Source organism: Kitasatospora sp. NPDC030952 (assembly GCF_055571335.1).
On record NZ_JBVIFM010000020.1, the window covers coordinates 1 to 57,671 of the forward strand.

At 73.6% G+C, this 57,671-nt stretch carries 43 protein-coding genes, 1 pseudogene and 2 riboswitches (1 of these 46 running past the window's edge); of the genes and pseudogenes, 28 read left to right on the top strand and 16 right to left on the bottom strand.

Annotated elements, in window-relative coordinates; genetic code table 11:
- Positions 1 to 176: 176 nt before the first annotated feature.
- Positions 177 to 1,643: a glycine hydroxymethyltransferase gene (locus ACZ47G_RS29005; protein ID WP_465747611.1), complete on the bottom strand. Its 1,467-nt coding sequence runs from the start codon at positions 1,641 to 1,643 to the stop codon at positions 177 to 179.
- A gap of 22 nt (positions 1,644 to 1,665) precedes the next feature.
- Positions 1,666 to 1,760, bottom strand: a riboswitch (ZMP/ZTP riboswitch).
- Positions 1,761 to 2,063: 303 nt separating this feature from the next.
- Here ACZ47G_RS29005 and ACZ47G_RS29010 point away from each other — a divergent pair.
- The 6 genes and pseudogenes from ACZ47G_RS29010 to ACZ47G_RS29035 all read left to right on the top strand — a co-directional run bounded on the left by ACZ47G_RS29010 (position 2,064) and on the right by ACZ47G_RS29035 (position 9,091).
- Complete coding sequence (locus ACZ47G_RS29010; RefSeq protein ID WP_465747613.1) at positions 2,064 to 3,035, top strand: ABC transporter permease; 972 nt, start codon at positions 2,064 to 2,066, stop codon at positions 3,033 to 3,035.
- A gap of 113 nt (positions 3,036 to 3,148) precedes the next feature.
- Positions 3,149 to 4,903 carry an ABC transporter substrate-binding protein gene (locus tag ACZ47G_RS29015; RefSeq protein ID WP_465747615.1) on the top strand — a complete coding sequence of 585 codons (1,755 nt, stop codon included), beginning with the start codon at positions 3,149 to 3,151 and terminating at the stop codon, positions 4,901 to 4,903.
- 109 nt (positions 4,904 to 5,012) lie between these two features.
- Complete coding sequence (locus ACZ47G_RS29020) at positions 5,013 to 6,005, top strand: ABC transporter permease (RefSeq protein WP_465747617.1); 993 nt, start codon at positions 5,013 to 5,015, stop codon at positions 6,003 to 6,005.
- A 47-nt stretch (positions 6,006 to 6,052) separates the two neighbouring features.
- Complete coding sequence (locus ACZ47G_RS29025) at positions 6,053 to 7,744, top strand: dipeptide ABC transporter ATP-binding protein (protein WP_465747619.1); 1,692 nt, start codon at positions 6,053 to 6,055, stop codon at positions 7,742 to 7,744.
- A 272-nt stretch (positions 7,745 to 8,016) separates the two neighbouring features.
- A pseudogene (locus ACZ47G_RS29030) lies at positions 8,017 to 8,403 on the top strand (cytidine deaminase family protein); the annotation flags it as partial.
- A 124-nt stretch (positions 8,404 to 8,527) separates the two neighbouring features.
- Positions 8,528 to 9,091 carry an EF-hand domain-containing protein gene (locus ACZ47G_RS29035; RefSeq protein ID WP_465747621.1) on the top strand — a complete coding sequence of 188 codons (564 nt, stop codon included), beginning with the start codon at positions 8,528 to 8,530 and terminating at the stop codon, positions 9,089 to 9,091.
- A gap of 163 nt (positions 9,092 to 9,254) precedes the next feature.
- Here the strand turns inward: ACZ47G_RS29035 and ACZ47G_RS29040 are convergent, their stop codons facing one another.
- Complete coding sequence (locus ACZ47G_RS29040) at positions 9,255 to 10,343, bottom strand: EamA family transporter (RefSeq protein ID WP_465747623.1); 1,089 nt, start codon at positions 10,341 to 10,343, stop codon at positions 9,255 to 9,257.
- Positions 10,344 to 10,476: 133 nt separating this feature from the next.
- Between ACZ47G_RS29040 and ACZ47G_RS29045 the strand changes: the two genes are divergently transcribed.
- The 6 genes from ACZ47G_RS29045 to ACZ47G_RS29070 all read left to right on the top strand — a co-directional run bounded on the left by ACZ47G_RS29045 (position 10,477) and on the right by ACZ47G_RS29070 (position 14,680).
- Complete coding sequence (locus ACZ47G_RS29045; protein ID WP_465747625.1) at positions 10,477 to 10,920, top strand: gamma-glutamylcyclotransferase family protein; 444 nt, start codon at positions 10,477 to 10,479, stop codon at positions 10,918 to 10,920.
- A gap of 227 nt (positions 10,921 to 11,147) precedes the next feature.
- Positions 11,148 to 12,386 carry a precorrin-6y C5,15-methyltransferase (decarboxylating) subunit CbiE gene (gene cbiE / locus ACZ47G_RS29050; RefSeq protein ID WP_465747627.1) on the top strand — a complete coding sequence of 413 codons (1,239 nt, stop codon included), beginning with the start codon at positions 11,148 to 11,150 and terminating at the stop codon, positions 12,384 to 12,386.
- Positions 12,383 to 13,144: a precorrin-4 C(11)-methyltransferase gene (gene cobM / locus ACZ47G_RS29055; protein WP_465747629.1), complete on the top strand. Its 762-nt coding sequence runs from the start codon at positions 12,383 to 12,385 to the stop codon at positions 13,142 to 13,144. Before cbiE ends, cobM begins: the two co-directional genes overlap by 4 nt.
- Positions 13,141 to 13,917 (top strand): cobalt-precorrin-6A reductase, encoded by a 777-nt coding sequence (locus ACZ47G_RS29060; protein ID WP_465747631.1) that lies wholly within the window; start codon positions 13,141 to 13,143, stop codon positions 13,915 to 13,917. The genes cobM and ACZ47G_RS29060 overlap by 4 nt, the downstream gene beginning before the upstream one ends.
- Before the next feature lie 99 nt (positions 13,918 to 14,016).
- On the top strand, positions 14,017 to 14,520 hold the full coding sequence (locus tag ACZ47G_RS29065; protein ID WP_465747633.1) for a DinB family protein: 504 nt from the start codon (positions 14,017 to 14,019) through the stop codon (positions 14,518 to 14,520).
- 28 nt (positions 14,521 to 14,548) lie between these two features.
- Complete coding sequence (locus ACZ47G_RS29070) at positions 14,549 to 14,680, top strand: hypothetical protein (protein ID WP_465747635.1); 132 nt, start codon at positions 14,549 to 14,551, stop codon at positions 14,678 to 14,680.
- Between the two features lie 25 nt (positions 14,681 to 14,705).
- On the opposite strand, the gene ACZ47G_RS29075 is transcribed toward ACZ47G_RS29070, so the two are convergent.
- Positions 14,706 to 16,235, bottom strand: coding sequence for a UDP-N-acetylglucosamine 1-carboxyvinyltransferase (locus ACZ47G_RS29075; RefSeq protein WP_465747637.1), 1,530 nt, complete (start codon positions 16,233 to 16,235; stop codon positions 14,706 to 14,708).
- 196 nt (positions 16,236 to 16,431) lie between these two features.
- A complete protein-coding gene (locus ACZ47G_RS29080) occupies positions 16,432 to 17,682 on the bottom strand; it encodes a cobalt-precorrin-5B (C(1))-methyltransferase (RefSeq protein ID WP_465747639.1) in 1,251 nt (416 codons plus the stop codon).
- Positions 17,683 to 18,031: 349 nt separating this feature from the next.
- On the opposite strand from ACZ47G_RS29080, the gene ACZ47G_RS29085 reads away from it, so the two are divergent.
- Entirely contained in the window at positions 18,032 to 19,771 is a 1,740-nt protein-coding gene (locus tag ACZ47G_RS29085; protein ID WP_465747641.1) for a TIGR03767 family metallophosphoesterase, read from the top strand.
- Between the two features lie 172 nt (positions 19,772 to 19,943).
- On the opposite strand, the gene ACZ47G_RS29090 is transcribed toward ACZ47G_RS29085, so the two are convergent.
- From ACZ47G_RS29090 to ACZ47G_RS29100, 3 genes are read right to left on the bottom strand one after another with little or no spacing between them, the layout of a single operon-like run.
- Complete coding sequence (locus ACZ47G_RS29090) at positions 19,944 to 21,470, bottom strand: precorrin-2 C(20)-methyltransferase (RefSeq protein ID WP_465747643.1); 1,527 nt, start codon at positions 21,468 to 21,470, stop codon at positions 19,944 to 19,946.
- The gene (locus tag ACZ47G_RS29095) at positions 21,467 to 22,093 is read right to left on the bottom strand and encodes a precorrin-8X methylmutase (RefSeq protein WP_030281194.1); all 627 of its coding nucleotides are present in this window, start codon (positions 22,091 to 22,093) and stop codon (positions 21,467 to 21,469) included. Before ACZ47G_RS29095 ends, ACZ47G_RS29090 begins: the two co-directional genes overlap by 4 nt.
- A complete protein-coding gene (locus ACZ47G_RS29100) occupies positions 22,090 to 23,376 on the bottom strand; it encodes a hypothetical protein (RefSeq protein ID WP_465747645.1) in 1,287 nt (428 codons plus the stop codon). The genes ACZ47G_RS29095 and ACZ47G_RS29100 overlap by 4 nt, the downstream gene beginning before the upstream one ends.
- Positions 23,377 to 23,669: 293 nt before the next feature.
- Positions 23,670 to 23,755: riboswitch (cobalamin riboswitch) on the top strand.
- A 157-nt stretch (positions 23,756 to 23,912) separates the two neighbouring features.
- Between ACZ47G_RS29100 and cobN the strand changes: the two genes are divergently transcribed.
- A complete protein-coding gene (gene cobN, locus ACZ47G_RS29105) occupies positions 23,913 to 27,623 on the top strand; it encodes a cobaltochelatase subunit CobN (protein ID WP_465747647.1) in 3,711 nt (1,236 codons plus the stop codon).
- Between the two features lie 264 nt (positions 27,624 to 27,887).
- A complete protein-coding gene (gene lnt, locus ACZ47G_RS29110) occupies positions 27,888 to 29,510 on the top strand; it encodes an apolipoprotein N-acyltransferase (protein WP_465747649.1) in 1,623 nt (540 codons plus the stop codon).
- On the opposite strand, the gene ACZ47G_RS29115 is transcribed toward lnt, so the two are convergent.
- From ACZ47G_RS29115 to gdhA, 4 genes are all read right to left on the bottom strand, one after another.
- Positions 29,486 to 30,247, bottom strand: a complete 762-nt coding sequence (locus ACZ47G_RS29115) for a VOC family protein (RefSeq protein WP_465747651.1) — start codon at positions 30,245 to 30,247, stop codon at positions 29,486 to 29,488. The two genes, lnt and ACZ47G_RS29115, sit on opposite strands and share 25 nt — an antisense overlap.
- 149 nt (positions 30,248 to 30,396) lie before the next feature.
- Positions 30,397 to 31,305, bottom strand: coding sequence for an NADP-dependent oxidoreductase (locus ACZ47G_RS29120; RefSeq protein WP_465747653.1), 909 nt, complete (start codon positions 31,303 to 31,305; stop codon positions 30,397 to 30,399).
- A 245-nt stretch (positions 31,306 to 31,550) separates the two neighbouring features.
- Complete coding sequence (locus ACZ47G_RS29125) at positions 31,551 to 32,426, bottom strand: AraC family transcriptional regulator (protein ID WP_465747656.1); 876 nt, start codon at positions 32,424 to 32,426, stop codon at positions 31,551 to 31,553.
- A 173-nt stretch (positions 32,427 to 32,599) separates the two neighbouring features.
- On the bottom strand, positions 32,600 to 34,006 hold the full coding sequence (gene gdhA / locus ACZ47G_RS29130; protein ID WP_465747658.1) for an NADP-specific glutamate dehydrogenase: 1,407 nt from the start codon (positions 34,004 to 34,006) through the stop codon (positions 32,600 to 32,602).
- Between the two features lie 329 nt (positions 34,007 to 34,335).
- On the opposite strand from gdhA, the gene ACZ47G_RS29135 reads away from it, so the two are divergent.
- Positions 34,336 to 34,965 carry a GTP cyclohydrolase II gene (locus ACZ47G_RS29135; protein ID WP_465747660.1) on the top strand — a complete coding sequence of 210 codons (630 nt, stop codon included), beginning with the start codon at positions 34,336 to 34,338 and terminating at the stop codon, positions 34,963 to 34,965.
- Between the two features lie 166 nt (positions 34,966 to 35,131).
- Here the strand turns inward: ACZ47G_RS29135 and ACZ47G_RS29140 are convergent, their stop codons facing one another.
- The 4 genes from ACZ47G_RS29140 to ACZ47G_RS29155 all read right to left on the bottom strand — a co-directional run bounded on the left by ACZ47G_RS29140 (position 35,132) and on the right by ACZ47G_RS29155 (position 42,098).
- Entirely contained in the window at positions 35,132 to 38,368 is a 3,237-nt protein-coding gene (locus ACZ47G_RS29140) for a protein kinase domain-containing protein (protein WP_465747662.1), read from the bottom strand.
- Positions 38,369 to 38,950: 582 nt separating this feature from the next.
- Complete coding sequence (locus ACZ47G_RS29145; RefSeq protein WP_465747664.1) at positions 38,951 to 41,071, bottom strand: putative bifunctional diguanylate cyclase/phosphodiesterase; 2,121 nt, start codon at positions 41,069 to 41,071, stop codon at positions 38,951 to 38,953.
- Positions 41,068 to 41,295, bottom strand: a complete 228-nt coding sequence (locus ACZ47G_RS29150; RefSeq protein WP_465747666.1) for a hypothetical protein — start codon at positions 41,293 to 41,295, stop codon at positions 41,068 to 41,070. The genes ACZ47G_RS29145 and ACZ47G_RS29150 overlap by 4 nt, the downstream gene beginning before the upstream one ends.
- Entirely contained in the window at positions 41,292 to 42,098 is an 807-nt protein-coding gene (locus tag ACZ47G_RS29155; protein ID WP_465747668.1) for an SAM-dependent methyltransferase, read from the bottom strand. Before ACZ47G_RS29155 ends, ACZ47G_RS29150 begins: the two co-directional genes overlap by 4 nt.
- 268 nt (positions 42,099 to 42,366) lie before the next feature.
- Here ACZ47G_RS29155 and ACZ47G_RS29160 point away from each other — a divergent pair, with 268 nt between their 5' ends.
- The 8 genes from ACZ47G_RS29160 (at position 42,367) to ACZ47G_RS29195 (ending at position 52,017) form a co-directional block, all read left to right on the top strand.
- Positions 42,367 to 42,849, top strand: coding sequence for an SRPBCC family protein (locus tag ACZ47G_RS29160; protein WP_465747670.1), 483 nt, complete (start codon positions 42,367 to 42,369; stop codon positions 42,847 to 42,849).
- The gene (locus tag ACZ47G_RS29165) at positions 42,846 to 44,180 is read left to right on the top strand and encodes an aminotransferase class I/II-fold pyridoxal phosphate-dependent enzyme (protein ID WP_465747672.1); all 1,335 of its coding nucleotides are present in this window, start codon (positions 42,846 to 42,848) and stop codon (positions 44,178 to 44,180) included. Before ACZ47G_RS29160 ends, ACZ47G_RS29165 begins: the two co-directional genes overlap by 4 nt.
- A gap of 265 nt (positions 44,181 to 44,445) precedes the next feature.
- Positions 44,446 to 45,732, top strand: a complete 1,287-nt coding sequence (gene egtA / locus ACZ47G_RS29170) for an ergothioneine biosynthesis glutamate--cysteine ligase EgtA (RefSeq protein ID WP_465747862.1) — start codon at positions 44,446 to 44,448, stop codon at positions 45,730 to 45,732.
- Positions 45,729 to 47,105 (top strand): ergothioneine biosynthesis protein EgtB, encoded by a 1,377-nt coding sequence (gene egtB, locus ACZ47G_RS29175; RefSeq protein ID WP_465747674.1) that lies wholly within the window; start codon positions 45,729 to 45,731, stop codon positions 47,103 to 47,105. Before egtA ends, egtB begins: the two co-directional genes overlap by 4 nt.
- Positions 47,105 to 47,854: an ergothioneine biosynthesis protein EgtC gene (egtC, locus tag ACZ47G_RS29180; protein WP_465747676.1), complete on the top strand. Its 750-nt coding sequence runs from the start codon at positions 47,105 to 47,107 to the stop codon at positions 47,852 to 47,854. Before egtB ends, egtC begins: the two co-directional genes overlap by 1 nt.
- Positions 47,855 to 47,899: 45 nt before the next feature.
- Positions 47,900 to 48,871, top strand: a complete 972-nt coding sequence (gene egtD, locus ACZ47G_RS29185; protein WP_465747678.1) for an L-histidine N(alpha)-methyltransferase — start codon at positions 47,900 to 47,902, stop codon at positions 48,869 to 48,871.
- 241 nt (positions 48,872 to 49,112) lie between these two features.
- Positions 49,113 to 50,537 carry a sugar porter family MFS transporter gene (locus tag ACZ47G_RS29190; RefSeq protein ID WP_465747680.1) on the top strand — a complete coding sequence of 475 codons (1,425 nt, stop codon included), beginning with the start codon at positions 49,113 to 49,115 and terminating at the stop codon, positions 50,535 to 50,537.
- A gap of 364 nt (positions 50,538 to 50,901) precedes the next feature.
- Positions 50,902 to 52,017, top strand: a complete 1,116-nt coding sequence (locus ACZ47G_RS29195) for a nitric oxide synthase oxygenase (RefSeq protein WP_465747864.1) — start codon at positions 50,902 to 50,904, stop codon at positions 52,015 to 52,017.
- Between the two features lie 98 nt (positions 52,018 to 52,115).
- Here the strand turns inward: ACZ47G_RS29195 and ACZ47G_RS29200 are convergent, their stop codons facing one another.
- On the bottom strand, positions 52,116 to 52,760 hold the full coding sequence (locus ACZ47G_RS29200; protein WP_465747682.1) for a TetR/AcrR family transcriptional regulator: 645 nt from the start codon (positions 52,758 to 52,760) through the stop codon (positions 52,116 to 52,118).
- Positions 52,761 to 52,886: 126 nt separating this feature from the next.
- Between ACZ47G_RS29200 and ACZ47G_RS29205 the strand changes: the two genes are divergently transcribed.
- The 4 genes from ACZ47G_RS29205 to ACZ47G_RS29220 all read left to right on the top strand — a co-directional run.
- Positions 52,887 to 54,050, top strand: a complete 1,164-nt coding sequence (locus tag ACZ47G_RS29205) for an acyl-CoA dehydrogenase family protein (protein WP_465747866.1) — start codon at positions 52,887 to 52,889, stop codon at positions 54,048 to 54,050.
- A gap of 28 nt (positions 54,051 to 54,078) precedes the next feature.
- Positions 54,079 to 55,278: a thiolase family protein gene (locus tag ACZ47G_RS29210; RefSeq protein WP_465747684.1), complete on the top strand. Its 1,200-nt coding sequence runs from the start codon at positions 54,079 to 54,081 to the stop codon at positions 55,276 to 55,278.
- A 142-nt stretch (positions 55,279 to 55,420) separates the two neighbouring features.
- Positions 55,421 to 56,179 carry a 3-oxoacyl-ACP reductase FabG gene (gene fabG, locus ACZ47G_RS29215; protein WP_465747686.1) on the top strand — a complete coding sequence of 253 codons (759 nt, stop codon included), beginning with the start codon at positions 55,421 to 55,423 and terminating at the stop codon, positions 56,177 to 56,179.
- A gap of 278 nt (positions 56,180 to 56,457) precedes the next feature.
- Positions 56,458 to 57,671, top strand: the 5' portion of a protein-coding gene (locus tag ACZ47G_RS29220) for a S53 family peptidase (protein WP_380456455.1). The gene runs 193 nt beyond the window's last position; 1,214 of the gene's 1,407 nt are visible here — the first part of the coding sequence; the start codon lies at positions 56,458 to 56,460; the stop codon falls past the right edge of the window.

The window sequence follows — 57,671 nt, forward strand, 5'->3', positions numbered from 1 at the left end:
GAGAGCTACCTCGCCGGCCTCCACCTTCGTGGCGCGATGATCTGGATCAAGGACCTCACCAGAGCCGCTTGATCACGACCAAATACGCACCCTAGCCGGGTTGGCCCGGGGCCGCCGAACCGCTGGTCGGTGGCCCCGGGTCGGGGCGTTTCCGCGCCGAGCCCGCTGGGTCCTGGTCAGACCAGGTCGACGCCCGGGTAGAGCGGGAAGGGCGCCAGGAGGTCGGCGGCGCGCTTGGCGACGCCGTCCCGGAGGGACTCGTCGAGGGCGTAGTTCGCCTTGGACGGGGCGCCGTTGGCGGTGCTGGTGGGGGTGGTGCCGCGCAGGACGGTGTCGATCAGGGCGGCGATCTCGTCCATCTCAGCGGTGCCCAGGCCGCGGGTGGTGAGCGCCGGGGTGCCCAGCCGCACGCCCGAGGTGTACCAGGCGCCGTTCGGGTCCTGCGGGACGGAGTTGCGGTTGGTGACGATGCCCGAGTCCAGCAGCGCCGCCTCGGCCTGACGACCCGTCAGGCCGTAGCCGGAGACGTCGGCGAGCACCAGGTGGTTGTCGGTGCCGCCGGTGACCAGCTTGCCACCGCGGCGCAGCAGGCCCTCGGCCAGCGCCTGGGCGTTGTCCACCACCGCGCGGGCGTAGGCCCGGAACTCGGGGCGGCGGGCCTCGGCGAGGGCGACGGCCTTGGCCGCCATGACGTGCGAGAGGGGGCCGCCGAGCACCAACGGGCAGCCGCGGTCGACGTGTTCGGCCAGCTCGGCGGTGCTGAGCACCATGCCGCCGCGCGGGCCTCGCAGCGACTTGTGAGTGGTGGTGGTCACGATGTGGGCGTGCGGCACCGGGTCGTGGTCACCGGTCAGCACCTTGCCCGCGACCAGGCCGGCGAAGTGCGCCATGTCGACCATGAGGGTCGCGCCGACCTCGTCCGCGATCTCCCGCATCTTGCGGAAGTTCACCAGCCGCGGGTAGGCGGAGTAGCCGGCCACCAGGATCAGCGGGCGGAACTCACGGGCGGTCTCGCGCAGCGCGTCGTAGTCGATCAGGCCGGTGACCGGGTCGGTGCCGTAGCTGCGCTGCTCGAACATCTTGCCCGAGATGTTGGGGCGGAAGCCGTGGGTGAGGTGGCCGCCGGTGTCCAGGGACATGCCGAGCATGCGCTGGTTGCCGAGCTCCCGGCGCAGCTCGGCCCAGTCCTGCTCGGTGAGGTCGTTGACGTTGCGCACCGCGGCGCGCTCCAGGGCCGGGCTCTCGACCCGCTGGGAGAGGACGGCCCAGAAGGCGGTGAGGTTGGCGTCGATGCCCGAGTGCGGCTGGACGTAGGCGTGTTCGGCGCCGAACAGTTCGCGGGCGTGCTCGGCGGCGATCGCCTCGACGGTGTCGACGTTGCGGCAGCCGGCGTAGAAACGGCGGCCGACGGTGCCCTCGGCGTACTTGTCGCTGAGCCAGTTGCCCATGGTGAGCAGGACGGCCGGGGAGGCGTAGTTCTCGCTGGCGATCAGCTTGAGCGAGGCGCGCTGGTCCGCCAGCTCCTGGCCGATGGCGGCGGCGATCCGCGGCTCGACGCCGGCCACGACGTCCAGGGCGCTGCGGAAGGCGGTGTCGGCCGCGGGGACGGCGGCGGTGTGGGGCGTCTGCTCGGGCTGGGCCATGGCGGTCTCCTGGTGGGGATGCTGGGGCGGCCCAGGCGCTCGGCAACGACGTGAGGATTCACGGGACCGCTTCCCGATGGTCGATTCCATCCCTACGCGCCAGTCGCGGTCCACCGGGATCGTACCAACACCGCGGGGACTGTGGCGGAGGTCTCAGAATGCGGAACCGGCCGCCCGGTTCGGCGGGGTATGTCCGTTCTCCTGCGACGGCCGTGTTACCGGGAAATGAAGCCGCCACAATTCCCGAAACAATGCCGCAGGAATTCCGCCGGAGCGCCTTCCGGGGATTTGCGGAACATCGGACGCATCCGATCTGATGTCGCTCGACCCGCCGCCGGGAAACCCCTGGCGGCGGGTCGGAAATGCCCACCAGCGCACCCTCACCCACGGGCGGCGGAGAATTCGGGGAGTACGGCTCTCATGGCAGCGGTCGACACAGTCGCAGTTACCGGCACGGCCTCCGGGCCCGCCGCACCGAGCCTGCCGCGCCGGGTGCTGCGCGACCGGGTCGGCGCCGCCGCGAGCGCCGTCGTCCTGCTGTTCCTGCTGCTCGCACTGGCCGCGCCGCTGATCGCCGCCCTGTACGGGAAGAACCCGGTCGAACACTACGGCCAGAACACTCCGGGCCTGCTCAGCGACGGCGGACTGCCGATGCTGCCGAACGGCGGGATCTCCGGGGAGTTCTGGTTCGGCCTGGAGCCCGGCCTCGGCCGGGACGTCCTGACCCAACTGCTGTACGGCATCCGCACCTCGCTGCTGATCGCATCGGCCTCGGCCGCCGTGACCACCGTGCTCGGTGTGCTGGCCGGGGTCGCGGTCGGCTATCTCGGCGGGATCGCGGACCGGCTGTTCGGCTTTCTGGCCAATGTGCTGCTGGCCTTTCCGACCCTGCTCCTGCTGCTCGCGCTCAGCCCGGTGATCCAGTCCCGGCTGGTCGATCCGGGCAGCGCGGAACCGGAGTGGATGCAGTTCCTGGTGCTGATCCTGGTTTTCTCCGCATTCGGCTGGATTCCGCTCGCGCTTTCCCTGCGGGCCACCGTCCGCTCGCTCCGGGAAAGGGATTTCGTACAGTCCGCCCGGGCGCAGGGGGCGAGCCGGTTCCACATCGTCGTCCACGAACTCCTGCCGAACGTCCGCTCCCAGCTGCTGGTGCACGCCACCATGGCGGTGCCGACCTTCGTCGCCTCCGAGGCCGCGCTGTCCTTCCTCGGCGTCGGCATCACCGAGCCCGTTCCCGACTGGGGGCGGATGATCTCGCGCGGCTCGGAGGTCTTCCAGTCCGACCCGACCTACCTGGTCTTCCCCGGGGTCGCGCTGCTGGTGTTCGTACTCGCCTTCAACCTGCTCGGCGACGCCGTCCGGGACGCACTGGACCCGCGCCGGGCCCGCTGACCCCCTCCCGTTCCAACCATCCCGTTCCCACCGATCAATCGATCAATCGATCAGCCGATCAACCATTCGAGCCCTCCCCGATCCGAACGTGTCGGGGCAAGGAGAGATTCGCCATGCGCTGGACCAAACCCCCGCTCGCCGTCATCGCCACCGCCCTGCTGGCGACCTCCTGCTCGGCCGGCGCGGGCAGCACCGGCTCCGCCGCGGGCGGGGCCCCGGCCACGGAGACCTCCCCGCTGACCGCCGCGCTCGGCACCGAGCGGGAGAGCGCCGGCCCCGCCCCGGCCGTCCCCGGCGCCCGCCCGGGCGGCACGGTGAACGTGTACAACAGCGTCGAGTTCCGCCACCTGGACCCGCAGAAGGTCTACGCGGGAGCCACCTACAACGCCTCGCTGCTCTGGGGACGCCAATTGACGCAGTATCAGATCGTTGACGGCAAGGCCAAGTTGGTCGGAGACCTGGCCACTGACACCGGCACCCCGGCCGACGGCGGGCGCACCTGGACGTACCGGCTCAAGGAGGGCGTGTCCTGGGAGGACGGCAGGCCGATCACCTCCCAGGACGTCAAGTACGGCATCGAGCGGACCTTCGGCAAGGGCTACGAGGTCGGCCCGCCGTACTGGCCGCAGTGGCTCACCGGCGAGCCCAGCTACGAGGCGGCGCGCGCCAAGTACGCCGGCCCGCAGGCGGGCGACCTCGCCGCGATCGAGACCCCGGACGAGCGCACCCTGGTCTTCCACTTCCCTCAGCCGCAGGCCGACGTGCCGTACATGGCCGCGCAGTCCTCCTCCGCGCCGGTGCGCCGGGACAAGGACACCGGGACGGACTACGACCGGCTGCCGCTCGCCACCGGCCCGTACCGGATCGTGGAGCACGTCCAGAACACCCGGATGGTGCTGGAGCGCAACCCGGCCTGGAAGGCGGAGACCGACCCGATCCGCAACCAGTACCCGGACCGGTTCGTGTTCACGTACGGCAAGGAGGCGCTCAACGGCAACCAGCAGATCCTGTCCGGCCGGGACGGCGGCGCCGACGCCACCACCGCCTCCGACGAGCTCTCCCCCGAGCTGTACCAGGTCGCCGACACCGACCCCAAGGCCAAGGAACTGGTCGTCTCCGGCCGCCGGGGCGCCTTCGTCAGCCAGCTGGTGATCAACAACGAGCGGGTGCCGGACGTCGAGGTGCGCAGGGCGCTGAACCTCGCGTACCCCCGCCAGCAGGCCCGGCAGGTCCAGGGCGGCTCCCGCACCGGGGAGTTGGCCACCACGCTCAGCTCGCCCGCGCTGATCGACTGGCAGAAGTACGACCTCGACCCCGCGAAGCCCGAGGGCGACCCGGAGGCCGCCAAGGCCGCGCTCGCCAAGGCCGGGCGGGCGCCGTCGAGCCTGACCTACGCGTACAAGAACACCCCGGACGGGCAGCGCGTCGCCCAGGTGCTGGTGGACGGCTTCGGCAAGGCAGGCCTCACCGTGGTGCCCAAGCCGATCGACCCCAAGGCCTTCCTGGACGAGGTGCACCGGGCCGACTCGCCGTACGACCTGTTCGAGGAGACCAGCTCCGTCGACTGGCCGACGCCGTCCACGCTGATCCCGTTCTCCTTCGACGGCCGGGCCGGCGGCGACATCAACTCGGCGCGCTACCGCAACCCGGAAGTCGACAAGGAGATCGACCGGATCAACCAGATCGGCGAGCCGCGCGCCAAGGCCAAGGAGCTGTACGCGCTGGAGCAGACCGTGATGAAGGACCTGCCGGTGCTGCCGCTCACCTACCCGACCGTCAACCAGCTGCGCGGCAGCAACGTCGGCGGGGCGTTCGTCCACCCGATCTACGGGACGGTCGGGTTGACCTGGCTGTACCTGAAGTCCTGAGTGCGCGGGCCGGCTCCCGTCCGCTGCCACCACCGCGCGGTGGTGGCAGCGGACGGGAATCGACCGCGCCCCTCCCCCGCCTCCCTGTCACGTCGACCCCGGACCGGCCATGCTCTCCTTCGCCCTGCGGCGGACCCTCCAGGCCCTCGCCGTCCTGGTCGCGGTCTCCGCCGCCGCCTTCGCCCTCTTCTACGCCGCGCCCGCCGACCCGGCCCGGGCCGCCTGCGGCCCCCGCTGCGACGCCGGGCAGATCGCGGCGGTGCGCCAGAGCATGGGCCTGGACCAGCCGCTGCTCGCCCAGTACACCGACTACCTGGCCGGCGTCGTGGCCGGGCGCGACATCAGCGACGTGGACGGCTCGGTCATCCACTGCGCGGCCCCCTGCCTCGGCTACTCCTACCGGCTGCACCAGCCCGTCACCGAGGCGCTCGCCGAGCACCTGCCGGTCACCCTCTCGCTGACCGCCGGGGCGCTCGCCGTGCTGCTGGCGCTCGGCCTCGGCAGCGGCTTCGTCTCCGCGCTGCGGCACGGCCGCCGCACCGACCGGCTGCTGTCCGGCTTCACCCTGGTCGGCGCGAGCGTGCAGATCTACTTCCTCGGGTACGTCGCGCAGTGGGCGCTGGTCTACTCGACCGGCCTGCTGCCGCTGCCCTCCTACACCCCGCCGAGCCGGGACCTCGCCGCCTGGGCGGGCGGACTGCTGCTCCCCTGGCTCGTCCTCGGCTTCGTCAACTCGGCCGTGTTCGCCAGACTTTCACGCTCCCAGCTGCTGGAGACGATGAACGAGGAGTACGTCCGCACGGCCCGCGGCAAGGGGCTGGGGCGGCTGCGCGCCCAGCTGAAGTACACCTCGCGCGGCGCCGCCGGGCCACTGGTGCAGCTGCTCGGCCTGGAGGCCGGGATGCTGCTCGGCGGGGCGGTGATCACCGAGACGGTGTTCGGGTTGAACGGGGTCGGGCGGTTCGCCGCCCAGGCGGTGTCCGGGCAGGACCTGCCGGCGGTGGTCGGCGCGGTGCTGCTGGCCGCCTGCTTCGTGGTGCTGTTCGTCGCGCTGGCGGACCTGGCGGTGGCCTGGCTCGACCCGCGCATCAGGCTGGGCTGAGGGGAGCCGCAACGATGAAGTCTCTCGATTCCCAAGGTGGTCATGCGGTGGATCCCGATCCGGTGCTCAGCGTGCGGGACTTGACGGTCGAGTTCGCCGATCCGCGCGGCGGCGCTCCGGTGACCGCCGTCCGGGGCCTGTCCTTCGACCTCGCAGCGGGTGAAGTCCTCGGTCTGGTGGGCGAGTCGGGCTCCGGCAAGTCCACCGTCGGGCTGGCCGTCCTCGGTCTGCACGATCCGCGGACCACCACCGTCAGCGGCTCGATCCGGTTGGACGGACAGGAGTTGGTGGGCGCCGGGGAGCCGGTGCTGCGCGGGGTGCGGGGCGGCCGGGCCGCGCTGGTCTTCCAGGACGCGCTCACCTCGCTCAGCCCCTTCCACGGCGTCGGCGCCCAACTCGCCGAGATGTACCGGCTGCACCACCCGCGGGCCGGGCGCGCCGAGGCCCGTCGGCGCGCGGCCGCGATGCTCGACCGGGTCGGCATCCCGGCCGCCCGGCTGCGCGACTACCCGCACCAGTTCTCCGGCGGGATGCGGCAGCGGGTGATGATCGCGATGGCGCTGATGAACGACCCCCGGCTGCTGATCGCGGACGAGCCGACCACCGCGCTGGACGCCCGGGTCCAGCGACAAGTCCTGGACCTGCTGGGCGAGTTGCAGCGCGAGCACGGCACGGCGGTGCTGCTGGTCAGCCACGATCTCGGGGTGGTCGCCGGGACGACGGACCGCACCCTGGTGCTGCGCGACGGGGCCGAGGTCGAGTCCGCGCCGACCGGCGAGCTGCTGGGCGCCCCGCGCCGGCCGTACACCCGCGCCCTGGTGGGGGCGGCGCTGCGGCTCGACTCGGTACCGGGCAGCGCGCTGCCGACAGTTGACGATCCGTCACCATCTCGGGTGTTCGTTCCCCGGGTGTTCACTCCCCGGGTGTTCACTCCCCGGGTACGGGCGGCCGAGCGCCCGGAACGCTGGCTGGTCGAGGTGGCGGACCTCTCCGTGCACTTCCCCGGCCGGCGGCACCTGCCCGCGCTGCGGGCCGAGCCGGTCCGGGCGGTCGAGGGGTTGGGCCTGCGGATCGCGCCGGGCGAGACGGTCGGACTGGTCGGCGAGTCCGGCTCCGGCAAGTCCACCACCGCCCGGGTGCTGGCCGGACTGCAACGGCCCACCGGCGGCCGGGTGCGCTACGACGGCCAGGACGTCACCCGCCCGGACCGCGAGCTGCGGCGCCGGCTCAGCCGGGAGATCCAGCTGGTGTTCCAGGACCCGTACGCCTCGCTCAACCCGCGGCGCACCGTCGCCCAGACCCTCGACACCCCGCTGCGCCTGCACAGCCGGCTGGACGCGGCGCAGCGGCGGGAGCGCTCGGCCGAGCTGTTGGAGCAGGTCGGGCTGGCCGCCGGGCACCTGGACCGCTACCCGCACGAGTTCTCCGGCGGGCAGCGGCAGCGGATCGGCATCGCCCGGGCACTGGCACCCGAGCCGCGGCTGATCATCGCGGACGAGCCGGTCTCGGCGCTCGACGTGTCGGTGCAGGCGCAGGTGCTCAACCTGTTGATGGAGCTGCGCGAACGGCTCGGCGTGGCCTTCCTGTTCGTCTCGCACGACCTCGCGGTGGTCCGGCACTTCTGCGACCGGGTGGCGGTGATGCACCGGGGGCGGCTGGTCGAGTCGACCGACCGGGAGCAGCTGTTCGAGGCGCCGCACACCGAGTACACCCGGGAGCTGCTGGCGGCGGTGCACTGAGGGCGGGCCGGCGCGCCGGGACCGTGGGGTGACCGGCGGCCGGGCCCGCGAAAGGGTTGGCACGATCGGGGGCGCAACAGTGATGATCGTACGGTTCCGGCTTCGACCAGGAAGGACCGCCGATGATGTCCGGCATCGATCACGAGGCCGCCGACCAGGGGCTCCCGGTTGACCGGGAGCGCGTCGGCCAGGAGACCGCCGACCAGGAGCGCGTCGACCGGGAGCTCGTCGGCCAGGAGCCCGCCGACCAGGAGCGCGTCGACCGGGAGCGCGTCGACCGGGAGCTCGTCGAGGCGGCCCTGGAGGTGGCCCGGCGGTACTCGAAGGGCGACAACCACACCGTGGCGGCGGCCGGACGCAACGCCGACGGGCGGATCGTCACAGCGGTGAACGTCTACCACTTCACCGGCGGCCCGTGCGCGGAGCTGGTGCTGATCGGCGCGGCCGCGGGCCAGGGGGCCTACGACCTCACCACGGTGGTGGCGGTCGGGGACCGCGAGCGCGGGGTGATCCCACCGTGCGGGCGCTGTCGCCAGGTGCTGCTCGACTACTTCCCGAAGGCCCGGGTGATCGTCGGCCGGGGCACCGGACTGCGCACCCTGCCGGTGGCGGACCTGTTGCCGGAGACATATGTCTGGGCCGACCACCAGGAAGACTGAACCGGGCCCGGCGGGCGCTGCCGTTCGGCCTTCGTTCGGCTGCGCGAGCCCGGTTCGAGGGGTTAGCGTGCTGGCGACGTGCCGTCACTCGACGTGCCGCGCGGACCGCCACCGGAGGGGCACATTGTCGGACGACCTGCTCATCGCAAAGATCAATCACGGTTTCGACCACCTCGACGCCGACGGGGACGGCCTGCTCACCGAGCGGGACCACGTCCTGATGGGCCACTCGGTGGCCCGCTCGCTCGGCCATCAGGAGGGCTCGGAGGCGGAGGCCGTCATCGTCCGCGCCTACCTGACCGTCTGGCACGACCTGCACCTCGCCGGAAAGCCCGCCGGGACGGAGGCGATCACCCGCGAGCAGTTCGTCGCCGCGACCGCCGCGCTCGCCGACGACCCGGAGGCCGCCCGGGAGATCCTCGGCTCCCTGGCCGAGGCCTTCCTCTCCGTCGCCGACGCCGACCGCAGCGGGACGGTGGACGCCGGCGAGTTCTTCGTGTTCCAGCGCGGCCACTTCGCCGGGCTCTGCCGCGACGACGCCGAAGAGGCCTTCCGGCACCTCGACCTCGACGGGGACGGCACGCTGTCCGCCGAGGAGTTCACCCGCGCGATCATCGAGTACTGGACCAGCCGCGACCCGGAGGCGCCGGGGAACTGGTGGACGGGGAAGTCGCCGCACGCGCTCTGACCGGCCCGCTCGCCTTCCGCGCCCCCTTCCTCGCTTCGAGCGGGGCGGGGCGGGGCGTGGGCGCGGGGGCGGGGCGAGGGGTGTGCGCGGGCGGATCGTCCCCGGTCAGTCGGCCGGGACGATCCGCTCGGGCCCCACGACGGCGTGTACGGTCCGGGACGGCTCAGCCGCGACCGGACCGCGCCTTCACCGGGCGCCCCGGACGCCGGTCGGACGGACCCCGACCGGACGGACGCCGGCTGACGCTCACCACCAGGCAGACGCCCGCCACCACGATCGACCCGCCCGCCAGGGTCGGGCCGGTCAGCGGCTCGGCCAGGATCAGCCAGCCCAGCAGCACCGCGACCACCGGGTTCACATAGGCGTAGGTGCCGACCAGGGTCAGCGGGGCCGAGCGCAGCAGCCAGGCGTACGCGGTGAAGGCGAGCAGCGAACCGAACACCACCAGGTATCCGAGGGCCAGCCAGGACCGTCCGGAGACCGCCCCGAGGTCCAGCCCGTGCTGCTCGCCGCGGGCCAGTCCGACCAGCAGGTCGCAGAGGCCGCCGGCCAGCATCTGGTAGGCGCTCGCGGCCAGCACGTTGCCCGGCAGCGGGATCTTCTTGCTCGCGAAGGAACCGGCCGCCCAGCTCAGGGTGGCGCCGATGATCAGGATCACCCCGATCGGCTTGATCGACCCGCCGATCGCCGGGGCGGACAGCACCCCCAGGCCGACCAGGCCCAGCAGCACCCCGGCGAGCTCGGCCGGCTTGGGGCGCTCGCCGCCGCCGAAGGCCGTCAGCACCACCATCCAGAGCGGGACGGCGGCCACCAGCAGGGCGGCCAGTCCGGACGGGACGGACGTCTCGCCGAGCACCACCAGGCCGTTGCCGCCGGTCAGCAGCAGTACCCCGACCAGGGCCGCGGAGGCCAGCTGGCGGCCGCTCACCCGCAGGGCGGCCGGGCCCTGCCGAACCAGCAGGAAGCCGACCATCAGCAGTCCGGCGGTGAGGAAGCGGGCGCCGGCGGAGAAGAAGGAGGGCATCGTCTCGACCGCGATCCGGATCGCGAGGTACGTCGAGCCCCAGACGACGTAGACCACCGCGAGGGCCAGCCAGACCGCGCCGGAGAGCCGGGGGGTGGGGGGTGTGCTCGGGGACGGGCCGACCGGGGTGCTGCCGGGGGTTGTTGCCGGGGACGTGGCCGAGGCCGAGGCCGGGGACGTGGCCGAGGCCGGGGTCGTGGCCGGGTGCGGCGAGGCGGGCGATGTCATGTGTGTCCCCCTAGGACGGTGCTGGCCGAACATCCGATATGACAGCGCATCGAGCACCCGGTGCGCCAGTCGGTTCCACGGATCGGCCGGCGGGACGTACCGTGGGCGCTCCCCCAGCGAGGAGGTTGAACCCGTGTCCGCGACCGAGCAGGCCCCGCCGGCCGGGGCCGCGTTGCCGTTCTTCGTGTACGGCACCCTGCGCAGCGGCGGACGCAACCACGCCCGCCACCTGGGCGGACGCTGCGCCGAGATCCGCCCGGCGGTGCTGGAGGGCGCGGCCCTGCACGAGGGCCCCGGGTTCCCGTACGCGGTGCCGGATCCGGCGCCCGGGCGCCGGATCGTGGGCGAGCTGGTCACCCTGCGCCCCGGAGCGTACCCCGGGGCACTCACGGCGCTGGACCGCCTGGAGGACTGCCGGGCGGACGGAACGGGGCTGTACGTACGACGGCGGCTGGCGGTACGGACGGCGGGCGGCGAGCTGCGCGAGGCCTGGGTGTACCTGGCCGGGCCGGTGGCCGAGGCCCGGCTGCGGGAGCGGCCGGCGCTGATCGCCTCCGGGGACTGGGCGGACAGGTGAGGGCGGCGGGCTGAGGGCGGACGCCGGACAGCTGACGGCTTTCAGCTTTCATACTTCAGCTTTCATAGTTCAGAGTTCAGCTTTCAGCTTTCAGAGTTCAACATCTGAAATCTGTTTGCTGAAACCTGTAAGCCGTCCGCCGCCCGCCGTCACCTCGCCGGATCCCGCCCGCATACCGCCAGGTAGGCTGCCCCGGCCAGCAGGAACGAACGACGAGGAGCCACCCGGTGCCCGAGCTGCCCCCTCCGATCACCGTCGTCGGGATCGGGGCCGACGGCTGGCCCGGCCTCGCCACCGGCTCCCGGGCCGCGCTGCAGTCCGCCGAGGTGGTCATCGGCAGCTCCCGGCAGCTGGACCTGCTCCCCCGGGACGCCGTCACCGCCGAGCGCGTCGCCTGGCCGTCCCCGCTGCGCCCGGCCGTCCCCGGACTGCTCGCCCGGCACGCCGACCGCCGGATCGCCGTGCTGGCCAGCGGCGACCCGATGTACTTCGGCATCGGCCGCACCCTCGCCGAGATCGTCGGCGCCGACCGGCTGCGCGTCCTGCCGCACCCCTCCTCCGTCTCCCACGCCTGCGCCCGGCTCGGCTGGCCGATGGAGGCCACCGAGGTGGTCAGCCTGGTCGGCCGGCCGCTGGACGCCCTCGCGCGCGCCCTCCACCCCGGGCGCCGTCTGCTGGTGCTCAGCGCCGACGCCGACACCCCGGCCGCCGTCGCCGCGCTGCTCACCGCGCGCGGTTTCGGCACCGCCCGGCTGCGGGTGCTGGAGCAACTCGGCCACGACCGCGAACGAGAGGTCGACGGCCGCGCCGACGACTGGCTGCACCCGCCCGGCGACCCGCTGAACCTGATCGCCGTCGAACTCGCCGACGGTCCGCGCGCCTCCCTCGTCCCCGGCCTGCCCGACGAGGCGTACCAGAGCGACGGCCAGCTCACCAAGCGGCACGTCCGCGCCGCCACCCTGGCCACCCTCGCTCCCGCCCCCGGCGAACTGCTCTGGGACGTCGGCGGCGGCTCCGGCTCGATCGCCATCGAGTGGCTGCGCGCCCACCTGGACTGCCGGGCCGTCAGCATCGAGCGGGACCCGGTCCGGGCCGGGCGGATCATGCACAACGCCGCCGCGCTGGGCGTGCCCCGGCTCCGGGTCGTGACCGGCCGGGCGCCCGACGCACTCGCCGAACTCCCCACCCCCGACGCCGTGTTCATCGGCGGCGGCCTCACCGCCACCGGCCTGCTGGACAGTTGCTGGGCCGCGCTGCGCCCGGGCGGGCGGCTGGTCGCCAACACCGTGACGCTGGAGTCCGAGGCGCTGCTCACCGAGTGGTACCGGCGCCACGGCGGGGAACTCGTCAAGCTGGCCGTCGCCCACGCCGTCCCGGTGGGCGGATTCACCGGGTGGCGGCAGGCCATGCCGGTCACCCAGTGGTCCGCCGTCAAGCCCAACACCCCTCAGGAGGACGCCTCGTGACCGTCTACTTCATCGGAGCCGGCCCGGGCGCCGCCGACCTGATCACCCTGCGCGGCCAGCGCGTCCTGGCCCGCGCCGAGGTCTGCCTCTACGCCGGTAGCCTCGTCCCGCGCGAGCTGCTGGACGAGTGCCCGCCCGGCGCCCGACTGGTCGACACCGCGCAGCTCAACCTGGACCAGATCGTCGCCGAGCTGGTCGCCGCGCACGAGGCGGGCCGGGACGTCGCCCGGCTGCACTCCGGCGACCCGTCGGTGTTCTCGGCCGTCGCCGAGCAGATGCGCCGACTGGACGCGGTCGGCGTGCCGTACGAGGTGGTCCCCGGCGTACCCGCCTTCGCCGCCGCAGCGGCCGCGCTGAAGCGGGAGTTGACGGTGCCGACCGTCGGCCAGACCGTCATCCTCACCCGGATCGCCAAGCGCGCCACCCCGATGCCCGAGGGCGAGGACCTCGCCACCCTCGGCCGCAGCGGCGCCCTGCTGGTGCTGCACCTGGCGGCCGGCTACGTGGACGACGTGGTCGAGCAACTCCTGCCGTACTACGGCGCGGACTGCCCGGCCGCCGTGGTCGCGATGGCCAGCCGGCCCGACGAGCTGGTGCTGCGCGGCACGCTGGCCGACATCGCCGGGCAGGTCAAGGAGGCGGGCGTGGTCCGCACCGCCGTGATCATCGTCGGCCGCACGCTCGCCGCCGATCAGTTCCGCGACAGCCACCTCTACTCGGCGGACCGCGAGCGGCCGCACGAGCCCTGCGGCGCATGACCCGGGACGGCCGCACGCCCGCCCCCGCACACGTGTTGCTCCTCGGCGGGACGACGGAGGGGCGGGCGCTGGCCGCCGCGCTGGACGGCCGGGCGGGCCTGCGGGTCACCAGCTCGCTGGCCGGGCGGGTCGCCCGACCCCGGCTGCCCGTCGGACAGGTGCGGATCGGCGGCTTCGGCGGCCCGGACGGGCTGGCCGCCTGGCTGCGCGCCGAGGGGGTGACCGCCGTGGTGGACGCCACCCACCCGTTCGCCGCCGGGATGTCGCAGAACGCCGCGCTCGCGGCCGCCGCCACCGGTGTGCCGCTACTGGTGCTGCGCCGACCCGGCTTCACACCCGTCGGCGGGGACCGCTGGCACCTCGTGCCCTCACTGGCGGCCGCAGCCGAGCTGCTGCCCGGCCTCGGCCGGCGGGTCTTCCTCAGCTCCGGGCGGAAGGGCATCGGCGCCTTCGCCCACCTGGACGGGCTGCACTTCCTGGCCCGCTCGGTGGACCCGCCCGAGCCGCCGATGCCGTCCTCGCTCGAAGTCCTGCTGGAGCGCGGCCCGTTCACCCTCGAGGGCGAGCGGGCGCTGCTGCGCGAGCACCGGATCGACGTGGTCGTCACCAAGGACAGCGGGGGCGCCGCGACCGCGCCCAAGCTCACCGCCGCCCGTGAACTCGGCCTGCCCGTGGTCGTGGTGGAGCGCCCGCCGGTGCCGGACGGTGTACCGGTCGCACCGGACGTGCCGGGCGCGGTGGAGTGGCTGGAGCAGCTGGCCCAACTGCCGTAGCTCGTTCGGCGTGGCGCGTTCGGCGTGGCACGTCCGGCGTGGCGTGTCCGGCCAGTGGAATGGTCGGCGGCGGCGCCGACCGCTGGGCAGGATGGCCGGATGACCGCTGATCAGCGCACCACCACCCTGCGAACGGCCGACGAACGGGCCACCCTGGCGAGCTTCCTGGACTTCCAGCGCGACACCCTGGCGATGAAGTGCGCCGGACTGACCTCCGAGCAGCTGCGCGCCCGGGCGCTGGCACCCTCCGGGCTCTCGCTGCTCGGGCTGGTCCGCCACCTCGCCGAAGTGGAGCGCAGTTGGTTCCGCAACGTCCTCGCCGACGAGGGCCGGCCCGGCTTCTGGAAGCACCCCGACGGCGGCTTCGCCGAGTTCGACGTGGAGGCCGCCGACCCGGCGGAGGCCTTCGCCGTCTGGCGCCGCGAGTGCGACCACGCCCGGGAACTCGTCGCCGCCGCAGAGTCGTTGGACGTCCTGGGCCACCACGGCGAGGAGGTGTTCTCGCTGCGCTGGATCCTCACCCACATGATCGAGGAGTACGCCCGCCACAACGGCCACGCCGATCTCCTGCGCGAGCACCTCGACGGCAGCACCGGCGAGTAGCCGCACCGGCGGGCCGGAAGGAGCAGGGATGCGCACCCGCCAGAAGGACCGCGACACCCCCGGGCCCCCGGAGCCCTGGGCGCTGAACAACCCGGTGTTCGTGGAGTACCTGAACACCGGGTTGGACGTGGCGATCCTGCTGACCGGCCTCAGTAGTTGAGGCCGGCCAGGGAGTTGACGATCTGTCAGATGTCGCGGAAGGTCTCGATCTGGGCGCCGATGGAGTTGAGGCGCTCGGCGAGGTCCTCGTAGCCGCGGTTGATGACGTAGACGTTGCGCAGGACGGAGGTGCCCTGGGCGGCGAGCATCGCGAGCAGGATGACCACGGCCGGGCGCAGTGCGGGCGGGCACATCATCTCGGCGGCGCGCCAGCGGGTCGGGCCCTGGACCAGGACGCGGTGCGGGTCGAGCAGCTTGACGTCCGCGCCGAGCCGGGTCAGCTCGGTGAGGTAGATCGCGCGGTTGTCGTAGACCCAGTCGTGGATCATCGTGGTGCCGTGCGCGGCCGCGGCGATGGCGGCGAAGAACGGCACGTTGTCGATGTTGATGCCGGGAAACGGCATCGGGTGGATGGTGTCGATCGGCGCGGCCAGCTTGGACGGGCGCACGGTGAGGTCGACCAGGCGGGTGTGGCCGTTGTGGGCCCGGTACTCCGGGGTCCGGTCGTAGTCGAGGCCCATGCCCTCCAGCACCGCGAGTTCGATCTCCAGGAACTCGATCGGCACCCGGCGGATCGTCAGCTCGGAGGAGGTGACCACGGCGGCGGCGAGCAGGCTCATCGCCTCCACCGGGTCCTCGGCCGGGGTGTAGTCGACGTCGCAGGTGATCTGCGGGACGCCGTGCACGGTGAGGGTGGTGGTGCCGATGCCCTCGATCCGGACGCCCAGCTTCTCCAGGAAGAAGCAGAGGTCCTGGACCATGTAGTTGGGCGAGGCGTTGCGGATGACGCTGACGCCGTCGTGCCGCGCGGCGGCCAGCAGGGCGTTCTCGGTGACGGTGTCCCCGCGCTCGGTCAGCACGATCGGGCGGTCCAGCGGGGTGCCCGGCTCGACCGAGGCGTGGTAGGCGCCGCCGGTGGTGGCGACCTCCAGGCCGAAGCGGCGCAGCGCCGTCAGGTGCGGCTGGACGGTGCGGGTGCCGAGGTCGCAGCCGCCGGCGTACGGGATGGCGAAGCGCTGGGCGCGGTGCATCAGCGGGCCGAGGAACATCAGCACGCTGCGGGTGCGGCGGGCGGCCTCGACGTCCATCGCGGCGAGGTCGAGCTCGGCCGGCGGGGTGAGTTCGAGGTCGCGGCCGTCGTTCAGCCAGCGGCTCTTGACGCCGATGCTGGTGAGCACCTCGAGGATGCGGTAGACCTCCTCGATCCGGGCGACGCTGCGGATCGTGGTGCGGCCGGTGGTCAGCAGCGAGGCGCAGAGGATCGCGACGCAGGCGTTCTTGCTGCTGCGGACCTCGATGGCGCCGGAGAGGCGGGTGCCGCCGGTGACCCGCAGGTGCATCGGTCCGGAGTAGCCGAGGGAGACGATCTCGCTGTTGAGGGCATCGCCGATGCGCGCGATCATCTCAAGGCTGACGTTCTGCTTGCCCTGTTCGATGCGGTTGACCGCGCTCTGGCTGGTGCCGAGTGCCTCGCCGAGCTGCGCCTGGGACCAGCCGCGGTGCTGACGAGCGGTACGGATGAGGGTGCCGATACGGGTGAGGTAGTCGCCTGTCACCCGGCAGACCATATCTCATGATTGAGATGGCACCAGAATCAAGAGCGGGCATGGCGCCACCTTTGTCCGTTTCTCACCCCGTATGGGCATCGGATCTTCACATCACCATGCGATATTGCTGAGGTTCTTTTGCACGAACGGGACACTCAACTCGACGCCGTCCAGGGCCCGGGCGTCGTCACGGGCCCAGCCACCGTCACGGACCGAGCGGCTCCGCCCGGCCGACGATGGTGCCCGCGCGGTCGATGCAGATGACGTCCACCGCCACCGGCGAGCCGAGCAGCACGCCGAGCGCCGTCGCCCGGGCCGCCTCGGCCACCTGGTCCCCCAGCGGTACCCCGGCCGCCCGGCACAACTGCACCGCCTCCAGGCCGGTGTTGGCCGCCGCCACCGCTTCGGCCAGCTCCTCGTCCGCCCCGGCGCGCCGGGCCAGTTCGGCCAGGTAGCCCTTGTCCACCTGGGAGCGCGCCGAGTGCAGGTCGAGGTGGCCGTAGGCGAGCTTGGACAGCTTGGCGAAGCCGCCCGCGATGGTCAGCCGGGGCACCGGGTGGCGCTTGAGGTACTTGAGGACGGCTCCGGCGAAGTCGCCCATGTCGAGCAGCGCGTCCTCGGGCAGCCCGTGCACGGCGACCGCGACCTTCTCCGAGGTCGAACCGGTACACCCCGCCACATGGGTGCGCCCGGCCGCCCGGGCCACGTCCACACCGCGACGGATCGAGTCGATCCAGGCCGAGCAGGAGTAGGGGACGACGATCCCGGTGGTGCCGAGGATGGACAGGCCGCCGAGGATGCCGAGGCGGGGGTTCCAGGTCGAGCGGGCGATCTCCGCACCGTGGTCGATCGAGACCTCCACCACCACGTCCCCGCTGCCGCCGTGTGCCGCCGCGACCTCGGCCACGGCGTCGCGGATCATCTGCCGGGGCACCGGGTTGATCGCGGGTTCGCCGACCGGCAGCGGCAGGCCCGCCTTGGTGACCGTCCCGACTCCGGGGCCGGCCCGGAACACCACCCCGGTGCCCGGTTCGCCGAAGCGTACGGTCGCCCGGACCAGCGCGCCGTGGGTCACGTCGGGGTCGTCGCCGGCGTCCTTGACCACCCCGGCCATGGCACTGGTCCGCTCCCGGCCCGCCGTGGCGGGCGCCTCACCTGCTGCGGTCCGCTCCCCATCGGTCGTGGTCAGCTCCCCGCCCGCCGTGGTCAGCTCCCCATCGGCCGCGGTCAGCTCCCCATCGGTCGTGGTCAGCTGCTCGACGGCGAGGGCGAAGGCGGGCTGCTGCCCCTTGGGGAGGGTGATGGCCACCGGGTCCGGGAAGTGGCCGGTGAGCAGCGCCGTGTACGCGGCCTTGGTGGCGGCGGTGGCGCAGGCACCCGTCGTCCAGCCGTGCCGCAGGCCGCTGCTCTTCAGCTGGCCGGCCCGGCCTCCCGGCTCGGCTCCCGCTGCGGCCACCTGCGCCTCGCTTCCGTGCTGCGGGTCGGCGCTCGCGCACCGGCCCCCGTTCCGTCGGCGGCCGGTGCGGCCGCCCTTCCTCCGGCGGCCGTCCGGCCGTCGTCGCCGACGATTTTCCCCCATCCCTCCGGCTCCGGCCCGACCGGGGTGGCGGCCGGCATCCCTTGTGGGGGCTGCGAAGGAAAGGCCGGCCCGCATTCCCGAAGAGTTCTCCGCACGGGCCTAACGCCCGGCGGCTACCCATGGGTAATCTGGCGATCCGCCAGAAGCGGGTTCATGACATTCAGGCCCGGTGGACGGGGCTTCCTCCCGACCGGGCCATCAGCATGTGGGGGTTTTTGTGGCAGGCATGAGACGACGCACCTTCCTCACCGGTACGTCGGTGGCCGCCGCCTGGTCGGCCCTGTCGCTGGGCGGCGCGCAGTTCGCCTCGGCCGCGGCGCGCGAGCGGGCGCTGGCGACCACGGCCGCGCGGGCGGTCAACGTCTCCGGGACGACCCTGGAGCAGGTGGCCACGCCGACCGGCACCGGCTCCTACAAGCGGCTGGCCTCGGGGCCGGGGTGGCCGCTGATGGTGCGCGGGGAGCTCGCGGCGCCGGGCGCCGGGCGGGACGACCGCCGCACCGGGCTGGCCAGCTTCGTCCAGTTCAGCGACCTGCACCTGGTGGACACCGAGTCCCCGGTGCGCTTCGAGTTCCTGGCGAAGTCCAACGACAGCGCCTACCGGCCGCAGGAGGCCCTGAACGCCCGCGGCGTCTCGGCCCTCGTCGAGCGGGTCAACTCGCTCGCCGGCGGCCCGTACACCGGGATGCCGTTCAGCATGGTGATGGCCACCGGTGACAACACGGACAACCACGAGCTGGCCGAACTCGACTGGTACCTCACCGTCATGGGCGGCGGGCGGCTGGCCCAGAACACCGGCGACCCGACCCGCTACGAGGGCGTGCAGAACTCCGGCAACTCGGCCTTCTGGAACCCCGAACTCGCCTACGCCGACGTCTACAAGGCGAAGGGCTTCCCGCAGCTGCCCGGCTTCCTGGCCGCGGCCGGCCGGCCCTTCGACGCACCGGGCCTGCACACCCCCTGGTACACCACGGTCGGCAACCACGACGACAGCATCGAGGGCTCGCTGCCGGACTTCGGGCTGCTGAACGAGCTCTACACGGGCGGCCTCAAGCTGGAGGGCTGCGACGACGCGACCGCCGCCCAGCTGATGGACTCGCTGCGCCGCGACCCGGCGGGCGCCGTACTGCTGCTCGCCAAGCTGCTCGCGAACGGCGAGGCGGTCCGCCGGGTGACCCCGGACGAGCGCCGGCACCCGTTCACGCTCAAGGAGTTCGCCAAGGCCCACCTCGACCCGGCGGTCACCGGCGCCGGTCCGTACGGGCACGGCTTCACCTCGGACATGGTGAGCAGCGGCAAGCTCTACTACACCTTCCGGATCTCGGAGAAGGTCGTCGGCATCAGCCTGGACACCACCAACCAGGCCGGGTTCGCCGACGGCTCGCTGGGCACCACCCAACTGCGCTGGCTGGAGCAGCAGTTGAAGGATCACAGCGGACACTGGTACGACTCCAACGGGAACCGGGTCACGGGTGGCAGCACCGATGACGTGATCCTGGTCTTCAGTCACCACACCAGTGGGTCGATGGGCAACCTGCTGCCGGACCCGCGCAACATCTTCGAGAAGCGGCACGACGGCAACGAGCTGGTCGCGCTGCTGCAGCGCTACCCGAACGTGGTCGGCTGGGTGAACGGGCACACCCACATGAACAAGATCACGGCGCACGGGCACGCGGTGCCGGAGCGGGCGTTCTGGGAGATCAACACCGCCTCGCACATCGACTACCCGCAGCACGGGCGCATCATCGAGATCGCGGACAACGGGGACGGCACGCTGTCGCTGTTCACCACGCTGATCGAGTCCGCCGCGCCCTACGCCACGGACTTCGGCAGCACCTCGGACACCAATCTGGCGGCGCTGTACCGCGAGCTGGCGTACAACGACCCGAACGGGCGGGTCTCCTCGCTGCTGGGCGCCGGGGAGGACCACAACACCGAGCTGCTGATCACCAAGCCGACCCGGTGAGGTAGCGGCGCGCCGAGGGCGGCGAGCGGAGGACGCCAAGCCGAGGACGCCGAACGGCGAACGGCGAACGGCGAACGGCGAACAACAAACGGATGACAGCTGACAGATTTCATCAGCTGTCAGCTGTCAGCTGTCATCCGTTACCCGTGGCCCGTTCCGCGCTCGCCGCCTGTCACGCCTCCGGGTAGCGCCGGGGCGTCCAGACGACCTCCACGTCGCCGCCCCGCTCGACCGCCTGGGTCTGCGAGGAGCCGATCAGCAGGATGGTCCGCATGTCGACCAGCGCCGGGTCCAGCTCGCCCAGCCGGACGATCCGGATCCGCTCGGTCGGCCCGCCGACGTCGCGGGCCATCACCACCGGGGTCTCCGGCGCGCGGTACTCCAGCAGCAGGTCCCTGGTCAGGCCGACCTGGGTGGTGCGGGACTTGGAACCCGGGTTGTAGAGCGCCAGCACGAGGTCAGCCTCGGCGGCGGCGCGCAGCCGCTTGGCCACCACGTCCCAGGGCTTGAGCCGGTCCGACAGCGACACCACCGCGTAGTCGTGCCCGAGCGGGGCGCCGGCCCGGGAGGCGGCCGCGTGGGCGGCGGTCATCCCGGGGACGATCCGCACCGGCACGTCCCGGTAGTCCGCCTCGCAGGCGACCTCCAGCACGGCGGTGGCCATCGCGAAGACGCCCGGGTCGCCGGAGGACACCACACAGACCCGGTGGCCGCGCCGGGCGAGGTCCAGGGCGAACTCGGCGCGCTCCGACTCCACCTTGTTGTCCGAGCCGTGCCGCTGCTGCCCCGGCCGCTCCGGCACCCGGTCCAGGTAGGTGGTGTAGCCGACCAGGTCGGTGGCCTCGGCCAGGGCGCCGCGCGCCTCGGGGGTGAGCCAGAGCGGTCCGGCCGGGCCGGTGCCGACCACGGTCACGCTGCCGACGCCGTCCGCGAGCCGCATCTCCGGCTCCAGCGGCGCGACCTTGCTGGGCAGCACGGCCACCGAGAAGTAGGGGACGGTCTCCCCCTCGACCTCGGCCAGCGGCGCGATCCGCTCGCCGTCCATGAAGGCCCGCTCGACGTACTGGGCGTCCTCCAGCCGGCCGGCCCGCTCCAGCGCCCGCCGGACGGTCGGGAAGGTGCGCCCGAGCTTCATGATCACCGCGGAGTCCGCCGAGGCGATCCGCGCCGTCAGCTCCTCCTCGGGCAGGGTGCCGGGGATGACGGTGAGGGTCTCCTCGGCCTCGGTCAGCGGCCGTCCGAGCCGGGCCGCCGCCGCGCTGACCGAGGTCACGCCGGGCACCACCTCGGTCGGGTAGCGGTCCGCGAGCCGCTTGTGCATGTGCTGGTAGGAGCCGTAGAAGAGCGGGTCGCCCTCGGCGAGGACGACGACGTCGCGCCCGGCGTCCAGGTGGGCGGCCAGCCGGGCGGCGGCCTCCTGGTAGAACTCGTCCAGCGCGCCCCGGTAGCCGCCGGGGTGGTCGGTGGTCTCGACGGTGAGCGGGTAGACCAGCTTCTCCTCGATCTGACTACCCGTCAGGTAGCGTTCGGCGATCGAGCGCGCGATGGACCGGCCGTGCCGGGCGCTGTGGTAGGCCACCACGTCCGCCTTGCCGATGAGTTCGGCCGCGCGGACGGTCACCAGCGAGGGGTCGCCCGGGCCCAGCCCGACACCGTACAGCCGTCCGGTGGCGGCCCGAGGCTCCTGATGCTCCGTCACTCTTCTTCGCTCGCAATCGCGTTGATGGCGGCGGCGGCGATCGCGCTGCCGCCGCGCCGGCCGCGCACCACCAAGTGCTCCAGGCCGGACGGGTGTTCGGCCAGCGCCTGCTTGGACTCGGCGGCGCCGATGAAGCCGACCGGGACGCCGATCACCGCGGCCGGCCGCGGTGCGCCCGCCTCGATCATCTCCAGCAGCCGGAACAGCGAGGTCGGCGCGTTGCCGACGGCCACCACCGCGCCCTCCAGCCGGGGCAGCCACAGCTCCATGGCCGCCGCGCTGCGGGTGTTGCCCATCGCGCGGGCGAGTTCGGGCACCGACGGGTCGGTGAGGGTGCAGATCACCTCGTTGTCGGCGGGCAGCCGCTTGCGGGTGACACCGCTCGCGACCATGTTGACGTCGCAGAGGATCGGCGCACCGGCGTGCAGCGCCGCGCGGGCCGAGGCGACCACGCCGGGCGAGTACACCAGGTCCTCGACCAGGTCGGTCATCCCGCAGGCGTGGATCATCCGCACCGCGACCTGGGAGACGTCCGCCGGGAGGGCGGCCAGGTCGGCCTCCGCACGGATGGTGGCAAAGGACTGGCGGTAGATGGACGCGCCGTCCTTCTCGTACTCGATCACTTCGTGGTCCTCCTGGCCTCGGCGACCGCCTCGGCCATCTCCTCGTTCCTCACGTCCACGGGGGCGCCCGCGGTCGTGGTCGGCCCGTTCACCGTCACCCGGTAGCCGTGCCCGGTGGCGAGCACATCCACCCACCGCCCGGCCGGGTGGCCGCAGCGCCGTTCACAGCCCGACCAGTGGACGGGCAGTGCGCCGGTCCCTGCCCGGGCTCCTCGTCCCGCCGCCGCCGAAGCCGAAGGCACGGCCGAAGCCGCTGCCTCCAACGCCCGGGCCGCGTCGGCCCGTACGTCGGCCAGCGACTTGGCGCAGCCCGGCAGTCCGGTGCAGGCGGTGGCCCGCTCCCAGGGCGAACCGGACTCGGTACGGAACCCCGCCGCCGCCAGCGCGGGCAGCCGGTCGGCCGGAGCACCGGGCAGCACCGCGCCGCGCCAGGGGGTCAGCCGCAGTTCGCCGGCCGAGGCCGCGACCAGCGCCCGCCACTGCGCGGCGCTCGCCCGCCCGAACCGCACGCCCACCGAGAGCCCGCCGGGCAGCGCGCCGACGGCGGGCGGCGCACCGGCGACGGCGGGCAACGGCACCGGGCCGGCCGGCAGCAGGTCGGGCACCTCGCGCACGTGCCAGGCCCGTCGGCCGCTGCCGCGCAGCGCGTCCAGGAAGGCGCGGGCCGCGTCCAGCACGGCCGTCACTTCCTGCCCCGGCTCGACCGGATGCCCGTTCGCGGCACGCCCCAGGCGCAGGACGGCGGGCCCGCCCGAAGCTGCGATCAATGTCACATCGGCGTCGAGCGCGGCGACGTCGCCCCGCCCGTCGTCCAGCGCGAACAGGAACTTGCCGGAGAGCCCGGCCGCCCAGTCGCTCGCGCACAGCCGGGCGTCCAGTTCCCGTACCCAGGCCTGGACATCGGCGTTACCGGCGGTGTCCAGCCCGGCCAGCGGTGAGGCGACGATGTTGCGCACCCGCTCGTGGGTGTCCGAGGGCAGCAGCCCGACGGCGCGCAGCCGGTCGGCGAGTTCGGCGCCGCAGTCCGCGGCCAGGCCGCGGAGTTGGACGTTGCCGCGCGAGGTGGTCTCCAACTCCCCGTCGCCCAGGGCCTCCGCCGCCTCGGCCAGGCCCAGCGCCTGACGGTCCGTCAGCAGTCCGCCGGGCAGCCGGACCCGGGCGAGGCCGCCGTCGTCGGCGGCGTGCAGGCGCAGCGCTCCGGGGCAGGCGTCGGCGCGCCCCCGGTCGGGCACGGCGGCGCCCGGCGCGGTCGCGTCGGGTGTCGGTGGCATGGCGGCGAGCATACAGATGATCCGATCGCTTGCCCCCGTCCGCTGCATCACACCGGCAGCACACCCGCAGCACGCCAGGCGGCACACCGACCCAGCACACCGACCCGGCACACCGGGTGGCCCACCGGCAGCACGCCGGCGGCAGGCCCGCAGCACACCGGACCCGCCACCCGGCGCCGGTGAGCGCCGTGCGCCCGCCCGTGCACCGGGCGAAGCGAAGCCGGCTCTCCCCCAGGTCAGCCGCAACCCGTACGATGCAGGCGGACGGTCCCAGCGGGCCGTCCGACGCCAGCGACGGCGCAGGGGAGGAAACCGGTGCGAGCCCGGTGCGGTCCCGCCACTGTGACCGCGGCTCACCGGGAAGCCGGTCGGCCGCGGGAGCCAGGAACTCCCGCCGTCCTCCACCGGCCCGGGGCGCGGACCCCGAGGAAGGCAGAAATGCACCACCGCTGTCGCATGCCCGCGCCCGTTTCCCCGGCCACCACCACGGCCGCCCCGGCCACCACTGCGGCCGTCCCGGCCGCCCACGAGGCCGGGAGGGCCTTCGCATGATCCTGCTGCTGTCGACGTCCGACACCGACCTGCTGAGCGCCCGCGCCTCGACGGGCCCGGTCCCGTACCGGCTCGGCAACCCGGCCCGGCTGACCCCCGAGGACCTGCCCGAACTGCTGGAGGGCACCGAACTGGTGGTGGTCCGCCTGCTCGGCGGGCGCCGCGCCTGGCAGGAGGGCCTGGACGCGCTGCTGGCCGGCCCCCGCCCGGTGGTCGTGCTGACCGGTGAACAGGCCCCGGACGCCCAGCTGATGGAGCTGTCCACCGTCCCGGCCGGCATCGCCGCCGAGGCGCACGCCTACCTCGCCCACGGCGGCGCGGCCAACCTGGCCGAGCTGGGCGCCTTCCTCTCCGACACCGTGCTGCTGACCGGCCACGGCTTCGCCCCGCCCGCCTCCGCACCCGCCTGGGGACCGCTGGAGCGCGAAGCCCGTACGACCGCCGATGAGGCGACCGCCGACGGCCCGACCACCGACGGGCCGACCACCGACGGGCCGACCGTCGCGGTTCTCTACTACCGGGCCCACCACATGAGCGGCAACACCGCCTTCGTGGAGACCCTCTGCCGGGCCATCGAGGACCAGGGCGCCCGGGCGAAGGCCTACTACTGCGCCTCGCTGCGCGGCGCCGAGCCCGAGCTGCTGGCCGAACTCGGCGCCGCCGACGCGATCGTCACCACCGTGCTCGCCGCCGGCGGCACCCGCCCGGCCGACGCCCAGGCCGGCGGCGACGAGGAAGCCTGGGACGCCGGCGCGCTGGCCGCGCTGGACCGGCCGATCCTGCAGGCGCTCTGCCTCACCTGGTCCCGCGCCCAGTGGGAGGCCAGCGACGACGGCCTGTCCCCGCTGGACACCGCCACCCAGATCGCGGTGCCGGAGTTCGACGGCCGCCTGATCAGCGTCCCGTTCTCCTTCAAGGAGCTGGACGAGGACGGCCTGACCGTCTACGCCGCCGACCCGGAGCGCGCCGCCCGGGTGGCCGGCACCGCCGTCCGGCACGCCCGGCTGCGGCACGTCCCGGCCGCCGAGCGCCGCCTCGCCCTGGTGCTGTCCGCCTACCCGACCAAGCACTCCCGGGTCGGCAACGCCGTCGGCCTGGACACCCCGGCCAGCGCGATGCGCCTGCTGGAGCGGCTGCGCGCGGAGGGCATGGACCTCGGCTCGGCGCTGCCCGGCTTCAACGCCGCGCCCCGAGCGGACCAGGAGGACGAGGAGGCAAGCCGGCGAGTCACGGCCCACGAGGACAGCCACGAGGGCGACGCCCTGATCCACGCCCTGATCGCGGCCGGCGGCTACGACCAGGACTGGCTCACCGAGGACCAGTTGGCCCGCAACCCGGTCCGCATCCCGGCCGCCGACTACCGCCGCTGGTACGCCACCCTCCCCCAGGGCCTGCGCGAGCAGGTCGAGGAGCACTGGGGCCCGGCCCCCGGCGAGCTGTACGTCGACCGCTCGCAGAACCCGGACGGCGACATCGTGCTCGCCGCGATCCGCTCCGGGAACCTGCTGGTGCTCATCCAGCCGCCGCGCGGCTTCGGAGAGAACCCGGTCGCCATCTACCACGACCCCGATCTCCCGCCGAGCCACCACTACCTGGCTGCCTACCGCTGGATCCAGGCCGCCCAGGAGGACGGCGGCTTCGGCGCCCACGCCGTCATCCACCTCGGCAAGCACGGCAACCTGGAGTGGCTGCCCGGCAAGACCGCCGCGCTGTCCGCCGAGTGCGGCCCGGACGCCGTCCTCGGCGACCTCCCGCTGATCTACCCCTTCCTGGTCAACGACCCGGGCGAGGGCACCCAGGCCAAGCGCCGCGCCCACGCCACCCTGGTCGACCACCTCGTCCCGCCGATGGCCCGCGCCGACTCCTACGGCGACATCGCGCGCCTGGAGCAGCTGCTCGACGAGCACTCCAACATCGCCGCGATGGACCCGGCCAAGCTGCCCGCGATCCGCGCCCAGATCTGGACGCTGATCCAGGCCGCCAAGCTGGACCACGACCTCGGCCTGGACGAGCGCCCCGAGGACGACGGTTTCGACGACTTCCTGCTGCACGTCGACGGCTGGCTGTGCGAGGTCAAGGACGCCCAGATCCGCGACGGCCTGCACGTCCTCGGCCAGGCCCCGGCCGGCACCGACCGGGTCAACATCGTGCTGGCCATCCTGCGCGCCCGGCAGATCTGGGGCGGCGTCAGCGCGCTGCCCGGCCTGCGCGAGGCGCTCGGCCTGGACGAAGCGGCCCGCACCCTCGGCGCCACCGACGCGGCCGAGGCGCAGGCCCGCGCCCTGGTCGAGGCGATGGAGGCGGAGGACTGGGCGCCCGAGGCGGTGGAGAAGGTCGCCGCCGGGCTGCCGGAGGCCGTCCACGAGGTACTCGCGTTCGCCGCCACCCAGGTGGTGCCGCGGCTGGCCGCCACCACCGACGAGCTGGACGCCGTGCTGCACGCGCTCCAGGGCGGCTTCGTCCCGGCCGGGCCCTCCGGCTCGCCGCTGCGCGGCCTGGTCAACGTGCTGCCGACCGGCCGCAACTTCTACTCCGTCGACCCGAAGGCCGTCCCCAGCAAGCTCGCCTGGGAGACCGGCCAGGCCCTCGCGAGTTCGCTGATCGACCGCTACCGGGCCGACAACGACGGCGCCTACCCGCCGTCGGTCGGGCTCTCGCTCTGGGGCACCAGCGCGATGCGCACCGCCGGCGACGACATCGCCGAGGCCTTCGCCCTGCTCGGCGTCCGCCCGGTCTGGGACGACGCCTCGCGCCGGGTCACCGGCCTGGAGCCGATCCCGTCGGCCGAGCTCGGCCGCCCGCGGATCGACGTCACGCTGCGCATCTCCGGCTTCTTCCGGGACGCCTTCCCGCACGTGGTCGCCCTGCTGGACGACGCGGTGCGCCTGGCCGCCGCCCAGGAGGAGGCCGACGAGGACAACTTCGTCCGCGCCCACGTCCAGGCCGACCTCGCGGTGCACGGCGACGAGCGCAAGGCCACCGTCCGCGTCTTCGGCTCCCGCCCGGGCACCTACGGGGCGGGCCTGCTCCAGCTGATCGACAGTCGGGACTGGCGCACCGACGCCGACCTCGCCGAGGTCTACACCGTCTGGGGCGGCTACGCGTACGGTCGCGGACTGGACGGGCGGCCGGCCCGGGAGGAGATGGAGACCGCCTACAAGCGGATCACCGTCGCCGCGAAGAACACCGACACCCGCGAGCACGACATCGCCGACTCGGACGACTACTTCCAGTACCACGGCGGCATGGTGGCCACCGTGCGCGCCCTCACCGGCAAGGCCCCGACCGCCTACATCGGCGACTCGACCCGCCCGGAGACGGTCCGCACCCGCACCCTCACCGAGGAGGCCGCCCGCGTCTTCCGCGCCCGGGTGGTCAACCCGCGCTGGATCGAGGCGATGCGCCGCCACGGCTACAAGGGCGCCTTCGAGATGGCCGCGACGGTCGACTACCTGTTCGGCTACGACGCCACCACCGGCGTGGTCGCGGACTGGATGTACGAGAAGCTCACCCAGGAGTACGTCCTCGACCCGGTCAACCGCGAGTTCCTGGCCGGCGCCAACCCCTGGGCGCTGCACGGGATCAGCGAGCGCCTGCTGGAGGCGGCCAGCCGCGGGCTCTGGGAGCAGCCGGACCCGCAGCTGATCGAGCAGCTGCAGGCCGCGTTCCTGGAGACCGAGGGCGACCTGGAGGGTGACGAGGGCTGAGGCCCGCAGCACCCGTACAGCGGCTGTCACCCGCCATTCCGGCGGGTGGCAGCCGCTGTTTCGGCGCCTGGCGGGCGCTGTTTCGGTGCGTGGCCGGCCTTGTCTCGGCGGGTGGCAGCCGCTGTTGTCGTGAGGTGCCCGCCGCCGGAGACCGGTTCGGGCTCGGTCCGGTGGTGCCCATGACCGGCACCGTTCCAAGGACCGGCGTCAACCGCGTGTACCGCCATCTGGCACCGGGCGTCACCCGAGCGGACAATACGGGGCATGTCGCGCCGCAGCGTTACCGCCAGCCCAGCCCTGAGCACGGCCCGCACCGAGGAACGTGAGCCGCGCACACCCCACCGGTACCGGGCACGGGCCGGGGCGCTGGCCGCCGGGGCCGTGCCCGTGGTGGCGTTCCCCGCGCCGGGGCAGGCGTGGCTCGCCTGGGTCGCGCTCGTGCCTGGGCTGCTGCTGGCACAGCGGGCGCCGTCGGGGCGGGAGGCGGCGGTGCGCGGCTGGTGGTTCGGCGCGGGGTTCATCCTGACCGCGATGTACTGGCTGGTGCCGTCCGTCGGACCGGCGCTGCCCGTCCTCGCGGTGCTGTTCGGGGCGCTCCAGGCCCCGGTCGGGTACGCGGTGCACCGGCTGCTGCGCCCGCCGCTGACCGGCCGCCGGGCGCTGCTCGCGCTGCTGGTCGTCCCCGCGGTGTGGGTGAGCGCCGAGTACGCGCGCTCCTGGCACGCGCTCGGCGGGCCGTGGGCCCTGCTCGGCGCCACCCAGTGGCAGCACCCGGCGATCCTCGGACTCGCCTCGGCGGGCGGGATCTGGCTGGTCAGCGCGGCGGTGGCGGCGGTGAACACCGGGGTGCTGATCGTCCTGACGGCGGTGCACCGGCGGCCCCGGGCGCTCGCCGCACTGGTGACCGTCCTGGTGCTGGCCGCCGGTCCGCTGCTGTTCGCGCTGCGCCCCGCGCCGACGGGAGCCGGTGCGGTGACGGTGGCGCTGGTCCAGCCGGGCATCGTCGAGGACCCCCAGGCCCGGTTCGACGCCAGCGCGCGGGCCACCGCCGACCTGGTCGGACAGCCGGTGGACCTGGTGGTCTGGGGCGAGAGCAGCACCACCGCCGACCTGGACCGCGACCCGGCCGCCCTGGACGCGCTGCGCCGGCTCGCCGGCACCACCGGCGCCGAACTGCTGGCCGGGGAGGACGCCCGCAAGGCCGACGGGCGGATCTCCAAGGACGCGGTGCTGGTCTCCCCCGACGGGGTGGTGGACCGCTACCGCAAGATCCGGCTGGTGCCCTTCGGCGAGTACATCCCGCTGCGGCCGCTGTTCGGCTGGATCGCCGGGGTCAGCCGGGCCGCGGGCGAGAACCGGGCCCCCGGCACCGCCTTCCACGTGCTGCCCGCCACCGACCGCTCGGGTCGGCCGCTGCCGGTCGGTGCGCTGATCTGCTTCGAATCGGCCTTCCCCGACATGGCGCGCACCGCGGCCCGGGACGGCGCCCGGGTGCTGGTCTACCAGTCCTCGACCTCGACCTTCCAGCACACCTGGGCACCCGAGCAACACGTCTCTCTGGCCGCGATCCGGGCCGCCGAGACCGGGCGCCCCGCCGTCCAGGCCTCGCTCACCGGGGTCTCCGCCGCCTTCGACGCCCAGGGCCGGGAGCTGGCCCGGCTCGGCACCGACGGCACCGGCGCGCTGACCGTACGGCTGCCGCTCACCGCACCCGGGACGCTGACCTGGTACGACCGGATCGGCGACGTGGTGCCGCTGGGCGCGCTGATGGTCACGGCGGGCGCGGCGGTCACGGCCTGGCGCACCCGCGGCCCCCGGCGGACCGCCGGGAGTGCGGTCACGCGGTCGGAGGGGTCGAGCGCTCAGCCCTCGGCGCCGTCGCGGTAGATGCCGAACGGCGCGCCCTGGGCGTCCCGCAGCACGGCGATCCGCCGGACCGGCATGGAGAAGGCGGGCATCAGCACCTCCGCACCCATCGCGACCGCCCGGTCGACCGTGCCGTCGACGTCGGCCACCGAGAAGTACGGCAGCCAGTGCGGCGCCACCTGCGGCGGGAAGCCGTCGTCCATCACCACCATGCCGCCGAAGTCCTCACCGTCCAGGCCCCACTGGGTGTAGAACTCGGACTGCGCGACGGACCAGTCGAAGACCGCCGGGTAGAAGGCCGTCGCACCGGCCGCGTCCCGGGTGGCCAGCTCCGCCCAGCCCAGCGAGCCGGGCTCGTTGAACACCCCGGCGCCTTCGAAGGCCCGGGCCTGCCAGAGGATGAAGACCGCGCCGGACGGGTCCGCGGCCACCGAGAAGCGGCCGAGGTCGCGCACGTCGGTGGGCTCCTTGAGGACCTTGCCGCCGGCCGCCTTGATCCTCGCCGCGGTGGCCTCGGCGTCGGCGACCGCGAAGGCGACCGTCCAGGCCACCGGCTGCTGCGGTGCGTAGCGCGGGGTGACGGCGGCGGCCGGGGCCTCGCCGAGGAACATCTGGGTGTAGCCCTCGTCCTCGGGGCGGACGTCGCTGTCGGGGCGCCAGCCGAACAGTTCGGCGTAGAAGGTCCGGGCGGCGGCCGGGTCGTCGGTGCCCAGCTCGACCCAGCACGGGGCGTTGGTGGTGACGGAGGTCTGCTTCATGGCTCCCGGCTCTCGGGTCTGGGGTGTCGGGTGTGGGATGTCAGGTCTGGGGTGTCAGGTCTGGGGCGTGGGGCCCGGGGTGTGGGGCCCAGGGTGTGGGGCCCGGGGTGTGGGGCCTCGGGTGTCGGGTCTCGCAACGCTGCGCTGGGTCAGGAGACTTCGAGGATCACCTTGCCGCGGGCGTGCCCGGACTCGACCTCGGCGAGTGCCTCGGCGGCTTCGGCGAGCGGGTAGCGACCGGTGACCTGCGGGTCGAGGTCGCCGGCGGCGACCAGCGCGGCCAGGGCGGCGAGGGTCTCGGGGGTGGTCGAGCGGGTGACGTAGCTGCCGCCGAGTTCGGCGACGGTGGCCGGGTCGGCGGTGCTGACCAGCTCGGTGCGCTCGGCGCGGACGTCGGCCACGGCCCGCAGGGCGTCGCCGCCGACCAGGTCCAGGATGCCGTCGACACCGTCGGGGGCGGCCTCGGCGATCCGCGCGGCGACGCCGTCGCCGTAGCGGACCTGCGTGGCACCGAGGGATTCCACGTACGCCCGGTTGGCGTCGCTCGCGGTGCCGAGCACGACCAGGCCCTGGCTGCGGGCGATCTGGGCGGCGGCGCTGCCGACCCCGCCGGCGATGCCGAGGATCAGCAGCGTCCGGCCTGCACCCAGGGCGAGTTGGCGGACGGCGTCGTCGGCGGTGGCGACCGAGACGCAGAGCGCGGCGGCCAGGTCGAAGCCGACGGCCTCGGGCTTGAGGGCGCTCATCTCGGCGCGCAGCAAGGTCTGTTCGGCGAAGGCTCCGGCGGCGACCAGGCCGAACACTTCGTCGCCCGGGGTGAAACCGGTGACCCCGGGGCCGACCTGCTGCACCACTCCGGCGGCTTCCTGGCCCAGCACGGCGGGGAGTTGGCGTTCTCGACCGAGGAAGCCCCGGCGGATCTTCCAGTCCACCGGGTTCACCCCGGCGGTCCGGACGGTGATCGCCAGTTGGCCGGGGCCGGGATCGAGTACGGGGCGGTCGAGGAACTCCTGGGTGTCCGGGCCGCCGTAGTCGACGAAGCCGAATGCCTTGACCATCGGTGATCCCACTCCTCGGGTAGCGGCCTGCGGCCCCTGCTCCCCCGCCCCAGCATGCGGGGCAGCGCGGGATGGGGGCGGGCGTTGGTGGGCCGAACGGGGGTTCGGGGCGGGGAGCGGCGGACCGGGGTGGGCGAACAGATAACAGCTGACGGATAACAGATTTCGAAATCTGTTATCCGTCAGCTGTTATCTGTCTTCTGCTTTCTGTCTTCTGCTTTCTGTTTTCTGCTAGTCGTCGGCCGTCAGCCGCGCAGGGCCCGCGTCACCGGTATCCAGAGCTCTGCGTCGGCGTCGCCCGTCCCCGGGATGAAACGGGTCTTCAGGATCTCCGGGCCCGGCCGGGTCTCGTACGGGTTGGACGGGAACCACTGGCTGTACGTGTCCCCCCACATCTCCTGCAGCGCCTGCGGGAACGGCCCGCTGTTGCTGAACACCGCCCACGTCCCGGCCGGGACGTGCAGGACCTCCAGGTCCTCCGGGACGACAGCGTCCTCGCGCGCCACCACCGCGTGCCAGTAGTCGAGTTCGGACCCCTCCTCGCGGTTGGGCGAGAAGTCGTCGGTCACCGAAACGATGCCGAGCGGGTCCTTGCCGGTCAGGGCCGTGATCCGCTCGACGGTCTCCGCGCCGAGCCCCTTGATGAACTCGGCGATGTGGGGGTTGACGCCCCGGTAGATCAGGGGCACCCGGGCCTTCCTGCCGACGATCCGGAAATCCGGCTTCTCGGTGATCCGGTACTCCATGCTGCTGCTTCCCTCCACGATGAGTCGGAAGGACATCCGAGGCTGGGAGACGAGCACCGCACCGTCGCGCCGGGCCTCCCCGGGCCCGACCCCGTGCATCGCCCGGAACGCCCGGGCGAACGCCTCCCCCGAGGTGTAGCCGTAGCTGACCGCGATGTCGAGCAACGTCCGTCCACCGTCGAGAACTTCGGCGCCGGCGACGGTCAGCCGCCGGCGCCGGATGTACTCCGACAGCGGCATCCCGGCGAGCATCGAGAACAGCCGTCGGAAGTGGTACTCCGACGTCATCGCGATCCGCGCCAGTTCGGCCACATCGATCTCTTGGTCCAAGTGCCGTTCGATGTGCTCCATCGCCCGGTTCAGGTGCTCCAGCACGCCGACCCCGTCCTTCCTTGCTGATCACCACCGTAGGAAGGACCCACCCTGCCGTACCCGACGATCGGTGCCCGCTCCGGTCGGGTGCCGATCGCCGGGTGACCGGCCGCGACCAGGGCTCGGGCCGGGGCCAGGGCTCGGGCCGCGACCAGGGTTCGGGCCGGGGCCAGGACTCAGACCAGGCCCTGGGCCAGCATCGCGTCCGCGACCAGCTCGAAGCCCGCGATGTTCGCGCCCACCACGTAGTCGCCCGGGTGCCCGTAGCGCTCGGCCGTGGTGAAGCAGGAGTCGTGGATGTGCTTCATGATCCCGGCCAGCCGCTCCTCGGTGCGCTCGAAGGTCCAGGAGTCGCGCGAGGCGTTCTGCTGCATCTCCAGGGCGCTGGTCGCGACGCCGCCCGCGTTGGCCGCCTTGCCCGGGCCGAAGGCCACCCCGGCCTCCTGGAGGACCCGCACCGCCTCGGGGGTGGTGGGCATGTTGGCGCCCTCGGCGACGGCCAGCACCCCGTTGCGGACCAGGGCGAGCGCGTCGGCCTCGGTCAGCTCGTTCTGGGTGGCGCAGGGCAGCGCGACGTCGCAGGGCACGCTCCACACGCCCGGTCCCTCGACGAACTTCACGTGGCTGCCGCGCAGTTCGGCGTACTCGGCGATCCGGCCGCGGCGCACCTCCTTGACCTCCTTGAGCAGGGCGAGGTCGATGCCCTTCTCGTCCACCACGTAGCCGGAGGAATCGGAACAGGTCAGCACCGTCGCGCCGAGCTGCTGCGCCTTCTCGATCGCGTACACGGCCACGTTGCCGGAGCCGGAGACGACCACCCGGCGCCCGTCCAAGCCGTCGCCGCGGCTGCGCAGCATCTCGGCGGTGAACAGCACGCAGCCGTAGCCGGTGGCCTCGGTGCGGACCTGCGCGCCGCCCCAGCCGAGGCCCTTGCCGGTGAGCACGCCGGCCTCGTAGCGGTTGGTGATCCGCTTGTACTGGCCGAACAGGTAGCCGATCTCCCGGCCGCCGACGCCGATGTCACCGGCCGGCACGTCGGTGTGTTCGCCGAGGTGGCGGTACAGCTCGGTCATGAAGGACTGGCAGAACCGCATGATCTCGGCGTCCGTACGGCCCTTGGGGTCGAAGTCGGAGCCGCCCTTGCCGCCGCCGATCGCCAGTCCGGTGAGCGCGTTCTTGAAGATCTGCTCGAAGCCGAGGAACTTGACGATGCCGAGGTTCACCGAGGGGTGGAAGCGCAGGCCGCCCTTGTACGGGCCGAGGGCGCTGCTGAACTCCACCCGGAAGCCGCGGTTGACGTGGATGGTGCCGGAGTCGTCGGTCCACGGCACCCGGAACATCAGCTGCCGCTCGGGCTCGCAGATCCGCTCGATGATCCGGGCGTCGAGGAGTTCGGGGCGGAGGGCGAGCACCGGGGCCAGGGTCTCCAGCACCTCGTGGACCGCCTGGTGGAACTCGGTCTCGCCCTTGTTGCGGCGGACCACGTCCGCGTAGAGCGTCTCGATCGCGCGCTGTTCGGCGTCGAAGCGGGGCCGGTCGGCGGAGGGGGTGCCGAAGGGGGTGGTGGCGCGGCTCGTGGGCATCGGATCAGGACCTTCCGTGGTCGTCGGTGGTCGTGCGCGAGGCGTTCCCGTGCCCAGGGAACGGGACGAAGTGTCGCAGTGTCCACACCCCGGCTCGCGCCCCTTCCACATGCTGGTACGCCGGACGGGAACAGGCGGGGCGGGTGGGGTGTTGTCCGCCTCCGTGGTCGGTGCGGTCACTGGCAGTACCCAGTTGTTCAAATTGGAACAAACGGGTACGGTCGACCTCCGAACCGATCGGATCCCCCTCGGGTCCATCCGGATCCGAAGATCCGACCCGGTCCAATCCGGTCCCACCCGGTCCACCCCCGATCGACGGAGGCCCGTCCATGCCTCAACCCGGCTCCGCCACGGTGCGCTCGCACGTGCGCATCCCGCTCACCTTCCCCGACGGCTACCGCGCCGACGCGGAGGTCTCCACCTTCCACGGCCTCACCGACGGCGCCGAGCACCTGGCGCTCGCCCTCGGCACCGTCCCGGGCGGCGGGACCCCGCTGGTGCGACTGCACTCCGAGTGCCTGACCGGCGACGTCTTCGGCTCGGAGCGCTGCGACTGCGGACCGCAGCTACGCGAGTCGGTGGAGCGGATCAGCGAGGCCGGCGGCTACCTGCTCTACCTGCGCCAGGAGGGCCGGGGCATCGGCCTCTACAACAAGCTCGACGCGTACGCCCTGCAGGACTCCGGGCTGGACACCTACGACGCCAACACCGCGCTGGGCCTGCCCGAGGACGGCCGGGACTACACCGCGGCCGCCCAGATGCTCGCCGCGCTCGGCGTCGACGGCATCGACCTGCTGAGCAACAATCCGGACAAGGCCGCCCAACTGGCCGGGCTCGGGATCACCGTCCATCGGCGGGTGCCGACCGGCGTCCACCTGTCGGCGAGCAATGTGCGCTACCTGACGGCCAAGGTGGAGCGGACCGGGCACTCGATCGAGCTCTCCCGACTGGTGGGCTGAGCCCGGCGGACGGCGATGGCCGACGGCCGCCAGCCGACGGCGGGCATCGGGCATCGGGCAGCGAACGGCTGACAGATAACAGATACCAGATAACAGCTGACAGATTTCGAAATCTGTCAGCTGTTATCTGTCAGCTGTCATCTGTCGGCCGTTCACCCGCCCTCCCTCACGCCCGCCCCCGCACCATCCGCAGCACCCCGTACGCCGCCAGCGGCAGCGCCACGAGCAGCGCCGCCCAGAAGGCCCCGTGCCCCCACCAGTCCGCGACCGCGCCGAACAGCCCCTCGAACACCGGGATCCGCAGCGCCTCCACCGGCCCCAACGCCCCCGGCCAGGCCCCCAGGAACAGGGTGCCGAGGATCCAGCCGACGAACAGCACCCGCGCGGTGATCAGCGTCCCGAGGGTGCTCAGCAGCGACACCGCCGCCAGCAGGAGGACGAACCCCGCCTGGTAGGCCGCACCGGTCTGTCCCGTCCCCCAGGAGTCCGGCGTCCGGTGCACCCCGGTGGCCGCGAGCCGCACCTCGACCGCCGCCCACAGCAGCAGGACCAGCACCCCGGTGCCGACGAGCGCGAACCGCAGCCGGTCACGCGTCCCCGCCCGGCCGGTGCCCCACGCCCGCGCAGCACCCGCCACCCCCGCAGCGCCCGCAGCACCCGCCACCCCCGAAGCCCCCGCGGCGCCCGCCGGCCGCGCCGGCCGCGCCGTTGTGCCCGCGACCCGGGGCGCCCGCTCGGCCCGCCGATCGAGCTCCCGCCAGCCGTCCCGGACCCGCCGTCGGGCCTGCTGGGCGGGCTTGAGCAGCCGGTCGGCCGCCCGCTCGATCAGCACGACGGCCGCCACCAGCGCCACCACCGCCGCGATCCCGGCCCAACTCCCCATCCCGCCCTCGAACATGACCACCCGGTCGGCCACCGGCTGCGGCGCCTCCACGGCCGTCATCGGCGGTCCGAGCCGCAGGTAGCCGATCGCGAGGGCGCCCACGCCGGTCAGCAGGGCCGTGCCGAACCCGACCGGGGCCGGGAAGAAAGCGAGCACCGCGGCCGCCACGAAGGCCGCGCCCAGTTTGCCGACCACCTGCTCGGCCGCCTGCCTCCCGGCGAGGCGCAGCGGCCCGCCGAACAGGTCGGGCGAGAGGTCGAGTTGGTGCCCGGACTCGATGGGGTAGCGCAGCACCGCCCCCGTCCACAGCAGCAGCCCCAGGCCCACCACCAGCAGCGCGGCCGCCGCCACCCGGCGCGGCAGCATGGTGCGGGCGTACGGCCACCAGAGCCGCCGCCGGGCCGCCCAGTCCACCGGCGGCCGGCGGCGCCGCTCGCGCCACAGCCGGGCCGCGCGGCCGGCCCGCGCCCGGCCCTCCCGTAGTACCGCTCCCTCCGCCTCGGGCCCGGACCGCTCCACCCGTCCCCGGCCCCGCCGCCGCAGGGCCTCCGCAGCCACCAGCGCGGCCCGACCCGCGACCTGCTCCGGCGCGGCACCCACCGACCGCCGTCGCAGCGCCGACCAGCGCCGGCGCACCACGTCCCGCGGGGTGGCCGCCGCCGGGTCGGGCGCCGGCCGCCGAGCCGCCGAGCGCACCGCCGTACGGGCTCCGGCGCCCGCCGTCAGCGCCCCGTCCACCACCGCCGCCGCGACCACCGCGGCGAGCTCCGACAGCCGTACCGGCAGCGGCAGCCGGTGCAGCGCGGCGGGCAGCGGGGAGAGCCGGCCGAGCAGCCGGTGGCGCTCCTCCGGGCGGATGCTCAGCCAGACCGCCAGCCGGTGGGCCTCCTCGCGCTCCTCCGGGCTGAGCCCGCCGTCACCGCGCCGGCCGCCACCGACGGTTCGGGCGGTGCGCTCCACCTCGGCCAGCACGTCCGGGAGGGCGGCGAGGGCGAGCAGCCGCGAGCAGTGCTCGCCGGAGCACTCGGGGTGGAAGCAGTCGTAGCGCGCGGCGACGGCCGGGGCGCCGCCGCGGACCAGTTCGTCGATGAACGCGGCGCCGTCCGGCTCGGTGGCGACGCGTTCGAGGCCGGCCGGATCGACCGGCCGGTCGCGGTAGTGCGGGACGGCGGACGGGGCGTAGGCGGCGCCGAGGGCGAGCACGGCCACGGCGGCCACGGCCTCCCGCCGGGAGCCGGGCGAGCGGACCACGTCGGCGAGGTAGTGCAGGTCGAACACGGAGTCCTGGACCTCGTCGCGCAGCCAGTCGCGCAGCCGCTCCGCGCCCACCGCCGCCAGCCAGCGCGCCGCCGCGCCGGAGTTGCGCAGCAGCACCTCGGTGAGCCGGGCCGGGTCGGTGAACGGGTCGCCGAGGAAGGTGATCGGCCGGCGGGCCTGCGGGCGGCGCCGGACCACCTGCGGGCTGCCGCCGGCCAGCCAGCTGCGGACCTCCGGGGCGGTCCAGCGGTCCTCCGGCTTCTTGGTGAACAGGCCCTGGAGCAGCAGGAGTTGGCGCTGGTCGGAGACGGCGCTGAGGTCCACCTCCTCACCCATGACCAGCTCCAGCTCCAGGTCGTGGTCGGCGGCCCGCTCGCCGTCCGCGCCGACGAACCGGGGGCGGCCGACGAACAGTTCGTACAGCACGTTGCCGAGCCCCCACCACGGCCCGGCCTCGTGGTTCTTGCCGGCCAGTTGCTCCGGGGCCATGTAGGCGACGGTGACCATCATCGCGGAGGTGAAGCGGCGGCTGTCGGTGAGCCGGTCGACGCCGCCGAAGTCGGCGATCACGAACTCCCCGGGTCCGCGGCCGGGTCGGACCAGGATGTTGGCCGGCTTGAAGTCCAGCGGGTTGCGCTGGATCCGCCGCTGCCAGAACTCCAGCAACGAGACCAGCTCGTAGACGATCTGCTCGGTGGTCCGCGGGTCGGCCTGGGCGCCGTCCCGGCGCAGCCCGGCGACGTGCGCGGAGAGGGTGACCGGCAGGTACTCCATCGCCACCCAGTCGACCAGTGCGCCGTGGTGGCGCACCCGGCCGAAGTCGATCAGGTGCGGGACGTGCCGGCGGAAGCCGTCGTTGCGCAGGTGAGTGAGCAGGTCGTGGTCCATCGGGTGGCCGACGACGGCCACCTTGACCGCGGCGTCGGCGCCGCCGTCGGTGCGCCGGACGTACCAGACGGTGCCCTCGGCGCCGGCGCCCGCCTTGCCCAGCGGGGTGAAGCGGCCGCGCAGGGCGTCCGGGAAGCCGTCCTCGGCCGGGCCGGTCCCACTACCCTCCGGACCGGTCCCGCCGTCCGGGCTCGGCCCGCCGTTCGGGCCGGACCCGCCGTTCGGGCTGGGCCCCGGACCGATGTTGTCCTGCCAGGACGGGCCGTCCGCGGAGCGGGGCCGCACCACCTCGGTGACGGCCTCCGGGTCGAACCGCCCCGGGGTGCCGGGCCGGACCTTCGTCGCGGCCTCCGGGTCGTGGCGCGGACCGGGCATCCGCCGGGTGTCGGCCTCCGGGTCCACCCTGCCGGGCCGCCGGGCGCCCAACCGGGACGGCCGCTCCGAACCGTAGCCCGCACCGGCCCCCGCACCGGCCCCCGCACCCGAGTCGGCACCGCCCCGTCCCCCGCCCTGGGCGCCGCGCCGCCGGTCCCACGACCCCCGGAACCGCGAGCCGCGCTCCCGCGACCCCCAGTCGACCCTGGTCCGCGGCGGCTCCCCCGGCCACCCCTGGGACCGGTCCCCCTCGGCCGGGCCGGCGCCCTCCGTTGCGCCCATGGCGGCGCTCCCCTCCCCGTGCCCCCGGGCCGGTGCGAAGGCCGTGACCACGGGCGCACCGGTGCCGGGTGGTGATTTTGACGCGTCATCATCCCGCATACCGGGCAGAGCCGTAGGGCGGTTTCCGGAACGGTTCCGGAACGCTTGCCGGAACGGGACCGCGCCACGACGGCCGATCCACCACGGCCGAGCCATGACGACCGCGCCACGGGGACCACGACGCGGGGGCCACGACGCGACGACTCCGTCACGACGACTCCGTGACGACGGCGGGAACGGGCGCCGGCGGAGGAGCGGGGATCACCCCGCCTCGACCGGCCGCCCCTCCGGCTCCTCGACGATCCGGCGGGCGATCTCGGCGGGCCGCACCGGGCGGCCGAAGTGCCAGCCCTGCGCCCAGTCGCAGCCCATGCCGCGCAGCCGCTCGGCGTCCTTGCGGGTCTCCACGCCCTCGGCGGTGACGTTCAGCCCGAGCGTGTGCGCCATCGACACCAGGCCGCTGACGATGCGCCACCCGGTGGCCCCGTCCTTGGCCGGGTCGTGCAGGTCGCCGACGAAGGAGCCGGCGATCTTCAGTCCGGAGACCGGCAGGTCGCGCAGGTAGGCGAGGTTGGACCAGCCGGTGCCGAAGTCGTCCACCGCGAGGGACACGCCGAGGTCGACCAGCCCGTGGAGGGTGCGCAGCGCCTCGTCCTCGGGGCCGACCACGGTCGACTCGGTGATCTCCAGCTGGAGCCGGGCCGGGTCCAGGCCGGTGTTGTCCAGGATCCGGGCGAGGTCGGTGACCAGCGCGGCGCTGCGCGCCTGCCGGACGGCCAGGTTGACGTTGAGCTGCGGCGCGGCGTCGCCGTACCGCTTGATCCAGTCGGCGGCCTGGCCGCAGGCCTGCTCCAGCACCCAGCGGCCGAGCGGCATGATCAGCCCGGTCTCCTCGGCGGTGGTGACGAACTCGTCCGGGCCGAGCACCCCGAGCTGCGGATGGCGCCAGCGCACCAGCGCCTCCACGGCGGCCATCCGGCCGTCGGCGAGGCGGTAGAGCGGCTGGTAGTCGATGAAGAACTCGCCGCGGTCCAGGGCGGCCGGCATCCGGACGGACACCGCGTAGCGGCTGACCGCGCGGGCGTTCTCCTTGGGGTCGAACAGTGTCCAGCGGCCGCGGCCGGCCTCCTTGGCGCGGTACAGCGTGAGGTCGGCGGCCCGGACGGCGGCGCCGGGGGTGGTGGTGGACACCCGCCGCTCCAGCACCCCGACGCTGGCGCCGACGGCGAGCTTGTGGTCGCCGATCAGCACCGGCCCGGCCAGCGCCTTGAGCACGGTCTTGGCGGCGGCCACCGCCTCCTGCTCGCCCCGGCAGTGCTCCAGCAGCACGACGAACTCGTCGCCGCCGAGCCGGGCGACCAGGTGGCCGAGCGGGGTGAGGGCGGCCTTCAGCCGGGCGGCGACGGCGGACAGCAGCTGGTCGCCCATGTCGTGGCCGAGGCTGTCGTTGACCACCTTGAAGCCGTCGAGGTCGACGTAGCAGAGGCCGAAGCGGGCGCCGGGCTCCGGTTCCTCGAAGAGCTTCTCCAGCCGTTCGAAGAAGGCGGCGCGGTTGGGCAGGCCGGTCAGCGGGTCGTGGGTGGCCTGGTGGCGCAGCCGCTCCTGGAGGCGGTAGCGGTCGGTGACGTCCTCCAGCATCGCGACCTGGTACTGCGGGACGCCGTCGTCGTCGCGGATCAGCGAGACGGTCAGGTGGGTCCAGACCACCTCGCCGTCCTGGCGGTAGTACGGCTTGTCGAACTGGAAGTACTCCCGCTTGCCGCTGATCAGCTCCTCGTACGCCTCCCAGACGCCGGGGGTGTCCTCGGGGTGGACGAGGTCGTCGACCCGGCGGCCGATCATGTCCTCCGGCCCCGCGCCGAACAGCTCCTGCACGGCCTTGTTGACGGCCAGGATGTTGCCGTCGGTGTCGCCGATGGCGATGCCGATCGCGGCGCTCTCGAACAGGGCGCGGAACCGGGCCTCGGACGCGCGCAGCGCGCGTTCGGCCTCCTTGCGGGCGGCGTCGGCGGCGGTGCGGATGGCCTCCTGCTCGCGCAGCGTGCGCTCGCGCAGGGCGTTCGCCCAGCCGGCCGCGAAGGCGCCGGTGAGGGCGGGGCCGCGGTCGTCGTGGGCCGGCTGGGACTGCAGCAGCTCGACCGCGCGGGCGAGCAGCACGGGGTCGGTGAAGTGGGCGTCGACCAGTTCGGCGGCGGCCTGGGCGGCCAGCCGGGGCTGGAAGGGCTCTTCCTGCTGGGCGCGGTGCAGCAGCGCGGCGGTGCGCGCGACCAGCCGGCCGAGCAGGCCGGGGTGGACGGCGGTGCCGTGGTCGGCGGAGAGCAGCCGGGACCAGTCCTCGTGGAACCGCTCGGCGCTGCGGCCCGCCGGGCTCGCGCCGCTCATCCGGCCGCCCCGGTTCTGCCTCGCGCGCCGGACCCGGTGTCACGCGCGGCGATACAGCCGGCGGTGCGGCCGGTGGTGCTGCCGGCGGTGCGCATGGTGCAGCGGCCGGCGGGGCGGCCGGCGGGGCGCATGGTGCTGCGGCCGGTGGTGCGCACGGCCGGGCGTCCGGCGGCCGTCCCGTGGCGGGTACGGCCGTCGGTGGCGCGCCGGGTGCGACCACTCAAGGGCGGAACCCCACGCCCGCCACCCCGGCGATCCGTTCGGGGTGCTCGCCGACCGTGCCCGGCTGGTCGGGGCGCCACTGCGGCAGGTGGACCACGCCCGGCTCGACCAGCTCGAAGCCCTCGAACATCGCGGTGACCTGCTCGTGGGTGCGCATGGTCAGCGGGGTCGGGGTCATCCGGTAGAGCTCCTGGTGGTCCTCGGCCTGGTCCGGACGGGCTTCCAGGGAGGCGTGCGAGAGGACCAGGGCGCTGCCGGCCGGGAGCCGGTCGCGGATCGTGGCGATCAGCTTCCAGGGGTCGTCCTCGTCGCCGACGAAGTGGGCGACGGCCACCAGCAGGACGCCCACCGGCTCGCCGGCGGCGAGCAGCTCGGCCACCTCGGGGCGGTCCAGCAGGTCCTCGACGTCCCGCAGGTCCGCCTGGACGACGGCGCTCTGCGGGTCGTCCTCGAGCAGCAGGCGGCTGTGGGCGACGGCGACCGGGTCGCGGTCCACGTAGACGACCTCGGCGCCGGGCCGGATGGCGCGGGCGATCTCGTGCACCGCGCCGAAGGTGGGGATGCCGGAGCCGATGTCCAGGAAGCGGGTGACACCGTGCTCGGCGAGGTGGGTCACCGCGCGGCGCAGGAAGGCCCGGTTGGAGCGCATGATCTGGGGCAGCTCGGGCCACAGTGCCATCGCCCTGCGGGCCATCTCCCGGTCGACCTCGAAGTTGTGGGAACCCCCGAGGTAGTAGTCGTAGACCCGTGCGGCGTTCGGTTTGTCCAGGTCCGTACCTTCCGGTACCCAGCTCGGTCGCCGCATGCCCGTGACTCCTTCACTCCGGTTCCGGGGGCGCAGCGCCTGGAGGTGCTGCCGTGACTGATGAGACTACAAGCACACAAGATCCTCCCTCGCACCCCGAACGGGTGCAAGCGGAGTTCACCCCTCCCCACGAACTGCGTTCTTCGCCCGGTATCCACTGGGCGTTCGAGCCCTGCCGCCGGTAGGGCCTGCGGGACGGGCGCCAACTCGGCCGCGGGCCGCGCCCGTTCACCCCTGCCCCGGCGACCCCAGGCCCTAGGGTGGGCGGGTGGATCCCAACCACTACCACTTCCGGGGCGTGTGGCGGCTCACGGCCCCGGCCGCGGCGGCGTACGCGGCGCTGGAGGACGTCCGGAGCTACCCGCTGTGGTGGCCGGAGATCCGCGAGGCCCGGCAGGCCGGCCCGGACTCCGGGCAGGTGGTGCTCCGCGCGCTGCTGCCGTACCGGCTGGTGATCAGTCTGGAGCGGCGGCGGCACGACCCGGCGGCCGGGGTGCTGGAGGCGGTGATGCGCGGCGACCTCAACGGGTGGTCGCGGTTCACCGTCACGGTGGACGGTCCGGGCGGTGCGGGGTGCCGGGTGCTGTTCGAGGAGGACGCCCGGCCCGGCAAGCCCCTGTTGCGGCGGCTCGCCCTGCCACTGCACCCGCTGTTCCGGGCGAACCACGCGGTGATGATGCGCCGGGGCCGGCGGGGGCTGGAGCGGTATCTGGCGGGCGGCGGCGGCGAACGAGGGACGGCGAACGGATGACAGACGACAACTTTCAGCGAACAGATAACAGATTTCGAAATCTGTCATCTGTCAGTTGTTCGCCGAGCTCCGGCCCCACCACTCCCTTCGATGCCGACGTCGATGCCGGCATCGATGCCGGCGTCGATGCCGATGCCGGTGCCGATACCAACGTCGCCTTCGGCTTCGGCTTCGACGCCCCCTTCGACCGCACCGGCACCGGCAGCAGCAAGTGGGCCCGGGCCGCCGCCCCCGGGGTGATCCCGATGGGCCTGGCGGACATGGACCTGCCCGGCCCACCCGCCGTCGCCGAGGCGCTGGAACGGCGCGCCCGCCACCGCGCGTACGGCTACACCGTCTGCGATCCGTCCGGACGGATCCTGGTCGCCGACTGGTACCGCGCCCGGCACGGCGTCGAGGTCGACCCCGACTGGGTCCTGCTGCTGCCCTGCGGTCCGCGCACCGCACTCCGCCTCCTCCTGGAGACGGTCCGGCCGCAGGCTCCCGTCCTCTTCCCCACCCCCGAGTGGGGCGGCTTCGCGCAGCTCTGCCGCGCGGCCGGGCTCCGGCACCAGGAGCTGCCGCTGCAGCTGACCCCGAACGGCTACCGCCTGCCGCGCGGCCCGCTGCCCCGCCCGGCCGCCGCCGTACTGCTGAGCAACCCGCACAACCCCTCCGGCACGGTCTGGCCGACCGGCGCGGTACGCGGTCTCGCCGCCTGGGCGGCGGAGAACGGCGCACTGCTGGTCTCGGACGAGGTGCACGGCGACCTCACCCACCCCGGTCACCTCCACCCCGTCGCCGTCACCACCGCCGACCCGGCGCACCGGCGCTCCGTCATCACCCTCAACTCCGTCGGCAAGACCTTCAACTGCTCCGGCGTTCCCAGCAGTTTCGCCCTCGTCCCGGACCCCGGGCTGCGCGCCCGGCTCACCGACACCATGGCCGGCTACGGCCTCTGGGAGGGCGGCCTGCTGGAGCAGACCGTGCAGCGGGCCGCCCTGGGCGAGGGCGGCCCGTGGCTGGACGCGCTGCTCGCCCACCTCGCCGCCGCCCGCGCCCGGCTCACCGACCGCCTCGGCCCGGCCGTCCGCTCCATCCCGCGCGCCTCCTACCTGCTCTGGCTGGACGCCGCCGCCCTCGGCCTGCCGCCGGCCGACGCCCGCGCGGCACTGCTGGAGCGCTGCGGCCTGGAGAGCTCCGACGGCGCCGAGTTCGGCACGGGCAGCACGAGCGGCGCGGGCAGCACGGGCAACACGGGCAACACGGGCAGCACCGGCTCACTGCGCCTCAACTACGCCCTGCCGGGCCCCGTTCTGGACACCGTCCTGGAGCGGCTCGACCGTCTGTGACCCCGGCACGTGCCGTCGGCCAGTACCCCGGCGGCACCCCGCCTCCCGCCGCCGCGAAACCTCCGTATTCACCCGTTCGCCACCCCACTGACCTGCGGAAACGAACATTCACGCGATATTTGCGAAGCGGCCCCGCATGCTCCGTAGCAGACTGGGCAAGGTAGACCGGGCCGCAATCGTGATCCCGAGGACGGTGAGTCCGGCGATGCCGATATCCCGCACCACTCCGCCCGACCGGCAGAGCGCACCACCGCCCCCCACCGGGGTGACCCCGTTGACCGAATCGGGGGCGCGCAGCCACGTGTCGGGCGTCTGCTTCAAGATCGGACCGCCCCGTCTGGTGGGGGTCGAGGTCGAGTGGTTCGTCCATGACGACCGATGTCCGACCCGACCCGTTCCACCGGAACTGCTCCACGCCGCACTGGAGTCGCTGCCCCTGGGCGGTCCGGACGGCGACACGCTCCCCTCCGGTTCGCGCCTCACGCTCGAACCCGGCGGACAGGTCGAGCTCAGCTCCCCGCCCGCCACCGGCCTCCTGGCCTGCGTCGATGAGACCCGACGTGATCTGACCGCCCTGCGGGCCGCCTTCGCGGCCCAGGGCCTTCGACTCACCGGCACCGGGACGGACCCGCTGGCCCGCCCCCGCCGGATGGTGCTGGACCACCCCCGTTACCTCGCCATGGAGCGCTTCTTCGACTCGGCCGGGCCCTGGGGCCGGGTCATGATGACCGGTACGGCGTCGGTGCAGGTGTGCCTGGACGCCGGCGACGCGGCCGGTCCGCACGCGGCCGAACGGCGCTGGCAGCTGGTCCACCGGCTGGGCCCGGTGCTGGTCGCCGCCTTCGCCAACTCCCCGATCCTGGACGGCAGGCCGACCGGCCACCGGTCCACCCGGCAGACCGTCTGGTCCCGGATGGACCCGAGCCGCACCCTCGCCCCCGAGCCGGACCACGGCGACCCGCGCGAGGCCTGGGCCCAGTACGTGCTGGACGCCGAAGTCCTGTGCGTGCAAAGGCCCGAGGGCCAGCCGTGGACGGCCGCGCCCGGTCTGACCTTCCGCGACTGGATCCGCGGCGGCGGCGAACGCCCGCCCACACTGGCCGACTTGGAGTACCACTGCACCACGCTGTTCCCGCCGGTGCGCCCGCGCGGCCACCTGGAGCTGCGGATGATCGACGCCCAGCCCGGGGACGGCTGGGTGGTGCCCACCGCGCTGGTCACCGCACTGCTGGACGACCCGGTGGCCGCCGACACCGTACTCGCCGCGCTGGAGCCGCTCGACCGCACCGGCGGCCCGCGCCCGCCGCGCAGCGAGGTCTGGCGCCGCGCCGCCACCCAGGGCGTCGCCGACCCCGAGCTGCGCCGCGCCGCCCTCACCTGCTTCGCCGCCGCCGATGCCGCACTGGGCCGTCTGCCCGGCGCCGGGCGGCTGCGCGCCACCGTCGCCGAGTTCGCCGAGCGCTATCCCGCGCGCGGCCGCTGCCCGGCCGACGACCAACTGGACGCCCTGCGCTCCGGCACCCGACGCACTCCCCCGGAGGAGGCATCATGACCGACGTCCGACCGCCCGCCACCCCGGGGGGAGGCGCCCCCGACCCGTCCGCGGGCAGCGAGGCGCTGCGCGAGAGCATCGCCGTCGAGCTGCTGGCCGCCCGGGCCCGGACCGCCGCGCTGACCGACTGCGTCGAGGACACCGACCTCACCGCCCAGCACTCGCCGCTGATGTCCCCGCTGGTCTGGGACCTCGCGCACATCGGCAACCAGGAGGAACTCTGGCTGCTGCGCAACGTCGGCGGCCGCGACCCGATGCACCCCGAGATCGACCCGCTGTACGACGCGTTCCAGCACCCCCGGGCCGAGCGCCCCAGCTTGCCGCTGCTGCCGCCCGCCGAGGCCCGCGCCTACGCCCACGAGGTGCGCGGCCGGGTGCTGGACCTGCTGGCCGCCAGCCCGCTGGAGGGCGCACCGCTGCTGGACGCCGGGTTCGCCTTCGGGATGATCGCCCAGCACGAACAGCAGCACGACGAAACGATGCTGATCACCCATCAGCTCCGCCGGGGCGAGCCCGCACTGGCCGCTCCCCCGCCGCCGCCGGCACCCGCCGACGCGGCCACCCTGCCGGCCGAAGTCCTCATCCCCGAAGGCCCGTTCACCATGGGCACGGACATCGAGCCGTGGGCGCTGGACAACGAGCGCCCGGCGCACACCGTGCGGCTGCCGGGCTACTTCCTGGACACCACCCCGGTCACCAACGCCGCCTACCAGCGCTTCATCGCCGACGGCGGCTACGACGAGCCGCGCTGGTGGACGCCGGAGGGCTGGGAGCACCGCCTGCACGCCGGCCTGACCGCCCCGCTGTTCTGGCGACGAGAGGACGGCCAGTGGCTGCGCCGCCACTTCGGCACCGTCGAGCCCGTCCCGCCGAACGAGCCGGTGCTGCACGTCAGTTGGTACGAGGCGGATGCCTACGCCCGCTGGGCCGGGCGCCGGCTGCCGACCGAGGCCGAGTGGGAGAAGGCGGCCCGGCACGACCCGGCCACCGGCCGCTCGCGCCGCTACCCCTGGGGCGACGGCCCGCCCGGCCCCGAGCACGCCAACCTCGGCCAGCGACATCTGCGCCCGGCCACTGCGGGCAGCTACCCCGGCGGCCAATCACCGTACGGGGTCCGCCAGTTGATGGGCGACGTATGGGAGTGGACGGCCAGCGACTTCCACTCCTACCCGGGGTTCCGGGCCTGGCCGTACCAGGAGTACTCGGAGGTCTTCTTCGGGCCCGAGTACAAGGTGCTGCGCGGCGGCTGCTTCGCGGTGGCACCGGTCGCCTGCCGGGGCACGTTCCGGAACTGGGACTATCCCGTCCGGCGGCAGATCTTCGCGGGCTTCCGCACCGCCCGGAGCGTGGACCCCGCCCCTGGGGAGGCCTGATGTGCCGCCACCTCGCCTACCTGGGCGGCCCGGTGGCACCGCAGGAGCTCCTGGTGAATCCGCCGTACGCGCTGTACCGGCAGTCCTGGGCGCCCCGGACCCAGCAGTACGGGACGGTCAACGTGGACGGCTTCGGCCTGGGCTGGTACGCGGACGGCGACGAACAGCCCGCCCGCTACCGTCGGGCCGGGCCGATCTGGGCGGACGCGACCTTCGCCGATCTCGCCCGGGTGGTCCGCACCCGGGCGCTGGTGGCGGCCGTGCGCTCCGCCACCGAGGGCTGCGCGGCGGGCGAGAACGCGGCCGCGCCGTTCGCCGCCGGCCGCTGGCTGTTCAGCCACAACGGCGCGGTGGCCGGCTGGCCCGGCAAGCTGGACGCCCTCGCCGCCCTGCTGCCGCCCGCCGAGCTGCTGGAGCTGGAGGCCCGCACCGACTCGGCCCTGCTGTGGGCGCTCACCCTGCACCGGCTGCGCCGGGGCGCGGACCTCGGCGAGGCGCTGGCCGGCACGGTGGCCGACGTCGCCGCGCACACCACCGGGCGGCTCAACCTGCTGCTCACCGACGGCACCGCGCTCGCCGCGACCACCTGGGGCGACACCCTGCACCACCGCGAGCTGCCCGGCCTCGGCACCGTGGTGGCCTCCGAGCCGTACGACGACGATCCGGGCTGGAGGCTCGCCCCGGACGGCTCCCTGCTGCTGGCCGACGCCGCGGGCGTCTCCGTCCGGCCGCTCCCCCGTCACTACTGACCCTCCACTCTCCCTTCATCTTCTGAACAGAGGACCCACCCTGTCATGGACACCTTCGATCTCACCCGACTGCTGCCCGCCGACCACTTCAGCACGGCGCTGCACCACGACGTCCGGCACGGGCTGACCGCCGAGCCGAAATGGCTGCCGCCGAAGTGGTTCTACGACGCCCGGGGCAGCGAGCTGTTCGAGGAGATCACCCGGCTGCCCGAGTACTACCCGACCCGCGCCGAGCGGGCCATCCTCACCGCCCGGGCCGACGCGATCGCCGCCGCCACCCGCGCCCGCACCCTGGTCGAACTGGGCTCCGGCTCCTCCGAGAAGACCCGGCTGCTGCTGGACGCGCTGCGCTCGACCGGCGACCTGGAGACCTACGTCCCGGTGGACGTCAGCGAGAGCGCGCTGGTCGCGGCCGGCACCGCGCTCGCCGCCGAGTACCCGGGCCTGGCCGTGCACGGGGTGCTGGCCGACTTCACCGCCCGGCTCGGCCTGCCCCCGGACGGCGGCCCCCGGCTGGTCGCCTTCCTCGGCGGCACCCTCGGCAACCTGCTCCCGCAGGAGCGCGCGGTCTTCCTGCTCGGCCTGCGGGCCGCCCTCGACCCAAGCGACTTCCTGCTGCTCGGCACCGACCTGGTCAAGGACCCGGCGGTGCTGGTCGCCGCCTACGACGACGGCGCCGGGGTGACCGCCGAGTTCAACCGCAACGTGCTCAACGTGCTCAACCGCGAGCTGGGCGCCGACTTCGACCCGACCGCGTTCGAGCACGTCGCGCTCTGGGACCGGGAGCAGGAGTGGATCGAGATGCGGCTGCGCTCGCTGCGCTCGCAGACCGTGAAGATCCCGGCCCTGAACCTGCCGGTGCACTTCGACCGGGGCGAGGAGCTGCGCACCGAGGTGTCGGCCAAGTTCACCCGGGAGCGGGTGGGCGGGGAGCTGGCGGCGGCCGGACTGCGACTGACCCACTGGTGGACCGACCCCGAGGGCCGGTTCGGGCTCTCACTGTCCGCCCCGGCGTGACCCGCCCCGGCGCAACGGGCCGAATCGGTCGGGCGCATCGGCCCGATGAGCCGAAGCGGCCCGGCCGCCAGCGGCGACGGCAGGGGAGGCAGCAGGGAACGCAGCAAGGGAGTCTCAATTTGCTTGTTCACCTTACGAATTCTCAGAGCAAAAATTGAGCCTCCCCGTCTACAAGGCTTGAACGAATAGGGGTTACGATCTCGGCTACCGAGCTCAGCGTTGAGTACCAGGAGTCAAGATCGTGAGCGTCACCCAGAAGCCCTCCGGGGCGGCCGAGGCCACCGCGCCCGGCCGCCTCGGCTTTGTCGTCTTCATCACCGCGGCCGCAGCCCTCGGCGGCTTCCTGTTCGGCTACGACAGCTCCGTGATCAACGGCGCCGTCTCCGGCATCCAGGGGAAGTTCGGGGTCGGCAGCGGCGAGACCGGCCTGATCGTGTCCTCCGCGCTGCTGGGCTCCGCGGTCGGCGCCGCGCTGGCCGGCCGGTTCGCCGACCGCTACGGCCGCATCAAGGTCATGAAGGCCGGCGCGCTGCTGTTCGCGGTCAGTGCCGTCGGTTCGATGGTGCCGTTCTCCCCCTGGGACCTCGCCCTGTGGCGCGTCCTCGGCGGCGCGGCCATCGGCATCGCCTCGGTGATCGCCCCGACCTACATCGCCGAGGTCGCGCCGACCAAGTACCGCGGCCGACTGGCCTCCTTCCAGCAGGCCGCGATCGTGCTCGGCATCGCGATATCCCAGCTGGTCAACTGGGTGTTGGCGGACGCCGCCGGCGGTGACACCCGCGGCCGACTGCTCGGCCTGGAGGCCTGGCAGTGGATGCTCGGCGTCTGCGTCGTCCCCGCCGTGGTCTACTTCGTGCTGGCCTCGGTGATCCCCGAGTCCCCGCGCTACCTGATCCAGGCCGAGCGCCTGGACGACGCCCGCAAGGTGCTGGCCGAGGTCGAGGGCGAGGGCGTGGACGCCGACGCCCGGATCGCCGAGGTGCAGTCGCTGATCGCCTCCGACCACCGCCCGCGCTTCCGCGACCTGCTCGGCGGCCGCTTCGGCCTGCTCCCGATCGTCTGGGTCGGCATCGGCCTGTCGGTCTTCCAGCAGCTGGTCGGCATCAACGTGATCTTCTACTACTCGTCGATCCTGTGGCAGTCGGTCGGCATCGACCAGAGCAACTCGCTGCTGATCAGCTTCATCGGCTCGGTCATCAACATCCTCGGCACCGTCATCGCGATCCTGCTGGTCGACCGGATCGGCCGCAAGCCGCTCGCCCTGATCGGCTCGGCCGGCATGGCCGTCACCCTGGCCGCGGCCGGCTGGGCGTTCTCCTCCGCCACCGGCTCCGGCGACAACGTCACGCTGCCCGACCTCCAGGGCACCGTCGCGCTGATCTCCGCCAACGCCTTCGTGCTGTTCTTCGCGATGTCCTGGGGCGTCGTCGTCTGGGTGATGCTGGGCGAGATGTTCCCGAACCGGATCCGCGCCGCCGCGCTGTCCGTCGCCGCCTCCGCGCAGTGGATCGCCAACTGGGTGATCACCGTCTCGTTCCCGTCGCTGTCGCGCTGGAACCTCTCCGCGACCTACCTGGTGTACGCGGCCTTCGCGGCCCTGTCGCTGGTCTTCGTGGCGAAGTTCATGAAGGAGACCAAGGGCGTCCGACTGGAGGACATGGGCTGACCAGCCCCGCACCAACCGGTCGTACAGTCTGACCTTCGGCCCCCGCACCCTAGCGCGCTCAGCGCGGGTGCGGGGGCCGAATCGTTCACTCCCTGCGCCGGGCCGGACACCTCCGGTACTCCTGGGTGGCAGGAGGGATGTGTCCTTGATCTTCAACCGGCTCCGCACCCGCAGAACCGCCACCGCCCCGAGCGGCGGCTGTCCGTACGCCCACACCCACACCGCGACGGCCTTCGCGCCACCGGTCGCGCCGTTCGCCGCCGAACTCGCCGCGCCGTTCACCGCCGAACCCGTCGCGCCGCCCGTCGGCCGGCCCACCGGTCAACTCGTCACGCCGCCCGCCCCCTCGGGGCCACAGCCTCAACTGCCGCCCGCGCCAGCACCGTTCACCGATCCCGAGCAGGCCGCCGACTTCATCCGGCAGTTCCACCGCGAGCAGCCCGCGGCCGGCGCCCCGGAGCCCCGGCTGCGGGCCGTGCGGGAGGAGATCGACCGCACCGGCGGCTACCGGCACACCCCCGCCGAACTCGCCTACGGCGCCAAGCTCGCCTGGCGCAACGCCGCCCGCTGCATCGGCCGGCTGTACTGGCGCAGCCTGGTGGTCCGCGACCTGCGCCACCTGTCCGCCGCCGACGACATCGCCGCCGAGTGCTTCGAGCACCTGCGGCTGGCGGGCAACGGCGGCCGGATCCGCCCGGTGGTCTCGGTGTTCGCCCCCGACCGCCCGGGCCGCCCGGCCGCGCGGATCCTCAACCAGCAGCTGGTCCGCTACGCCGGGCACCGGGTCGACGACGGCCAGCGGGGCGCCACCGTGGTCGGCGACCCGGCGGGCGCCGCGCTCACCGCCCGGGCCCGCGACCTCGGCTGGAAGTGCGCCGAGGACCGCTTCGAGGCGCTGCCGCTGCTGATCCAGGAACGGCCGGGCGAACGGCCCCGCTGGTACGAACTCCCCGACGACACCACCCTGGAGGTGCCGCTGAGCCACCCCGAGCACCCCTGGTTCGCCGACCTCGGACTGCGCTGGTACGCGGTGCCCGCGATCAGCGACATGACGCTGGAGATCGGCGGCGTCCGCTACCCCACCGCGCCGTTCAACGGCTGGTACATGGGCACCGAGATCGGCGCCCGCAACCTCGCCGACGCCGACCGCTACGACATGCTGGGCACCGTCGCCGACCGGCTGGGCCTGGACACCTCCAATGACCGCACGCTCTGGCGCGACCGCGCCCTGGTCGAGCTCAACCTGGCGGTGCTGCACTCCTTCCAGGAGGCCGGGGTGACGATCGCCGACCACCACACCGAGTCGGAGCGCTTCCTCAAGCACGTCGCCCAGGAGCAGCGGCTCGGCCGCCCGACCCCGGCGGACTGGAGCTGGATCGTGCCCCCGGTCTCCGGTGGGCTGACGCCGGTCTACCACCGGTACTACGACCCGGTGGACCCGGAGCAGCGGCCGGCCTTCCTGGCCCGCGAACCCTGGTAGCCCCCGGGCCCCGGCGCACCTGGTCCCGCGCGCCCGGGCCACACGCACACCCGGCTCCGCGTGCGCCCGGTCCGGTCCCGCGCGCCCGCTCCCGCGCGTCAGGAGCGCACGGCGAGGCGCTCGAAGCGCAGGGCGAGCCCGTCCAGCAGCGCCTCCAGGCCGGTCTCGAAGGCGCCCTCGTCGACCGTCCCCCGGTGCCCGGCGAGCCGGTGCGCCTCGCCGAGGTGGGGGTAGTCGGCCGCGTCGTAGACCTCGGCGTCCGCCGGGAAGCCGGCCGCGAAGGAGGCCAGCGCGGAGCCGGTGACGAAGTAGCGCATCAGCGCGCCGATCCGGGTCGCCTGGCCGCGCGGCCATCCGGACTCGACCAGGTGTCCGAAGACGGCGTCGGCCAGGCGCAGCGCGTTGGGCCGGCGCCCCGGGCCCTGGGCGAGCACCGGCACGATGTTGGGGTGGGCGGCCAGCGCGGCACGGTAGGACCGCGCCCAGTCGCGCAGCGCCTGCGGCCAAGGGGTGCCCGGGGCGCTGAACATCGACAGGTCGACTTCCCCGATGACGCTGTCGACCACCGCGTCCAGGAGTTCGTCCTTGGTGGCGAAGTGGTTGTAGAGCGACGGCCCGCTGACCGAGAGCTCGGCGGCGAGGCGGCGGGTGGAGAGGACCTCCAGCCCCTCGCCGTCGATCAGCCGCAGAGCAGCGGCGACGATGCGGTCGCGGCTGAGCAGCGGGGTGCGCGGGCGGGCCATCGGGTGGTACCTCCGGTCGGGTGGGTGGGGACCGATTCTGACAGGTGCCCCTTCCCAGTACGGCGGGTCGGAGCTACAGTCCCCTCGTAAAACTTGCAGCGCTAGTTTAACGAGGTGGGCACCGTCGTGAACCTGGAGTTGTCCGAGGAGCAGGCCGCCGTCCGGGACCTCGCCGCCTCCTTCACCGACCGCGAGATCGCTCCGTACGCCGCCGAGTGGGACCGCGCCGAACAGGTGGACCGCGCGATCATCGGCAAGCTCGGCAAGGTCGGCTTCCTCGGCCTGACCATCCCCGAGGAGTACGGCGGCAGCGGCGGCGACCACCTCGCGTACTGCCTGGTGCTGGAGGAACTCGGGCGCGGCGACTCCGCCGTGCGCGGCATCGTCTCGGTCTCGCTCGGCCTGGTCGGCAAGTCGGTCAACGGCTTCGGCACCGAGGAGCAGAAGCGGCACTGGCTGCCCCGGCTCACCTCCGGCGAGGCACTCGCCTGCTTCGCGCTCACCGAACCCGGCACCGGCTCGGACGCCGCCAACCTCACCACCCGGGCCGTCCGGCACGGCGACGACTGGCTGATCAGCGGCGCCAAGACCTTCATCACCAACGGCACCTGGGCCGACGTCGCCCTGGTCTTCGCCCGTACCGGCGGCGACCGGCCCGATCAGCAGGGCCACCGGGGCATCACCGCCTTCCTCGTCCCCACCGACCTGCCCGGCTTCGGCCGCACCGAGATCCACGGCAAGCTCGGCCTGCGCGGCCAGGCCACCGCCGAACTCACCCTGGACGCCGTCCGGGTGCCCGACAGCGCCCGGCTCGGCGAGCTCGGCAAGGGCTTCACGGTGGCGATGGCGGCCCTGGCCAAGGGGCGGATGTCGGTCGCGGCCGGCTGCGTCGGCATCGCCCGGGCCTGCCTGGAGGCCGCCGTCCGCTACGCGGGCGAACGCGAGCAGTTCGGCAAGCCGATCGCCTCGCACCAGCTCGTCCAGGAACTGCTGGCCGGCATCGCGGTGGACGTCGAGGCGGCCCGACTGCTCACCTGGAAGGTCGCCGACCACATCGAACGCGGCCTCCCGTTCGCCACCGAGTCCTCCGTCGCCAAGCTCTACGCGAGCGAGGCGGCCGTCCGGGCCGCCAACAACGCGCTCCAGGTCTTCGGCGGCTACGGCTTCATCGACGAGTACCCCGTCGGCAAGTACCTGCGCGACGCCCGGGTGATGACCCTCTACGAGGGCACCAGCCAGATCCACCAACTGCTCATCGGGCGTGCCCTGACCGGCGTCAACGCCTTCTGACCCACCCCCCTTCGACAAGGAGCACGACGTGCGTCCCGTCTACTTCGCCGCAGCCCGCCGCACACCCATCGGCCGACTGCGCGGAGCGCTCGCCACCGTCCGGCCGGACGACCTCTCGGCCACCGTGCTGCGCGCCCTGCTCGCCGACGTACCCGCCCTCGACCCGGCCCGGATCGACGACGTCTACTGGGGCGCCGCCAACCAGGCCGGCGAGGACAACCGCAACGCCGCCCGGATGGCCGTCCTGCTGGCCGGCCTGCCGGAGACCGTCCCCGGCGCCACCGTCAACCGGCTCTGCGCCTCCGGCCTGGAGGCCGTCACCCTCGCCGCCCGGGCCATCGGCTCCGGCGAGGCCGAGGTGGTGCTGGCCGGCGGCTGCGAGTCGATGACCCGCGCGCCCTTCATCCTGCCCCGCCCCGACGAGGCACTGCCGCACCGGATCGAGACCCACGACACCCGGCTCGGCTGGCGGCTCACCAACCCCCGGATGGCCGAACTGCACGGCGTGCTCAGCATGGGCGAGACCGCCGAGGAGGTGGCGGGCCGGTACGGCATCGGGCGCGAGCGCCAGGACGCCTTCGCGCTGCGCAGCCACCAGCGGGCCGCCGCCGCCCGCAAGGACGGGCACTTCGACGCCGAACTGGTCCCGGTCGAGCGGCCGGACGGGGTGACGGTGAGCCAGGACGAGGGCATCCGCGAGGACACCAGCCTGGCGAAGCTCGCCCGGCTCAAGCCCGCCTTCCGCCCGGACGGCACCGTCACGGCCGGGAACGCCTCGCCGATGAACGACGGCGCGGCCGGACTCGTCCTGGTCAGCGAGGAGGCACTGCGCGACCTCGGACTCCATCCGCTCGGCCGCTACGTGGCCGGGGCCTCGGCCGGGGTGCACCCGGACGTCATGGGCATCGGCCCGGTGCCGGCCACCGCCAAGGTGCTCGGCCGGGCCGGCTGGGACCTCGCCGACCTGGACACCGCCGAGCTCAACGAGGCCTTCGCCGCCCAGGCGCTGGCCTCCGCCGACGGCATCGGGTTCAGCCCGGAGCGGGCCGACGAAGTGGTCAACCCGAGCGGCGGGGCGATCGCCCTCGGCCACCCGCTGGGCGGCTCCGGCGCCCGCATCCTCACCACCCTGCTGCACCGCATGCGCCGCACCGGCGCCCGGCGCGGCCTGGCCACGATGTGCGTGGGCGTGGGGCAGGGTACGGCCGTGCTGGTCGAGAACGGCTGACATCCGGAGCGGCTGACGCCCGGAACGGCTGACGCCCGGAACGGCTGACGTCCGGAGCGGTTGACGTCCGGAGCGGTTGACGCCCGGCGCGGTTGCGGCCGAGGACGTCCGAGGGAGTTTCCACATGAGCGGAGGAACTGACATGGCTCGATTCACGGGCAAGGTCGCCGTGGTGACCGGCGCGGCGCAGGGCATCGGGGCGGCCACCGCCCGCCGGCTGGCGGAGGAGGGCGCCGCGGTCGCGGTGGTCGACCTGACGGCCGAACGGGCGGCCGGGACGGTCGCCGAGATCACCGCCAAGGGCGGCACCGCCCGGGCCTACGGCTGCGACGTGGCCGACTACGACGCCGTCGAGGAGGTGTTCGCGCGGATCGCGGAGGACCTCGGCGGGCTGCACGTCCTGGTGAACAACGCCGGGATCACCCGGGACAACCTGTTCTTCAAGATGCCCAAGGCCGACTGGGACGCCGTCCTGACCGTCAACCTGACCAGCGCGTACAACTGCAGCCACGTGGCGCAGAAGTACATGGTGGCGCAGAAGTACGGGAAGATCGTCTCGCTCAGCTCCCGCTCCGCGCTGGGCAACCGGGGCCAGGCCAACTACGCGGCCGCCAAGGCCGGCATCCAGGGGCTCACCGCGACCCTGGCGATCGAGCTCGGGCCGTTCAACATCAACGTCAACGCCGTCGCCCCCGGCTACATCGCCACCGCGATGACGGCGGCCACCGCCGAGCGGGTCGGCGCCACCGCCGAGGACCACCAGGCCGAGGTGTCCGCCCGCACGCCGCTGCGCCGGGTCGGGCAGCCGGAGGAGGTCGCCTCGGTGGTGGCCTTCCTGGCGAGCGAGGAGGCCTCGTACGTCAGCGGGCAGACGCTGTACGTCAACGGCGGCGCCCGGTAGTCACCCCGACTGTGACGACTTCGATTGAAGTACGGGGGTGCTGGGTAGATACGGTTAATATTCATTGAATATTACTGACGTGTCATCACATGGCCGTCCCAGGTGCGCGGTTACTTTTCCCTGGGACGGCCTTTACCTTTTCGCGTGGCCGATCATGACCATGCGCCTGGTCAGCTGACCCCACCAAATGACTATGGCATGATCATGCGGCTCTCGATGGGATGTCCGAAACCGACCCGACCACCCCAGGTCGGGCCCTCTGCGTCCCAAGGAGTCCCATGGGCAGCCCCGCCACCCTCCGCCGTGCCCTGGCTCTGCTCGCCGTGGGGGCCACCGCCCTCACCGCCGGCACCGTTGCCGTCCCGGCCGTCGGCGCCGCGACCGCCGCCCCCGCGCACGACCTCTCGGGCGTCCACGTCCGCCCGGCCTCCTTCGGCCACCACCTCGCCACCACCCGCCCGGCGCCGCTGAGCACCACCCAGTGCGTCAGCCAGATCGGCATCCACTGCTACTCGCCGGTCCAGTACCAGGCCGCCTACAACCTGGGCCCGCTCTACCAGGAGGGCGTCACCGGCAAGGGCCGGACGATCGTCATCGTCGACTCCTTCGGCTCGCCGACCATCCAGCACGACCTGGAGGTCTTCGACAAGCAGTGGGGCATCAAGGACACCCAGGTCGAGGTGCGGAAGTGGGGCAACGTCCCCGCCTTCGACCCGAAGAACCCCGACCACACCGGCTGGGCCGGCGAGACCACCCTGGACGTCGAGTACGCCCACGCGATCGCCCCCGACGCGCACATCGTCCTGGTCGAGACCGGCGTCGCCGAGACCGAGGGCACCACCGGCCTGCCCGAGATGATGGACGCCGAGAAGGACCTCATCAAGAAGGGCGTCGGCGACGTCATCTCGCAGAGCTTCGGCGCCACCGAGAACACCTTCCCGGGCTACGACAAGGGCGACTTCAAGTCGCTGACCGACCTGCGCTACGCCTTCAAGGCCGCCGCCGACCGCAACGTCACCGTGCTCGCCGCCTCCGGCGACAACGGCGCGACCGACTCGCAGACCAACGGCACCGACCTGTACCCGTTCAAGGTCAACTCCTGGCCGTCCTCGGACCCGCTGGTCACCTCCATCGGCGGCACCCAGCTGACCCTGGACGACAGCGGCAAGCGCACCGCGGCCGACAAGGTGTGGCACGACAAGTCCGGCGCCGGCGGCGGCGGCGTGTCCGGCATCTTCCAGCGCCCGTGGTACCAGGCCGGCGTCGCGAACGTCACCGGCGCCCACCGCGGTACCCCGGACATCAGCATGAGCGCGGCCGTCGACGGTGCCGCCTGGACCTACGAGTCCTACGACCCGACCGCGGTCGGCTGGCACCTCACCGGCGGCACCAGCGAGGCCACCCCGCTGTTCTCGGGCATCGTCGCGCTCGCCGACCAGCTCGCCGGCCACCGCCTCGGCCAGATCAACCCGAGCCTGTACGGCCTGAGCCT

What these genes read in the sequence shown, in the direction of transcription:
- ACZ47G_RS29005 (WP_465747611.1), bottom strand. Translation starts at nt 1,643, where the DNA reads ATGGCCCAGCCCGAGCAGACGCCCCACACCGCCGCCGTCCCCGCGGCC.
- ACZ47G_RS29010 (WP_465747613.1), top strand. Translation starts at nt 2,064, where the DNA reads ATGGCAGCGGTCGACACAGTCGCAGTTACCGGCACGGCCTCCGGGCCC.
- ACZ47G_RS29015 (WP_465747615.1), top strand. Translation starts at nt 3,149, where the DNA reads ATGCGCTGGACCAAACCCCCGCTCGCCGTCATCGCCACCGCCCTGCTG.
- ACZ47G_RS29020 (WP_465747617.1), top strand. Translation starts at nt 5,013, where the DNA reads ATGCTCTCCTTCGCCCTGCGGCGGACCCTCCAGGCCCTCGCCGTCCTG.
- ACZ47G_RS29040 (WP_465747623.1), bottom strand. Translation starts at nt 10,343, where the DNA reads ATGACATCGCCCGCCTCGCCGCACCCGGCCACGACCCCGGCCTCGGCC.
- ACZ47G_RS29060 (WP_465747631.1), top strand. Translation starts at nt 13,141, where the DNA reads ATGACCCGGGACGGCCGCACGCCCGCCCCCGCACACGTGTTGCTCCTC.
- ACZ47G_RS29065 (WP_465747633.1), top strand. Translation starts at nt 14,017, where the DNA reads ATGACCGCTGATCAGCGCACCACCACCCTGCGAACGGCCGACGAACGG.
- ACZ47G_RS29070 (WP_465747635.1), top strand. Translation starts at nt 14,549, where the DNA reads ATGCGCACCCGCCAGAAGGACCGCGACACCCCCGGGCCCCCGGAGCCC.
- ACZ47G_RS29085 (WP_465747641.1), top strand. Translation starts at nt 18,032, where the DNA reads ATGAGACGACGCACCTTCCTCACCGGTACGTCGGTGGCCGCCGCCTGG.
- ACZ47G_RS29100 (WP_465747645.1), bottom strand. Translation starts at nt 23,376, where the DNA reads ATGCTCGCCGCCATGCCACCGACACCCGACGCGACCGCGCCGGGCGCC.
- cobN (WP_465747647.1), top strand. Translation starts at nt 23,913, where the DNA reads ATGATCCTGCTGCTGTCGACGTCCGACACCGACCTGCTGAGCGCCCGC.
- lnt (WP_465747649.1), top strand. Translation starts at nt 27,888, where the DNA reads ATGTCGCGCCGCAGCGTTACCGCCAGCCCAGCCCTGAGCACGGCCCGC.
- ACZ47G_RS29115 (WP_465747651.1), bottom strand. Translation starts at nt 30,247, where the DNA reads ATGAAGCAGACCTCCGTCACCACCAACGCCCCGTGCTGGGTCGAGCTG.
- ACZ47G_RS29120 (WP_465747653.1), bottom strand. Translation starts at nt 31,305, where the DNA reads ATGGTCAAGGCATTCGGCTTCGTCGACTACGGCGGCCCGGACACCCAG.
- gdhA (WP_465747658.1), bottom strand. Translation starts at nt 34,006, where the DNA reads ATGCCCACGAGCCGCGCCACCACCCCCTTCGGCACCCCCTCCGCCGAC.
- ACZ47G_RS29135 (WP_465747660.1), top strand. Translation starts at nt 34,336, where the DNA reads ATGCCTCAACCCGGCTCCGCCACGGTGCGCTCGCACGTGCGCATCCCG.
- ACZ47G_RS29140 (WP_465747662.1), bottom strand. Translation starts at nt 38,368, where the DNA reads ATGCCCGGTCCGCGCCACGACCCGGAGGCCGCGACGAAGGTCCGGCCC.
- ACZ47G_RS29145 (WP_465747664.1), bottom strand. Translation starts at nt 41,071, where the DNA reads ATGAGCGGCGCGAGCCCGGCGGGCCGCAGCGCCGAGCGGTTCCACGAG.
- ACZ47G_RS29155 (WP_465747668.1), bottom strand. Translation starts at nt 42,098, where the DNA reads ATGCGGCGACCGAGCTGGGTACCGGAAGGTACGGACCTGGACAAACCG.
- ACZ47G_RS29165 (WP_465747672.1), top strand. Translation starts at nt 42,846, where the DNA reads ATGACAGACGACAACTTTCAGCGAACAGATAACAGATTTCGAAATCTG.
- egtB (WP_465747674.1), top strand. Translation starts at nt 45,729, where the DNA reads ATGACCGACGTCCGACCGCCCGCCACCCCGGGGGGAGGCGCCCCCGAC.
- egtC (WP_465747676.1), top strand. Translation starts at nt 47,105, where the DNA reads ATGTGCCGCCACCTCGCCTACCTGGGCGGCCCGGTGGCACCGCAGGAG.
- egtD (WP_465747678.1), top strand. Translation starts at nt 47,900, where the DNA reads ATGGACACCTTCGATCTCACCCGACTGCTGCCCGCCGACCACTTCAGC.
- ACZ47G_RS29200 (WP_465747682.1), bottom strand. Translation starts at nt 52,760, where the DNA reads ATGGCCCGCCCGCGCACCCCGCTGCTCAGCCGCGACCGCATCGTCGCC.
- fabG (WP_465747686.1), top strand. Translation starts at nt 55,421, where the DNA reads ATGGCTCGATTCACGGGCAAGGTCGCCGTGGTGACCGGCGCGGCGCAG.